Annotated in this window: 44 protein-coding genes and 1 pseudogene (2 of these 45 cut by a window edge); 29 read left to right on the forward strand and 16 right to left on the reverse strand. The window is 69.2% G+C overall.

The annotated features are described in order from the left end of the window. Together M0G41_RS08635 and M0G41_RS08640 are read right to left on the reverse strand one after the other, a co-directional pair. On the reverse strand, positions 1-1,976 hold the 5' portion of the coding sequence (locus M0G41_RS08635; protein WP_248207932.1) for a fused MFS/spermidine synthase. It extends 961 nt beyond the left edge of the window; the window shows 1,976 of its 2,937 coding nt (coding positions 1-1,976); it begins with the start codon at positions 1,974-1,976; its stop codon lies off the left edge, out of view. Positions 1,977-2,697: 721 nt separating this feature from the next. Further along, a complete protein-coding gene (locus tag M0G41_RS08640) occupies positions 2,698-3,642 on the reverse strand; it encodes a hypothetical protein (RefSeq protein WP_248207935.1) in 945 nt (314 codons plus the stop codon). A 253-nt stretch (positions 3,643-3,895) separates the two neighbouring features. Between M0G41_RS08640 and M0G41_RS08645 the strand changes: the two genes are divergently transcribed. From M0G41_RS08645 to arsN2, 6 genes are all read left to right on the forward strand, one after another. Next, entirely contained in the window at positions 3,896-5,149 is a 1,254-nt protein-coding gene (locus tag M0G41_RS08645; RefSeq protein WP_248207939.1) for a multidrug effflux MFS transporter, read from the forward strand. A gap of 54 nt (positions 5,150-5,203) precedes the next feature. Then, positions 5,204-7,906 carry a DUF2339 domain-containing protein gene (locus M0G41_RS08650; protein WP_248207942.1) on the forward strand — a complete coding sequence of 901 codons (2,703 nt, stop codon included), beginning with the start codon at positions 5,204-5,206 and terminating at the stop codon, positions 7,904-7,906. Beyond that, complete coding sequence (locus M0G41_RS08655) at positions 7,903-9,252, forward strand: DUF3999 family protein (RefSeq protein WP_248207949.1); 1,350 nt, start codon at positions 7,903-7,905, stop codon at positions 9,250-9,252. Before M0G41_RS08650 ends, M0G41_RS08655 begins: the two co-directional genes overlap by 4 nt. A 244-nt stretch (positions 9,253-9,496) precedes the next feature. Further along, positions 9,497-9,988, forward strand: a complete 492-nt coding sequence (locus tag M0G41_RS08660; RefSeq protein WP_248207952.1) for an ArsI/CadI family heavy metal resistance metalloenzyme — start codon at positions 9,497-9,499, stop codon at positions 9,986-9,988. Positions 9,989-10,001: 13 nt separating this feature from the next. Continuing rightward, complete coding sequence (locus M0G41_RS08665) at positions 10,002-10,394, forward strand: arsenate reductase ArsC (RefSeq protein WP_248207956.1); 393 nt, start codon at positions 10,002-10,004, stop codon at positions 10,392-10,394. 68 nt (positions 10,395-10,462) lie between these two features. Continuing rightward, positions 10,463-10,852 (forward strand): arsenic resistance N-acetyltransferase ArsN2, encoded by a 390-nt coding sequence (gene arsN2 / locus M0G41_RS08670; RefSeq protein ID WP_248207973.1) that lies wholly within the window; start codon positions 10,463-10,465, stop codon positions 10,850-10,852. Between the two features lie 19 nt (positions 10,853-10,871). Here arsN2 and M0G41_RS08675 read toward each other — a convergent pair whose 3' ends face one another. From M0G41_RS08675 to M0G41_RS08685, 3 genes are all read right to left on the reverse strand, one after another. Then, on the reverse strand, positions 10,872-13,034 hold the full coding sequence (locus M0G41_RS08675) for a putative bifunctional diguanylate cyclase/phosphodiesterase (protein WP_248207984.1): 2,163 nt from the start codon (positions 13,032-13,034) through the stop codon (positions 10,872-10,874). Next, a complete protein-coding gene (locus M0G41_RS08680) occupies positions 13,015-13,557 on the reverse strand; it encodes a heme NO-binding domain-containing protein (protein ID WP_248207986.1) in 543 nt (180 codons plus the stop codon). Before M0G41_RS08680 ends, M0G41_RS08675 begins: the two co-directional genes overlap by 20 nt. A 75-nt stretch (positions 13,558-13,632) precedes the next feature. Further along, a complete protein-coding gene (locus M0G41_RS08685; RefSeq protein ID WP_248207989.1) occupies positions 13,633-14,601 on the reverse strand; it encodes a LysR family transcriptional regulator in 969 nt (322 codons plus the stop codon). A gap of 148 nt (positions 14,602-14,749) precedes the next feature. Between M0G41_RS08685 and cysG the strand changes: the two genes are divergently transcribed. Together cysG and cysK are read left to right on the forward strand one after the other, a co-directional pair. Further along, complete coding sequence (cysG, locus tag M0G41_RS08690; RefSeq protein ID WP_248207990.1) at positions 14,750-16,201, forward strand: siroheme synthase CysG; 1,452 nt, start codon at positions 14,750-14,752, stop codon at positions 16,199-16,201. 24 nt (positions 16,202-16,225) lie between these two features. After that, entirely contained in the window at positions 16,226-17,209 is a 984-nt protein-coding gene (gene cysK, locus M0G41_RS08695; RefSeq protein ID WP_343226472.1) for a cysteine synthase A, read from the forward strand. Positions 17,210-17,870: 661 nt separating this feature from the next. Here cysK and M0G41_RS08700 read toward each other — a convergent pair. The 4 genes from M0G41_RS08700 to M0G41_RS08715 all read right to left on the reverse strand — a co-directional run bounded on the left by M0G41_RS08700 (position 17,871) and on the right by M0G41_RS08715 (position 23,858). Further along, positions 17,871-19,802: a M2 family metallopeptidase gene (locus M0G41_RS08700; protein WP_425511241.1), complete on the reverse strand. Its 1,932-nt coding sequence runs from the start codon at positions 19,800-19,802 to the stop codon at positions 17,871-17,873. A gap of 404 nt (positions 19,803-20,206) precedes the next feature. Further along, complete coding sequence (locus M0G41_RS08705) at positions 20,207-20,716, reverse strand: hypothetical protein (protein WP_248207996.1); 510 nt, start codon at positions 20,714-20,716, stop codon at positions 20,207-20,209. A gap of 498 nt (positions 20,717-21,214) precedes the next feature. Next, the gene (locus tag M0G41_RS08710) at positions 21,215-22,498 is read right to left on the reverse strand and encodes an NAD(P)/FAD-dependent oxidoreductase (RefSeq protein WP_248208004.1); all 1,284 of its coding nucleotides are present in this window, start codon (positions 22,496-22,498) and stop codon (positions 21,215-21,217) included. After that, a complete protein-coding gene (locus tag M0G41_RS08715) occupies positions 22,491-23,858 on the reverse strand; it encodes a glutamine synthetase family protein (protein WP_248208007.1) in 1,368 nt (455 codons plus the stop codon). Before M0G41_RS08715 ends, M0G41_RS08710 begins: the two co-directional genes overlap by 8 nt. Positions 23,859-24,040: 182 nt before the next feature. Here M0G41_RS08715 and M0G41_RS08720 point away from each other — a divergent pair, with 182 nt between their 5' ends. The 9 genes from M0G41_RS08720 (at position 24,041) to dapE (ending at position 33,814) form a co-directional block, all read left to right on the forward strand. Next, positions 24,041-24,793, forward strand: a complete 753-nt coding sequence (locus M0G41_RS08720) for a gamma-glutamyl-gamma-aminobutyrate hydrolase family protein (RefSeq protein ID WP_248208010.1) — start codon at positions 24,041-24,043, stop codon at positions 24,791-24,793. Between the two features lies 1 nt (position 24,794). Then, complete coding sequence (locus M0G41_RS08725) at positions 24,795-26,174, forward strand: glutamine synthetase family protein (RefSeq protein WP_248208012.1); 1,380 nt, start codon at positions 24,795-24,797, stop codon at positions 26,172-26,174. A 201-nt stretch (positions 26,175-26,375) separates the two neighbouring features. Further along, complete coding sequence (locus M0G41_RS08730; protein WP_248208014.1) at positions 26,376-27,734, forward strand: aspartate aminotransferase family protein; 1,359 nt, start codon at positions 26,376-26,378, stop codon at positions 27,732-27,734. A 134-nt stretch (positions 27,735-27,868) separates the two neighbouring features. After that, complete coding sequence (locus tag M0G41_RS08735; RefSeq protein WP_248208016.1) at positions 27,869-29,014, forward strand: extracellular solute-binding protein; 1,146 nt, start codon at positions 27,869-27,871, stop codon at positions 29,012-29,014. Between the two features lie 216 nt (positions 29,015-29,230). Beyond that, positions 29,231-30,385 (forward strand): ABC transporter ATP-binding protein, encoded by a 1,155-nt coding sequence (locus M0G41_RS08740; RefSeq protein ID WP_248208018.1) that lies wholly within the window; start codon positions 29,231-29,233, stop codon positions 30,383-30,385. Further along, entirely contained in the window at positions 30,382-31,293 is a 912-nt protein-coding gene (locus tag M0G41_RS08745; RefSeq protein WP_248208023.1) for an ABC transporter permease subunit, read from the forward strand. The genes M0G41_RS08740 and M0G41_RS08745 overlap by 4 nt, the downstream gene beginning before the upstream one ends. Then, positions 31,290-32,138, forward strand: a complete 849-nt coding sequence (locus M0G41_RS08750) for an ABC transporter permease subunit (RefSeq protein ID WP_248208024.1) — start codon at positions 31,290-31,292, stop codon at positions 32,136-32,138. The genes M0G41_RS08745 and M0G41_RS08750 overlap by 4 nt, the downstream gene beginning before the upstream one ends. Positions 32,139-32,313: 175 nt before the next feature. After that, complete coding sequence (locus M0G41_RS08755; protein WP_248208044.1) at positions 32,314-32,670, forward strand: Spx/MgsR family RNA polymerase-binding regulatory protein; 357 nt, start codon at positions 32,314-32,316, stop codon at positions 32,668-32,670. Continuing rightward, positions 32,663-33,814: a succinyl-diaminopimelate desuccinylase gene (dapE, locus tag M0G41_RS08760; RefSeq protein ID WP_248208048.1), complete on the forward strand. Its 1,152-nt coding sequence runs from the start codon at positions 32,663-32,665 to the stop codon at positions 33,812-33,814. Before M0G41_RS08755 ends, dapE begins: the two co-directional genes overlap by 8 nt. A 27-nt stretch (positions 33,815-33,841) precedes the next feature. Here dapE and M0G41_RS08765 read toward each other — a convergent pair whose 3' ends face one another. After that, positions 33,842-34,984 (reverse strand): MFS transporter, encoded by a 1,143-nt coding sequence (locus M0G41_RS08765; protein WP_248208050.1) that lies wholly within the window; start codon positions 34,982-34,984, stop codon positions 33,842-33,844. A 513-nt stretch (positions 34,985-35,497) separates the two neighbouring features. Next, on the reverse strand, positions 35,498-35,917 hold the full coding sequence (locus M0G41_RS08770) for a hypothetical protein (RefSeq protein WP_248208052.1): 420 nt from the start codon (positions 35,915-35,917) through the stop codon (positions 35,498-35,500). Positions 35,918-36,182: 265 nt separating this feature from the next. On the opposite strand from M0G41_RS08770, the gene M0G41_RS08775 reads away from it, so the two are divergent. The 3 genes from M0G41_RS08775 to M0G41_RS08785 all read left to right on the forward strand — a co-directional run bounded on the left by M0G41_RS08775 (position 36,183) and on the right by M0G41_RS08785 (position 40,268). After that, positions 36,183-37,376, forward strand: coding sequence for a serine hydrolase domain-containing protein (locus M0G41_RS08775; protein WP_248208053.1), 1,194 nt, complete (start codon positions 36,183-36,185; stop codon positions 37,374-37,376). Between the two features lie 31 nt (positions 37,377-37,407). Continuing rightward, positions 37,408-39,234 (forward strand): DNA mismatch repair endonuclease MutL, encoded by a 1,827-nt coding sequence (gene mutL, locus M0G41_RS08780; RefSeq protein ID WP_248208055.1) that lies wholly within the window; start codon positions 37,408-37,410, stop codon positions 39,232-39,234. A gap of 131 nt (positions 39,235-39,365) precedes the next feature. Beyond that, on the forward strand, positions 39,366-40,268 hold the full coding sequence (locus M0G41_RS08785; RefSeq protein WP_248208064.1) for a DUF1684 domain-containing protein: 903 nt from the start codon (positions 39,366-39,368) through the stop codon (positions 40,266-40,268). A 493-nt stretch (positions 40,269-40,761) separates the two neighbouring features. On the opposite strand, the gene trxA is transcribed toward M0G41_RS08785, so the two are convergent. Further along, positions 40,762-41,640, reverse strand: coding sequence for a thioredoxin (gene trxA / locus M0G41_RS08790; RefSeq protein ID WP_248208074.1), 879 nt, complete (start codon positions 41,638-41,640; stop codon positions 40,762-40,764). 276 nt (positions 41,641-41,916) lie between these two features. On the opposite strand from trxA, the gene M0G41_RS08795 reads away from it, so the two are divergent. Beyond that, positions 41,917-44,880: an NHL repeat-containing protein gene (locus M0G41_RS08795; protein ID WP_248208077.1), complete on the forward strand. Its 2,964-nt coding sequence runs from the start codon at positions 41,917-41,919 to the stop codon at positions 44,878-44,880. A 121-nt stretch (positions 44,881-45,001) separates the two neighbouring features. Here M0G41_RS08795 and M0G41_RS08800 read toward each other — a convergent pair whose 3' ends face one another. Further along, entirely contained in the window at positions 45,002-46,270 is a 1,269-nt protein-coding gene (locus tag M0G41_RS08800; RefSeq protein ID WP_248208086.1) for a metal-dependent hydrolase family protein, read from the reverse strand. A 262-nt stretch (positions 46,271-46,532) separates the two neighbouring features. On the opposite strand from M0G41_RS08800, the gene M0G41_RS08805 reads away from it, so the two are divergent. Further along, positions 46,533-46,871: a P-II family nitrogen regulator gene (locus M0G41_RS08805; RefSeq protein ID WP_248208088.1), complete on the forward strand. Its 339-nt coding sequence runs from the start codon at positions 46,533-46,535 to the stop codon at positions 46,869-46,871. Between the two features lie 16 nt (positions 46,872-46,887). Next, positions 46,888-48,342: an ammonium transporter gene (locus M0G41_RS08810; RefSeq protein ID WP_425511242.1), complete on the forward strand. Its 1,455-nt coding sequence runs from the start codon at positions 46,888-46,890 to the stop codon at positions 48,340-48,342. Positions 48,343-48,988: 646 nt separating this feature from the next. Here the strand turns inward: M0G41_RS08810 and M0G41_RS08815 are convergent. Beyond that, on the reverse strand, positions 48,989-49,645 hold the full coding sequence (locus tag M0G41_RS08815; RefSeq protein ID WP_248208089.1) for a Fe2+-dependent dioxygenase: 657 nt from the start codon (positions 49,643-49,645) through the stop codon (positions 48,989-48,991). Positions 49,646-49,725: 80 nt separating this feature from the next. On the opposite strand from M0G41_RS08815, the gene M0G41_RS08820 reads away from it, so the two are divergent. Together M0G41_RS08820 and M0G41_RS08825 are read left to right on the forward strand one after the other, a co-directional pair. After that, the gene (locus M0G41_RS08820) at positions 49,726-50,736 is read left to right on the forward strand and encodes a hypothetical protein (protein ID WP_248208091.1); all 1,011 of its coding nucleotides are present in this window, start codon (positions 49,726-49,728) and stop codon (positions 50,734-50,736) included. A 200-nt stretch (positions 50,737-50,936) separates the two neighbouring features. After that, a complete protein-coding gene (locus tag M0G41_RS08825; protein WP_248208093.1) occupies positions 50,937-51,929 on the forward strand; it encodes a zinc-dependent alcohol dehydrogenase family protein in 993 nt (330 codons plus the stop codon). Positions 51,930-52,348: 419 nt separating this feature from the next. On the opposite strand, the gene M0G41_RS08830 is transcribed toward M0G41_RS08825, so the two are convergent. Continuing rightward, entirely contained in the window at positions 52,349-54,529 is a 2,181-nt protein-coding gene (locus M0G41_RS08830) for a S9 family peptidase (protein WP_248208097.1), read from the reverse strand. 98 nt (positions 54,530-54,627) lie between these two features. Here M0G41_RS08830 and M0G41_RS18810 point away from each other — a divergent pair. From M0G41_RS18810 to M0G41_RS08840, 3 genes and pseudogenes are all read left to right on the forward strand, one after another. After that, a pseudogene (locus tag M0G41_RS18810) lies at positions 54,628-55,002 on the forward strand (VOC family protein); the annotation flags it as partial. A 63-nt stretch (positions 55,003-55,065) separates the two neighbouring features. Beyond that, positions 55,066-55,761 carry an aspartate/glutamate racemase family protein gene (locus M0G41_RS08835; RefSeq protein WP_248208275.1) on the forward strand — a complete coding sequence of 232 codons (696 nt, stop codon included), beginning with the start codon at positions 55,066-55,068 and terminating at the stop codon, positions 55,759-55,761. A 78-nt stretch (positions 55,762-55,839) separates the two neighbouring features. Then, entirely contained in the window at positions 55,840-56,463 is a 624-nt protein-coding gene (locus M0G41_RS08840; protein ID WP_248208100.1) for a DUF938 domain-containing protein, read from the forward strand. Between the two features lie 105 nt (positions 56,464-56,568). Here M0G41_RS08840 and M0G41_RS08845 read toward each other — a convergent pair whose 3' ends face one another. Continuing rightward, positions 56,569-57,012, reverse strand: coding sequence for a DUF3592 domain-containing protein (locus M0G41_RS08845; protein ID WP_248208103.1), 444 nt, complete (start codon positions 57,010-57,012; stop codon positions 56,569-56,571). Positions 57,013-57,320: 308 nt separating this feature from the next. On the opposite strand from M0G41_RS08845, the gene M0G41_RS08850 reads away from it, so the two are divergent. Then, a protein-coding gene (locus tag M0G41_RS08850; RefSeq protein WP_248208105.1) for a hypothetical protein crosses the window boundary here: on the forward strand, positions 57,321-57,671 show its 5' portion. 333 nt of this gene lie beyond the right edge of the window; only the first 351 of its 684 coding nucleotides appear in the window; its start codon is at positions 57,321-57,323; its stop codon lies off the right edge, out of view.

Raw genomic sequence — 57,671 nt, forward strand, 5'->3', positions numbered from 1 at the left:
ACCTCGAGCAGGGCCGCGAGCATGCTTGCCAGCAGGGCATCGTCGAGTTCGTAGGTCTGCATCCACTGCACCAGCAGTCCGCCCTCGGCGAGACGGCCGCGCAGCAGGCGGTAGAACTCGACGGTGAACAGGCTGGCGACGCCGCTGACCCAGGGGTTGGACGGTTCGGAGATGATCACGTCGTAGCGCAGCGGGCTCCCGGCGAACACCGTGCGCGCATCGTCGATGTGCAGGATCGAGCGCGGGTCGAGGTAGGCGCGCTGCACCCGTTCGCCGAACGCGCGGGCCTGGCGCGCCATCGCCGCCTCGATCTCGATGCTGGTCAGACGCTCCACGCGCTGGCTGGCCAGCAGCGCGTGAGTCGACAGCCCCGAGCCCCAGCCGATCATCGCCACCTCGCGCGGCGCGGGATGCAGGGCCAGCGGCAGGGCGGCCAGCATCAGCATGGTCGCCTCGTCGCCGGTGGGTGGCGAGCGCAGCGAGGTGATCGAGGCATCCGGCTTGCCGTTGCTGAGGATGCTGAGGCCCTCGCCGCGCTGGACCACGCTGATCGTCGCGGTCTTGCCATCCTCCATCGACAGCACCCGAGCCCCGCTCAGGCTGGCCTCGCCGGTGCGGTAAACCGCCGAGGCCTGGGCCAGAGGATCGATACGACCGAAGAGGACGGCCAGGGCCAGGCAGGGCGCCACGAGCAGGGTCGCCTTGAACAGGGCGTTGCGTCGCTGGGCGAGGAGCGCAAGACCCAGCGCGATATCGCCCAGGGCGCCGAGCAGGAGGGCGCCGCGCAGGCCCAGCAGGGGAATCAGCAGGTGGACGGTGGCCAGCACGCCGACGATGGCGCCGAGGGTGTTGGCCGCGTAGATCCGGCCGAGCGCGGGCTCGCCGCCGCCTTCGCGGCGTAGCGCCAGGGTGAACAGCGGCAGGGTAGTGCCGGCGAACAGCGCAGCGGGCAGCATGATGACGATGGCGACCAGGGCGCTGCCCAGCAGGTACAGCGCATAGCCGGCGTCGTTGCGCGCCAGCGACTGCATCAGCCAGCCGACCCAGTCGAAGCTGCGCGCCAGCAGGGGCAGGGAGAGCAGGGCGGCGGCCCCCATCGCCACCTGCATCGCACCCGCCCAGCGCCGCGCGTCGCCGATACGGGCGGCCAGTCCGCGCACCGCCGCACCACCCAGGGCAAGGCCGAGGATGAAAGCGCAGAGCATCAGCTCGAAGCTGTGCAGGGTGGTGCCGAGGGCCTGGTTGAGCAGGCGCACCCAGACGATCTCGTAGACGAAGCTGCAGGCGCTGGAGGCCGCGGCGATCGCCAGCAGGCGACGGGCCACCGGCGCGTTACCGGCGCTGGGCGGCGAGGGCAGCGTCGGTTCGGGGTGGCGGCGGGCCAGCATGAGTGCGCCCAGCGCCACCAGCAGGTTCAGCGCGCCGGCCACCGCCACCGCCCCGGGCAGGCCGATGCGCGGCAGCAGCAGGAAGGTGGCGACCAGGGCGCCGAGCGCGGCGCCGAAACTGTTGGCGAAGTACAGCCCGCCCAGCACCCGAGCCTCTTCTCCGCCGCTGTGGCCGCGGCGCAGCCAGTCGCCGGCGAGCAGTGGAAAGGTCGCGCCGAGCAGCACGCACTGCGGCAGGATCAGCAGGGCGCCGGCGATCCACTGCAGGGCCGGCCCCAGCCCCAGCGGCCCCGCGGCTGGAAGCAGGATCGTCTGCGAGAGTTCGCTCCAGCCGAGGAAGAGGGGATGGAAGAGCAGACCGGCCAGACCCACCAGGGCCTCCACCGCCGCGTAGGCGAGCAGCAGCCGGCGTCGCCCCGGCGACCAGCGCGAGGCCCAGTGGGCGCCCAGCGCCATGCCGCCCATGAAGATCGCCAGCACCAGGGTCTGCGCATAGGCCGCATGGCCCAGCTGCAGGCCGAGGTAGTGGGTCCAGATCGATTGGTAGACCAGCGCCGCCAGCCCCGAAACTGCAAACAGGGCGAACACGGCGGCGGTGGGCAGGCGGGTCGTGGCGGAGCGGGAGGCGATGGGCGGGCTCGCGGGAGAAAAACGCGATTGTGCCGGCTCGGGCGGGGATGAGTACGCGCGAAGGGCGGATTCGGGCGCGAAGTTTGCATTCGCCACGGTTCATCAAATGGGCCGATATTCTGTGGGAGTGCCCTTGGGCGCGACCGCGGAGTTCCGCTCTGGCCGCGGTCTGTGGTGAATCCGTAGCGCTGCGGTCGCGCCCAAGGGCACTCCCACAATTTGACTGCGGTAAGGGCTGCTTCGCGGCACAAACCGGACCTGGCAGCACCGCTGCTGTAGGAGCCAGCTTGCTGGCGATCGTCCCATCCGGGGCGCCTATCGCCAGCAAGCTGGCTCCTACAGCGGGACCGGGGCGAATGCGAACTTCGCGCCCAAAGCAGACTTTGCCTCAGTTGAACTATGGGAGTGCCCTTGGGCTCGACCGCGGCGCGGCGGATTCACCACAGACCGCGGCCACAGCGGATTTCCGCGGTCGCGCCCAAGGGCGCTCCTGCAGTCGGGCTTCGTTGGGCTTCAGCGAAGCCCCGTGGGGTGCGTCTTGGACGCACCGATACGGGCGTTCGGACGCTACGCCCGGTGCGGCCAGCCGCACCCTATGAATGTCTGCCTTGCGCCCTGAACACCCCACCCGACGGGCGACGTCGGGTGGGGCTGGATCTGCCCTGCGGGTCAGCTGCGCTCAGCTGCCGCGCTCGATCTCCACCTCGACCTCGGGTTCCTCGTCCTCGTGGCCGTGGCCGTGATGGTGGTCGTCATCGAAATGGATCGAGTGCTTCCAGTGCTTGGCGATCTCCTTGCCGTACCAGCGGCCGTCGACCAGGACCAGGTCGTGGTCGGCCCAGACCGGGGCGCCGAAGAGCCGCACCGAGCTGCGCACCCTGGCGGTCTCGCCGTCGATCTCCAGCACCTCGACCTGGAAGCTGTCGGCGATGGCGTCGAGGTCGAGGCCGTACAGGCGGGCGGCCTGCTTGCCGGCGGCGAGCACGCTGCGACCGCGGTCGAGCAGGGCTTCGATCGGCATGTTGCGGATCTGCTCGAGGTCGGTGACGCCGGTCTTTCGCACGCCCTCGGCCAGCAGTTCCAGCGCCTGGCGCAGGGTGGCCTCGTCGAGGAAGTTGGTCGCGGAGATCCAGCTCTGCACGCCGGGGATGGCGCTGCGCAGGGCCTCGCGCTGGCTTTCGGTCAGGTCGCTGTCGGGCGACTCGACGGCCATCGACATGGCGCCGAAGGCCATCAGCTGGGCACCGGGCCACTGGGCGCGGGCCTCGGCCATCTTCGGGCTGATGTCGTCCATGATCCGGTCGATGGCTCCGGGGCCGGTCAGTTCGGCGAGCTTCTCGGCGAACTCCTCGCGGTCGTGCTCGGAGATCGGCTTCTGCCGCTGGTACTCGTAGGCGATGCGGAGCTCTTCCCAGCGCGAGGGCGGGACGAGGGACTGGGCGAGGGCTGTGACGTCGCCGCGACGGAACTGGCGGACCGTCTCGCCGAGCTGGGCGGCCGGGTCGGGCACCGAGTAGGCGGCCTGGGTGGCGCGCGCCGCCGGGGTCTCGGCGGCGAAGGCCTGCAGCGGCGCCGAAGCGCTTGCAGCGACCAGCAGGCTGGCCGCCAGAACTCTGATTTTCATGAACTTGCGAGTCATACCGGGCTCCACGAGAGGGTGGAGGCATAGTGTTGTATATGCCTATAACACCATGACAGTGACTAAAGTTGGGTCGCGGCGGATTTGCGCCGAAGCGAAGCCGGGCGCGAGGCCGGGCCGGCGGCACGGACCGGAGCAGGGCGGGGCGCGCGGGTGCTGCGCTCGGTCGGGCGCGGTCGGCCGTCCGGCCAACGTGATGGCCGCGGGGCCCCGGCGCGGCTTCCGATAAGCTGGCCCGATGCCTGCTGCCCCCGCGCCCTCGATCCGCCGCCTGGCCCTGCTGCTTGGTGCCCTGTCGATGTTCGGCCCGTTCGCCATCGACACCCTCTTCCCGGCCTTTCCCGACCTGCAGCGCGACTTCGCCGCCAGTCCCGTCGCCGTACAGCAGAGCATCACCGCCTATCTCGTCGCTTACGCGCTGATGGCCATGGTCCACGGACCGCTGTCCGATGCGCTGGGTCGCAAGCCGGTGATCATCGCCGGGGCCCTGGTTTTTGCCCTTGCCTCGGTGGGGTGTGCATTGAGCGGTTCGCTGACCGAACTGCTCGCATTCCGCGCCCTGCAGGGCATGTCGGCCGGCGCCGGACAGATCGTCGGCCGGGCGATCATCCGCGACTGCGTCGAGGGGGCGGCGGCACAGCGCCTGATGGCCCTGGTCTCGATGGTCTTCAGCGTCGCGCCGGCGATTGCGCCGATCATCGGCGGTTGGATCATTGCCTACGCGGCCTGGCCGGCAATCTTCTGGGCACTGGCCGGGTTTGCCGTGCTGCTGGCGCTGGCGACCTGGTGGCTGCTGCCGGAAACGCACCCTGCCGAGGCGCGGGTGCCGGTCAATGCGCGGCGCCTGGCGGGGACCAATCTCGCCATCCTGCGCAACCGGCAGTTCCTGCGCCTGGGCTTTGCCGGCGGCTTCAACTTCGCGGCGATCTTCATCTACATCGCCTCGGCGCCGGCCTTCGTGCTCGATATCCTGCGCCTGAACGCCCAGCAGTTCGGCTGGTTCTTCGTGCCGATGATCGCCGGAATGAGTACCGGGGCCTTCCTCTCCAGCCATCTGGCCGGGCGCATGCGCGCCGAATCGACCGCGGCGATGGGCTTTGCCGTCTGCGCGATCGCGGTCACCGGTAACCTGCTCTGGAGCCAGCTTGGCGATCCGCACAGCCTGTGGTCGGTGCTGCCGATCAGCCTCAACTCGATGGGCGTGGCGATCGCCTTTCCGATCCTGATGATGGCCATTCTCGACATGTACCCCCGCCAGCGCGGTGGCGCCTCCTCCATGCAGATGGTCGTCGGCCTGTCGGTGAACACCGTGGTGGCCGGGGCGCTGTCTCCCTGGGCCAGCCAGAGTCCCGTGCGCCTGGCCGCCTGTTCGCTGCTGCTGGCGGCGATCGCCTGGCTGCTCTGGCGCAGCTATCTCAAGCGGCAGCCCGCCTGCCCGGGGCCAACCCAGCCCGAGCAGGTGTTGGCGCTGGAGCCGACCGACCGGCTCTGAGGCCTTATGCTGGGGGCCACGCCGGGGGCTCGGGACGGGGAAGCGATGGGTTGGGTGCTTGCGCTGCTGGGACTGCTGCTGGGCGCGGTGGTCGGCGATGGCGAACCGCTGGGATGGATCGGCGGCGCCCTGCTGGGCGCGCTGTGGGGTCAGGTGCTCGGATTGCGCAGGGAGCTGGAGGCGCTGCGCAAGTCCACGTCCCGCGTCGCGACGCCGTCGCCCTCGGTCAACAGCGCTCCGCCGGTCGCTGCAGCGTCTGCGCCATCCGAGGCCCCGACCCGCGCTTCCGAAGCCGCTCCGGCTGCGCGGCCCGCGGCCCCGGTCGCCGGGGCGGAAGATCCGTGGGGCGGACCCGCATCCGAGCTGTCCGCGGCGCGCCGGATGAATGCGCCGGGCGCGCAGCCCGACCCGGCGACCGCCTCATCCGAACCGCCTGCCGCACCCGCCGCGCCGGCCGAACCGGGTCTTCCTGAACGCCTCGTTGCGCTGGCATGGGGCTGGCTGCGCGAGGGCAATGTGCCGGTCAAGCTCGGCATGCTGGTGCTGTTCGTGGGCGTCGCCGGGCTGCTGCGCTATGCGGCGGAGCGCGGCGTGTTCGACCTGCCGATCGAGCTGCGCCTCGCCGCCATCGCCGCTGCCGGCCTTGCCGGGCTGTGGTTCGGCTGGGTTCGCCGCGAGCGCCAGCGGATCTTTGCGCTCAGCCTGCAGGGCGGGGCCTTGGGCGTGCTGCTGCTGACCGTGTTCGCGGCCTTCGCCCGCTACCAGCTGATTCCGGCCGGCGCGGCATTCTTCCTCGTCGTGCTGCTGGTCGCCGCGTCGGGCCTGCTGGCGGTGCGCCAGAATGCGCTGGCGCTGGCCGTGCTGGGCAGCATCGGCGGCTTCCTCGCCCCGGTGCTGATCAGCACCGGCAGCGGCAACCATGTCGCCCTGTTCAGCTACTACGCCCTGCTCAACCTCGCCGTGTTCGGCGTTGCCTGGGTCCGACCCTGGCGGATCCTCAATCTGGTCGGTTTCGGCTTTACCTTCGTCGTCGGTACGCTCTGGGCCTGGCGCTACTACCGGCCGGACTTCTATCCGACCGTGCAGCCTTTCCTCGTGCTGTTCTTCCTGTTCTATGTGGCCATCGCCCTGCTTTACGCCCTGCGCTCGGCTCAGCCGCCGCAGCGTGCGGTGGACGGGACCCTGGTCTTCGGTACGCCGCTGGTCGCCGCCGGCCTGCAGGCCGGCCTGATGGCCGACCGCCCGTTGGCCCTGGCCTTCGCCGCGGTGCTGGCCGCTGCCCTGTACGCCGCGCTGGCATGGTGGATTCGCGGCAACGACAGGTTGAGTTCCCTGCGCTACAGCTTCGCCGTGCTGGCGGTCGGTTTCGCCACCGCCGCCGTGCCGCTGGCCCTCGATGCCGATCTCACCGCCCAGGTCTGGGCCCTGGAAGGCGCCGCCCTGGTCTGGCTCGGCCTGCGCGCGGCGCGTCGCTCGCAGTGGTGGGCCGGGCTCGCCCTGCAGGTGGTGGCGGGCCTGGCCTGGCTGTTCTCGCTGGATGCGCTGCCCCACGATGCGCCGGATTGGCGGAACGGGGTGTTCGTGGGTGGCCTGGTGCTCTCGCTGGCGTTGGGCTTCGTGGTGCTGCAGCTGCAGAGAGCGGGGCGGGCCGTGCTGGTCGGCTGGGCCTGGTTCGTCGCCATGGCCGCTGTCTGGGCGATCGTCTGGCTGCGTGAACTTATCGATGCGCTGCCCGGAGACGCCGTGGCGCCGAGCACCGTGGTCTGGGTGGCGGCGAGTTGCCTGCTGGCGGCCTGGCTGCGCGGGCGACTGGACTGGCCGCGAGTTGGCGCACTCGCGATCGTCTTCCAGCTGCTCGCCTTGGGCCTTGCCCTGCTGGGCATCGAGTCGTCGGTCTACGAAGGCCTCGGCCTGCTCGCCTGGCCGCTGTGGGCGGCTCTGACCGCCGCGGCCTGGACGCTTCTGGCGCGGCCCTGGCAGCGCGGCCTGTCCTGGGCGCATGTGCTGTCGCTGGCGATCCTGTCGCTGGCCGCGGGCATCGAGCTGGCGCAGTGGGTTCACGATGGCCTTGACGCGTCCGGTGTCTGGGACAGCCTCGCGGCGCTGCTGCCGCTGGTCCTGCTGTTCGCCTTCGCCCTGCCGCCGCGATCGGCGAGCGCCTGGCCGCTGCAGTCGCGCTTCGATGAATACCGCTGGCGCTGGCTGATTCCCGCCGGCGCCGCACTCGCCATTGCCTGGATACTCAGCCTCGGCTCGCGCGGCGCGGCAGCGCCCTTGCCCTTCATTCCGCTGTTCAATCCGCTTGAGCTCGCCCAGCTGGCCGTGCTCGCCCTGCTGGTTCGCGCTGCCAGCCTGGCCCCGGGCCTTAACCGAACGCGCGCGCTCATGGCCGGAGGCTTTGCCGGTTTCGTCTGGGTCAGCGTGGCGACGCTGCGCGCGGTGCACCATGTCGGTGGTGTGCCCTGGAACGACGCACTGGCCCGCTCGATGCTGGGCCAGACCAGCCTGACCGTGGTCTGGAGCGTGCTCGGCGTGATTGCCTGGATCGTCGGCTCGCGTCGCGGGAACTATCCGCTGTGGCTGGGCGGGGCGGTGCTGATGGGCGTCGTGCTGGCCAAGCTGGTCCTGATCGACCGCCAGCACATGGGCAATATGCCGGGAATCGTTTCCTTCCTCGCGGTCGGCGCCCTGCTCACCGTGGTCGGCTACCTTGCGCCCTCGCCGCCGCGTGGCAAGGATCAGGAGGCCGCCGCATGAGAATGTCAGGTGCTGCGCTGCTCCTTGCTGTGGCGGCGGGCCAGGCGACCGCCGAGGACTACGCCTGGCAGTGGCCGATCGAGCTGCCTCGCCCGGAGGAGCCCGCCTACGAGCTGCTGCTGTCCGAGGAGGTCTACGCCTCGCTGGCCGATCCGCTGCTGCGCGACCTTCAGGTCGTGGATGCCGCTGGCGCGGCCCAGCCCACGGCCATGCAGCCAGCGCGTCAGCGGCCGGCCGGGCCGGCACGGCTGGAGGCGGTGCCCTGGTTCCTGCTGCCGGCCGAGGGCCTGGCTGCGGGCGACCTGCCGGGCGGCCGATTCGAGTCGGCCGGCGTAGCGCTGAGCTGGAAGCTGCCCGAGGCCCGGGATGCGGCCGCGCCGGAGCTGCTGCTCGATCTGTCCGATCTACCCGAGGACGCGCGGGCCATCCTGGTCGAGCCAGCCGTCGAGTCCGGACCCTGGCGTGCGCGGATCGAGGTGTTGAGCAGCCAGGATCTGCAGCAATGGTCGCGGGTCGCCCCGCCGACCGCGCTCTATCGACTGGAGCAGGGCGGGCATCAACTGGCCCTGCTGCGCATCGATCTGCAGCGATCGCCGCAACGCTACCTTCGTCTGCGGCATGTCAGCGGTTCGCAGGGCGGCGCGATCAGCGGCCTGCAGGTCGAACGCCGCGTCGCGGCGGCGGCCGAGCCCGAGCCGCTGCGCTGGCTGCGCCTGACCGCCGTCGTGGGGCAGGGCGGCGACCGCCACTTCGAGTTCTCGCTTCCCGGCCCGATGCGCATCGAGGCCTGGACCCTCGATGCCGGCGAGGGCAACTGGCTGCTTCAGGCCCGTCTCGCCAGTCGCGGTATGGATGGTCGTGAGTGGCGGCCGCGCGGGCAGGGCGAGGTCTATCGCTGGGAGGTGGACGGCGAGCGCCTGTCCAGCCCCGAGGGAGTGGTGGCCCCCACCCGGGACCGCGAGTGGCGGATTGAACTGGTCGAAGCACGCGGCAGCGCCCCGCCGGCGCTGGTGCTCGGCTATCGCCCCGATCGACTGCTGTTCCTGCCCGAGAGCCCGCCCCCGTACCGGCTGCTTGCCGGCTCCGGGGATGCCCGGCGCACCGATGCGCCGACCCGCGCCGTGCTGGCGGCGATCCGCCAGCAGCGTGGCGAGGAGTGGGCGCCGGTCGAAGCGGTGCTCGGTACCCGGACCGAGCTGGCCGGTGCGGCCGCGCTGGAGCCGACCCGGGCGCCGCCGGACTGGCGCCGGGCCCTGCTCTGGGCGGTGCTGATCGCCGTAGCCGGCAGCGTGATCGTCATCGCCCTGAAGCTGCTGCGCCAGCCTGGTTCGCCCGGGAACGGCTGAGAGCTTCGGACTTTCAGGCGCCTCCCGTCCCGGAGGGCACAGGGACACGAAAGGGCCTTGCATTCTCCAAATAATTCGATAATGCTAGAACTATGAAAACGAGCGATCCGGCGAACACTGGCGTGTCGGCCGGTGCTCCAGGACCGCAAGCACGGTCCAACCATCCGACCGGGAGCCGCCGCTCCGGCGTCCCGGTCTGTCCGGCCTCCCAGGCCTGCCGTAGGCTGATCCAGAAGGAACCCGCATGAACCGCTTCCACGTTCACCTCAACGTCAATGATCTCGACGCCAGCATCCGCTTCTATACCCAGCTGTTCGCCAGCGAACCCAGCGTGCGCAAGGACGATTACGCAAAGTGGATGTTGGACGACCCGCGGCTGAACTTCGCCATCTCCAACACCGGCCGCGCGCCGGGTATCGACCACCTCGGCTTCCAGGCCGACGCCGGCGAAGGCCTGCAGGAGCTCGGCCGCCGCCTCGATGCCGCGGGGGGCTCGGTGCTGCCCGAAGTCGGGGCAACCTGCTGTTATGCGCGCTCGGACAAGTTCTGGACCGAGGACCCGCAAGGCACGAAGTGGGAGACCTTCCACACCTTCGGCGAGTCCACCCGCTATCACGGCGGCAGCGGCGCCTGCGACAGCGGCGCTGCGGCCTGCAGCCCTTCGCCCGTGGAGCAGCCTGCCGTGCAGCAGCCTGCCGTGGCGGAACGCTGTGCCCCGCGCAGTGGCTGCTGCTGAGCAGGGACGGATCATGCGACCGATACGACGACTGCTGTTCGTCTGCGTGGAGAATTCCAATCGCAGCCAGATGGCCGAGGCTTTCGCGCGGCTGCACGGCGGCGACACCGTCGATGCGCAGAGCGCGGGCTCGCGGCCCTCGGGGCGGATCAACCCCAAGGCGCAGCGCTTCATGGCCGAACTGGGCTATGACCTGGGCAGCCACCGCTCGAAGTCCCTCGACCAGGTGGAGGGCGAGTTCGATGCGGTGATCACCATGGGCTGCGGCGACGACTGCCCCTGGATTCCCGCCGCCCGCCGCGAGGACTGGGCCCTGCCCGATCCCCGCGACATGGACGACGACGGCTACCGGGGCGTGCGCGATGAGATCGGGCGCAGGGTGAAGGCCCTGCTGGAATCACTGTGACGGCTGGCGCCACGGCTGCTGAAGCCGCAGTCAGCATTCGTGAAGGGACGCCCGCCGACAGGCCGCGCGTGCTCGATCTGCTGCAGCGTGCCGGGCTGCCCACCGCCGACCTGGGCGAGGGCGGGGTGGACTTCCTTGTCGCCGACCAGGACGGCCGCGCGCTCGGGGTCATTGGCCTGCAGCGATTCGAGGGCGTAGGCCTGCTGCGCTCGCTGGTGGTCGACGGCGATCACCGCGGACGCCGCCTCGGCGTGGCCCTGGTCGCCGAGCTGGAGGCACGGGCACGGGCCGCTGGAACGCTCGACCTTGTCCTGTTGACCGAGACCGCCGAGGCCTTCTTCGGCCGCCGCGGCTACGCACGTATCGAGCGTGCCGCCGCCCCCGCGGTTCTGCAGCAGACAGCCGAGTTCCGCGCCCTCTGTCCGGCTTCGGCGGTCTGCATGCGGAAGCGGCTGTAGCGGCCGGCCAGGCCGCGCTTCAGCCTGCGCCGATCTGGCTGAGCAGGTCGTCGACCAGGATCGGTCGGCCGAACAGGAAGCCCTGCATCTCGTCGACCTGCAGTTCGCGCAGCAGGGTGGCCTGGGCTTCGGTCTCCACGCCCTCGGCGACCACCTTGAGGCCGAGGGTGTGGCAGAGATCGACGATTCCCTGCAGCAGCGCGCGCGCCTGCAGCTGGTCGACCGCGTCGGTCATGAAGCTGCGGTCGATCTTGACCTTGTCCAGTGGCAGCAGGCGCAGGTAGGCCAGTGACGAGTAGCCGATGCCGAAGTCGTCGAGCGCCACGCCGAAGCCCTCCCCGCGGAAGGCCATCAGCAGGTCGGCAGCCACCTGCGGGTCATCGATCACCGCGGACTCGGTGATCTCGAGGTTGATCCGATGGGCCGGTACCTTGTGCCGCCGGCAGGCGCGACGCAGCAGGTCCAGGGTGGCGGCATCGCCCAGCTGGTGCGGCGACAGGTTGATGGCCACCTCGAACTCCAGGCCCTGGGCCTGCAGCCGCGAGGCGAAGGCCAGCGACTGGTTGATGGTCACCTCGCCGATGCGGTTGATCAGGCCATTGCGCTCGGCCAGCGGGATGAACTCCGCAGGCGAGACCGGGCCCAGCAGCTCGTGGGTCCAGCGGACCAGGGTCTCGTAGCCGATCTCGCGGCCATCGCGATCGACCTTGCACTGCGCGGCCATGCGCAGCCGCTGGTGTTCGAGGTCGTGGCGCAGGGCACCGAGCACCTCCAGTTCGCGCAGACCTGCGCTGTCGCGGTCGCCCTGGTGAAAGGCGAAACCGGCGCGGCCGCGGCGCTTGGCCTGGTGCATGGCGCGATCGGCCAGCTTGAGCAGCAGCTCGGGTGAATCGGCATGTTCAGGGGCCAGCGCGATGCCGATGCTGGCGGTGACCTGCAGGCGATGTTCCTTGATGTCCATCGGCTCGCTGAGCACGTCGAGCAGCCGCCGGGCCAGGCGCTCGGCGCGGTCGCGGGCCTGCGCGGCGCGGGTCAGTACGCAGAACTCGTCGGCCCCCCAGCGCGCGACGTAGTCGCCCTGGCCGACCCAGCCCTTCAGGCGCAGGGCCACCTCGCCGAGCAGTTCGTCGCCCGCCGCATAGCCAAGGCCGTCGTTGACCGTCTTGAAGCCGTCGATGTCGACAAACAGCAGGGCCGCCTCGTTCTGCTCCTCCACGTCCGGCAGCACGGCGTCGAGCTTTCTTTCGAGACTGAGCCGGTTGGGCAGACCGGTCAGCCCGTCGAACAGGGTCATCTGCTCAAGGCGGCGCTGGCTGTGATGGCGGTCGCTGATGTCGCGTACGGAAAGCAGGAACAGCGCGGCATGACCCTGGCCCGCGGCAAGCGAGGACACGTTCAGCTCGACCGGCAGCATCGATCCATCGAGGCCGCCCAGCGTCGTCTCGCAGTGCATCGAGCCGCTCTTCTTCAGCCGCGGCAGGTCCAGCGCGGACTGGTCGAGGAACTCCAGCGCCTGCAGACCCGCGAGCGGGCGGCCGTCCGCGGCCAACATGCGCTCCAGCGCCTCGTTGGCCTCGAGGATGCGCCAGTCGCCATCGAGCACGGCGAGGCCGTCACGGTTGGTGGCGAAGGCGTGGCCGAGCAGGCGCAGCGAGCGTTCGGACTGACGCAGCTCGGTGATGTCCTTCAGCGTGCCGAGGCAGCGTAGGGCGCGGCCCTCGTCGTCGCGCTCCACCGCGCGCCCGCGCACCCGTCGGTACAGCGCGATGCCGGTGTCCTCGTCGGGGAGCAGGGCGATCGCCACGTCCAGCGTGTCCGACAGGCCATCGCGCAGCGCCAGCGCCGCATCACGCAGGCGGGCCGCGTCCTCTTGCTCGACCCGCTGCAGGAGCAGCTCGTCGAGGCTGCCCAGCGTGGTCTCACCGCGGTGATTGAGGTGGTGGAAGCGGGTCACCCGCAGCACATCCTCGCCCGGCGCCCATTCCCACATGGCGTCACCCGAGGCCCAGAGAGCCAGCTGCAGCGTCTGTTGCAGCTCGCGGCTCATCTGCAGAGTCTCGTAGAGGTCCTTGCTCTTCTCGACGAGCAGCGACTCGGCCTGCTTGCGCGCCGAGCGCTCGCGGTCGAGCCGGCGCTCGCAGGCGGCGCTGGTGGAGTCGGGGTCAGCGGGTGCTTTCGACATGAATGATCACATGAGGGTCATCGCCGGCTACGGCCTCCAGGCGGACGCCGACTTCCAGCCCGTACAGTTTCGCCGCGCCGTGGATCAGCCCCTTGGCCAGTTCCTCCATGCGCCGCGGCGAGTCGTAGCGCAGGGCGAGGCTCCCAGCGTCTCGGCTGACCACGCTGAACCGCGGCAGTTGCGCGTCGGGATACAGACGAAGCACCTCCGGGTGAATGGTGTCGTCGAGCCGGCCCAGCAGGTCGAACAGCGAGGGGCGCTCGGCCAGCAGGTTGGGGTGCAGGACCGCAAGCCGGCCGAACAGATATTCGCCGAAGGCCTCCAGCAGTTGGGGTACCGGGAGGCGGGTCTGCTCGGACAGGGCGCCGACCAGTCGGACCATTTCCTCGTGCGGATAATGGCCGACGGCGGTGTAGGCGCCATCATGGCCGATCGCCGCACGATCGAGCATCGCGTCGACTGCATCGGGCGAGAAGCGCGCCTCGACCATTTCCATGAATTCTGTGAACACCACGCCGAGCATTGGCAGACATCGCTGGGGCAGGACCCGATCAGCGGAGTTGACCCTGCGCGCCGCCTGCGGTCAACCACAAAGACTTTACGCTGGCTGCCACTCGGGCGGCGGCGGCCAGTCGTGCGGCGCATTGATCTCCAGCGCCTGGCGCACATCCCGGCGGTCCAGCTGGGGGGCCAGGGCCAGCAGCAGGTCGAGCGTGTAGTCGCGCAGCACCCGCTCGCGCGGCAGCACCGCCCAGGTGGTGCAGGCGGGAATCGAGGCGGGCGCCGGCAGGCTGGTCAGGTCGCGGTCGTCCTCGGGCAACAAGGCCATCTCGGCCAGCAGGCCGACGCCGAGACCGGCGCGCACATAGGTCTTGATCAGATCGGCGTCGCGCGCGGTCAGGGCCAGCTGGGGCATCAGTCCCTCGGCCTCGAAGGCGCGGCGCAGCGAGGATTCGGGCCGGACGGAGGACTCGTAGCTGAGCAACGGGTGCGCGGCGAGGTCGGAGAGCCCGGGTGCGCGCAGCTCGCCGATCGGGTGGCGCTTGGGCACCAGCACCCGGCGCTGCCAGCGGAACAGCGGCAGGGCGAGGCCACCACCCGGCGCGATGTCACCCGCGGTCGAGGTGATCGCGATGTCGGCACTGCCCCGGGCCAGCAGGTCGAGGACGTCGCTTTCGCCGACCGGCTGCAGGTGTACCGAGACATCCGGATAGCGCTTGACCAGGGCCGCGATGGCCGGCGGCAGCACGAAGCGCGCCTGGGTGTGCGTGGTGATGACGGTCAGCTCGCCCTGCACCTCGCGGCGCTGATTGGCGGCGAATGCGCGGATGTTGTCGGCCTCGGCAACGATATTGCGGGCCCGCTCGAGGACCTCGGCGCCGGCCGGCGTCACCGAGCCCAGCGCCCGGCCGCGTCGCGAGAACAGCAGGAAGCCCAGCTCTTCCTCCAGCTGCTTGAGCTGCTTGGACAGCCCCGGCTGGGTGGCGTGGACGCGGTCGGCGGCCAGGGTGATGTTCAGGCCGGCATCGGCGATGGCGACCAGGTAGCGCAGCTGGGTGAGGGTCATGGCTCGGGGCAGGGCGGGCGCAGCCGCCATGCTGGGGCAAGCGTCGCGGCAGGACAAGCGCAGCGCCCGGGGCCAAGATGACCGATCGACATGTGCTGCTGCCGGCGGACCATTTGTTGGTCCCTCGGGGCCGGCCTAACGTCCGCTCATGGACCAGGATCCCGATCGCCTCTTTCCGCTGTTCGCCCGGCTGCGCGGCCGGCCCGTGCTGGTTGTCGGCGGCGGTGTCGTCGCGGCGCGCAAGATCAGCCCTCTGATCGCCGCCGGGGCGCGGGTCAGGGTGGTTGCCCGGGCGCTCGGAGAGCATGTCGAGGCCCTGGTATCCGAAGCACGGCTCGAGTGGATCGGCCGGGAGTACGAGCCCGGCCAGCTCGATGAGGCCTGGCTGGTGGTGGTGGCGACCAGTGATCGCACGCTCAATGCCCGCGTCGCCGCCGATGCCGAGGCGCGCCGGCTTTGGGCGAACGTGGTCGACGACATCGAACTGTCCAGCTTCCAGTCCCCGGCAGTGGTCGACCGCGCGCCGCTGCAGGTGGCGATCTCGAGCGGGGGCGCGGCGCCGGTGCTGGCGCGTCAGGTGCGCGAGCAGATCGAGGTCCTGCTCGATGAGCATGTTGGTCCACTGGCCAGCCTGCTGCACGAGCATCGCCGCCTGATCCGCCAGCGCCTTCCCGAGCTGCCCGCGCGGCGACGCTTTCTCGAATCACAGCGCGAAGGACCGGTGGGCCGGCGGCTGGCCGCCGGCGATCGTCCCGGGGCGATCGCCGCCCTGCATCAGGCCCTCTCGCTGGCCGCGGCCCGGCCGGCCGGCATGGTCTCGATCGTCGGTGCCGGGCCGGGTGATCCGGGCCTTGTCACCCTGAAGGCGCTGCGCCGCCTGCAGGAGGCCGACATCATCCTGCATGACCGGCTGGTGCCCGAAGCGGTGCTGGCGCTGGCCCGCCGCGATGCCGAGCGCATCGAGACCGGCAAGCGTGCCGGCCAGCACTTCACCCCGCAGGAGGAGATCCACCGGCTGATGGTCCACTACGCCGCCCAGGGCCTGCGCGTAGTCCGGCTGAAGGGCGGTGATCCCTTCGTCTTCGGCCGCGGCGGCGAGGAGATCGAGCACCTTCGCGAACACGACATCGACTACGAGGTGATCCCCGGGATCACCGCGGCCCTGGCCTGCGCCGCGCACGCCGGCATCCCGCTGACCCACCGCGATCACGCCCAGTCGGTGCGCCTGCTGACCGCGCACTGCCGCGACTCGCTCGACACTCATGACTGGGCAGCCCTGGCCCAGGAGCGGCAGACCCTCGCCGTCTATATGGGGGTGTCGGCCCTGGCCGACTTCTCGGACCAGCTGATCGCCCACGGACGCGGCCCTGATACCCCCTGCGCGCTGATCGAGAACGGCAGTCGGCCGGATCAGCGTGTGGTGTTGACCACGCTGCAGCACTTGCCGGCCGACGCCGCGAGGTTCAACGTAGGCTCCCCGGCGCTGCTGGTGACGGGCGAAGTGGCGGCGCTGGGTGACCGGCTGCACTGGTTCGGCGCCAAGCCGCTGCGTCACCATCCTGTACACGCGGTTCCCGCGGCACTCGCCAGCGCGGCCTGATCCCGACACGCCTTCCGGAGTCTGATCATGATCTACGACAGCATCCTCGACACCATCGGCCGCACGCCGGTGGTTCGTGCCCACCGCATCGCCCCGCAGGGCATCGAACTCTTCTTCAAGGTCGAGGCCTTCAATCCCGGCGGCTCGGTGAAGGATCGCCTGGCGCTGGCGATCATCCTCGACGCCGAGCAGCGCGGCACCCTCAAGCCCGGTCAGACCGTGGTCGAGGCGACCTCGGGCAATACGGGCGTGGCCCTGGCCATGGTCTGCGCCGCGCGTGGCTATCCCTTCGTTGCGGTGATGAGCGAGACCTTCTCCATCGAGCGGCGGAAGCTGATGCGCGGCTACGGCGCCAAGGTCATCCTGACTCCCGCCGCGGCGCGCGGCAGCGGCATGGTCAAACGAGCCGAGGAGCTGGCCGCACAGCACGGCTGGTTCCTGGCGAGGCAGTTCGAGAACCCGGCCAATCCGGCCTACCACCGCAGCACCACCGCCGCCGAGATCCTCCGCGACTTCGCGGGTCGGCCGCTGGACTATTTCGTGTCCGGCTGGGGCACCGGCGGCACCATGACCGGCGTCGGCGAGGTGCTGCGGGTGGCCCGTCCCGAGGTGAAGATCGTCACCACCGAACCCGCCGGGGCCTCCCTGCTGGCTGGCAAGGAGTGGCAGCCGCACAAGATCCAGGGCTGGACTCCGGACTTCGTGCCCAAGGTCCTCAACCGCGATGTGTTCGACGAGAACCTGCCAATCGACGACATCACCGCGCGCGACACCGCGCGTCGCCTCGCTCGCGAGGAAGGCATTTTCGTCGGCATCTCCGCCGGCGCCACCGCCGCCGCTGCGCTCAAGGTCGCCGAATCCGCACCCAAGGGCAGCACCATCCTCGCCATGCTCCCCGACACCGGCGAGCGCTACCTGTCGACCTTCCTCTTCGAAGGCGTCGAGGAAGGCTCGGACGACGCCTGGCTGGCGTCGCTGGAGGCAGGCGACAGCAGCGCCGCGGCCTGACGCGCGCGCGGGCGATCCGCACTTCATAGGGTGCGGCTGGCCGCACCGGGCGTAGCGTTCGATCGGCGCGACAGCCGCGCCAAGGAAAACGCAGGGCGCAAAGCAGACGTAGTGCAAAACCCCGATGTAGGAGCCAGCTTGCTGGCGATAGGCGCCCTGGTTGGGACGATCGCCAGCAAGCTGGCTCCTACATTCAACGGCGCTGCAAGGTCCGGTTTGCGCCGCAACGCAGGCGTTGCCCGGTCAAACTGTGGGAGTGCCCTCGGGCGCGACCGCAGCGCTAGGGATTCACCACAGGCCGAGGCCAGAGCGGATCTCCGCGGTCGCGCCCAAGGGCACTCCCACAGTCGGGATTCGTTGAGCGTCAGCGAAGTCACATGAGGTGGGTCTCGGCGCACCGATACGGGGGTTCGGACGGTACGTCCGGTGCGGCCAGCCGCACCCTATGAACTCGGCTAACGCCCCCGATGGCGCGGCAGGGCTTGGCTTCAGCGCAGCAAGCTGCGCTGTACGAGTGCCGCTCGCGTCTTTCGCGTCTTTTGCGTCTTTCGCGGACCCAATCGCTCTTGCTTTGCGAATGTCCGTTTGACGCCCCAAGGCCCCGTGAAACGCACAACGCCGGCACGGGGCCGGCGTCGTGGGGTCAGCCAGGCGGCAGGCCTCAGAAGCCGCAGCTCTTGCCCTGGTTCTGCTCGTTCAGCCAGCCCTGCAGCGGGCCGAAGTACTCGAGCACCGCCGAGGCGTCCATGGTCTCGGTGCCGGTCAGCTCCTTCATGGTCTGCTGCCACGGCTGGCTCTGGCCTTTCTGCAGCATGGCCCAGAACTTCGCACCGGCTTCCTTGTTGCCGGCGAAGTTGCAGGTGTGCAGCGGACCTTCGTGGCCCGAGGCGTCGCAGAGCGCCTTGTAGAACTGGAACTGCAGCACGTGGGACAGGAAGTAGCGCGTGTAGGGCGTATTGCCCGGCACGTGGTACTTCGCGCCCGGGTCGAAGAAGTCCTCGCCGCGCGGGCTGGACGGCGCCACGCCCTGGTACTGGGCCTTCAGCTCCCACCACGCCTTGTTGTAGTTCTCAGGCGCGATCGAGCCGTCGAACACGCCCCAGCGCCAGCGGTCGATCATCAGACCGAAGGGCATGAAGGCGACCTTGGCCAGGGCCATGCGCATCTGCTCGTTGATGGTCGCCTGCTCGCTGACCACCGCGTCGCCGACCAGGTTGATCGACTTCAGGTAGTCCGGGGTCATCGACAGCACGATGGTGTCGCCGATGGCCTCGTGGAAGCCGTCATGCGCGCCGCTCTGGAAGATAGGCGGCTGGTCCTTGTAGGCCAGGTAGTAATAGATGTGGCCGAGCTCGTGATAGATCGTGGTCAGCTCTTCCTCGTTCGGCTTGATGCACATCTTCATGCGCACGTCCGAAGCGTCCGGATTCATCTGCCAGGCGCTGGCGTGGCAGACCACGTCGCGGTCGCGCGGCTTGATCAGCTGCGACTTCTCGTAGAACGACTCCGGCAGGGCCGGCATGCCAAGACCGGTGTAGAAGCCTTCGGCCAGCTGGGTCATGTCCTTGGCGATATCGAAGTCGGCGGCGATGCCTTCCTCGACCAGGCGCGCGCTGGCGGTGTCCCTGAGCTTGGCGACGCGGTCGGCGAACAGGCGGGCGCGCTTGTCCTCGAGGCTCTTGCTGATGTCGAGGTCACCCACGCCCGGGTAGGGCTGCAGGAAGTCCCAGAGGTTGCCCCAGTCCTGCTGCCACAGGTTGCCCATCAGATGGGCCGGGAGGTACTTGCCGTCGACCGTGCCCTGATCGCCGTACTTCTCGGTCAGCTCGCTGCGCACGTAGCAGTGCAGGTTGTCGTAGAGCGGCTTGACCTGGCCCCACAGACGGTCGGTCTCGGCCTTGAAGGCATCCGGATCCATGTCATAGCCGGAGCGCCACATGTGGCCGGCGTCCTTGTAGCCCATCTCGCGCGCGCCCTCGTTGATCAGCGCGGCGAACTCCTGGTAGTCGGCGCGCATCGGCACCGAGATGGTGTGCCAGCCCTGCCAGGCCTCCAGCTGGGCGTTGTAGTCGCGGCTCTTGGCCAGCGTCTCGGACAGCTCGCCGATCTGCCGGCAGACCTGCTCCTCGCCCTCGCCGGTGCAGTAGCTGCCCGAGCCGTAGGCCTGGTCGAGGCCGGTGGCCAGCTCGGTCAGGCGCTTGAGCTTGGCCGGATCCTTTGGTGCCGGCATCGAGGTGCCGAGCTTGAGCAGGGCGATGGCGCGTGCGGTCGACTCGCTCATCGGCTGGCCCTCGTACTGCTTGGCCTGCTCGACGAACTCGTTGAGCTGGGCGAGCTGCTTCTCGCTGTAGGCCGCGGCAAGACGGGCGGTGTCGTCGTTGATATAGGTCTGCGACAGCCAGGCCGCCGAAGTGCCGGCCGGCATCATCTCGGCCATGGTCTTGTTGACCCGGGCGATGAAGGCGTCGGCGCTCTCCTTCGGCGCCTCGGCCACCGGGGCGGCGGTCTCGCCCTCGGGCGCACTGCCGCAGCCGGCCAGCAGGGTAAGGGAAGCCAGAATCGAAATCGCCAGCGGCGCGCGAGGCAGTTTCACGGTGCACTCTCCAGTCATTGCGGTCCGCAATCGTTGCGGGGAGGGCGCAGGCTAGACGGCGGCTGAATGCGGTGCAAGTGGCAGTGGTGCCGCGCAGCGGCTCCCCTCAGCGGGCGGAGGGCGGTGCCGGAGGGCCCTGCCCGGCGCAGTGCGCGCCCGCCGGAAAGGGCGGGTGGCCCCAGCGGCACAGGGTGTCCAGCCGTCGCTGCACCACGTCGGCATCCGCGAAGTAGAGCCCGGCCAGCAGGCGGAGGTCGGCCTGCGGCCAGTTCCCCGCGCAGGGTCGCGAACATCGGCACCAGGCCGACGTGGGCCCAGGCCATGAAGGCGATCGGCCAGCTCAGGGCGATCAGGGAAAGGGGGGCGCCGAGCGCTGCCGCCAGCAGCGCAGCGAAACCCCTTGTTCAGGGGCCATGAGGCAGGCCGCGCCCGGCGAGGAATCGCCGGGCGTCCTCGGCGTCGGCCTCGAACCAGGCCTGCGTCGAGCCCAGGCGGAAGGTGTAGCCCCAGGCGTCCATGTCGCGCGTCAGCCGCCCCCGGCCCACCCCGGGCAGCCGATCGGCCAGCAGGATCTGCAGGTAGCAGGTGGCGTCCTCCTCGATCACCGAGTCGGTGGCATCGGTATGCACCAGCGCACGGCGCTCCTCCGGCAGGACGATCAGATGGCAGGCCTCGTGCAGCAGCGAATGCACCGGCGTGTCGGGCCGGGCGAACACCCGGCTGGCGATCACCCCGGCCTCCTCGTCGCCCCAGAAACTGCCCGGAATCGCCTCGCCCTCGGCCACCTCAACCAGTTCCAGCGCAAACTCCGCCAGCAGATCGCGCACGGCGCCCACATCCACGTCGCGCAGGCGCAGCACCTCTACGGGATCCGTAGCGGCGGCAGGGGCGGCGGGAGCGGGGGCGGCGTACATCGGCGGAACGTAGGGACGGGTGGCGGCGGATTGTATGCGAGGAGCAAAACCTGCGCCTCTCCTTGGCAATCCGTTCAGGAAGACTCGGGCGCAAAGCAGACATTCATAAAGAAGACATTCATAGGGCGCGGCTGGCCGCACCGGGCATACCGTCCGAACGCCCGTATCGGTGCGTCCAGGACGCACCCTATGGGGCTTCGCTGACGCCCAACGCAGCCCGACTGTGGGAGCGCCCTTGGGCGCGACCGCGGAGTTCCGCTCTGGCCGCGGTCTGTGGTGAATCCGTAGCGCTGCGGTCGCGCCCAAGGGCGCTCCCACAATTTGACTGCGGCAAGGCCTGCTTTGCGGCGCAAACCGGACCTTGCAGCGCCGTTGCGTGTAGGAGCCAGCTTGCTGGCGATCGTCCCGTCCGGGGCGCCTATCGCCAGCAAGCTGGCTCCTACATTTGGGATCTGCGGAAGGTCCGCTTCGCGCCCAGTCCTGCCCTTCAACCACAAGCTACCAGAGCGCATCCCGCAGCTTGTACCAGCCCATCGCGGTGACCAGCAGCGGGGTGCGCAGCCAGCGGCCGCCGGGGAAGGGCAGGTGGCGGAGGCGGGCGAAGGCATCGAGGCGTTCGGACTGGCCGCGGATGGCCTCGGCGATGATCCGCCCGGCCAGCTGGGCGGTGTTGAGGCCGTGCCCGCTGTAACCCTGTGCGTAGTAGAGGTTGCTGCCTAGCCGGCCCCAGTGCGGGGCGCGGCTGGCGGTGATGCCGATATTGCCGCCCCAGACGTACTCGAGCTTCACCGGGCCCAGGTTCGGAAAGACCTTGGCAATGCGCCGGCGCATCACCCCTGGCAGGTGCGGCGGGGGCAGGGTGGAATAGCTCGCCCGGCCGCCGAACAGCAGGCGGTGGTCGCGGGTGAGGCGGAAGTAGTCCAGCGCCCAGTTGACGTCGGCTACCGCCATGCCGTTCCCGATCAGGCCGCGGGCGCGGGCCTCGCCCAGCGGCTCGGTGACGGCGATATAGCTGCCGACCGGCATCAGTCGCGTGCGCAGCTCCGGCACCAGCGGTCCGAGATAGGCGTTGCCGCCGAGCACGCCGAAGGCAGCGGTCACGCGGCCGGCCGGCGTGTGGAAGTGCAGCGGCTCGCCGCGCTCGATGCGGATCACCGGGCTGGCCTCGAACACCTGAACGCCGAGTTCCCGCGCCGCGCGGGCCAGGCCCTGCACGTACTTCAGCGGATGCAGGTGGCCGCTGCGGGCATCGAACAGCGCGCCGAGGTAGCGCCGGCTGTCGAGCTGCCGAACCAGCGTCTCGCGCGGCCACCATTCCAGCTCGTAGCCGTAGCGCTCGGCCAGCTGCTCGCGCTCGGCGCGCAGGGCGCGCTCCTGGCGCGGCTTGATCGCGACGTGGGCGTGGCCGGGCTGCCAGTCGCAGTCGATGCCGAAGCGGGCGCTGCGCTGGTGGATCATCTCCACCCCCTCGAGCGACCAGTCGAACATCGCCCGGGCGACGTCACTGCCCAGCGCGGCCTCCAGCACGTGCGGTTCGCAACCGTAGCCGAAGATCGCCTGGCCGCCATTGCGTCCGGAGGCGCCCCAGCCGATGCGCTGGGCTTCCAGCACCACCACGCGGCGGCCGGCCTCGGCCAGTTCGATGGCCGCCGACAGCCCGGTCAGGCCGCCGCCCAGCACCACCACGTCGGCGCCGAGGTCGCCCTTCAGCGCGGGCAGCAGGGGCGCTGCATCGACGCTGGCCGCATACCAGGACGGCGCATGCGGCAGCGGCTCAGACATGCCGCAGGTACCAGTCCACCTCCAGCGAGGTCACCTCGCGCTCGAAGCTGCGCAGCTCCTTGAGCTTCTGCTGGCCGTAGATGTGCCGGAACGCGCTGCCGAACTGCTTCTCCACATAGTCGCTGGAAAGAAAGCGCTCGATGCTCTGCCGCCAGTGTGGCTCCTGCAGCTCGGTCTGCTCGTAGGCGTTGCCGGTGACCGGCGGGCCCGGGTCGTGGCCCTGCTCGATACCGTCCAGCATGCCGGCCAGCACCGCCGCGGTGACCAGATAGGGGTTCGCATCGGCGCCGGCGATGCGGTGCTCGATGCGGACATTGTCGGGGTCGCTATAGGGCACGCGCATCGCCACCGTGCGGTTGTTGAAGCCCCAGCAGGTGTTCAGCGGCACGAAGGCGTTGAGCACGAAGCGCCGGTAGCTGTTGGCATGCGGGGCGAACAGCAGCATGCAGTCATCGGCGCAGCGCTGCAGCCCGCCGATGGCGTGGCGCAGGTTGTCCGAGGGCGACTCCGGCGTGCAGGCGAAGACGTTGCGGCCCTCGCGGTCGAGCACGCTGGCGTGCACGTGCAGGCCGCTGCCGGCCTGGCCGACGAAGGGCTTGGCCATGAAGCTGGCCTGCATGCCCTGCTGCTCGGCGACGGCCTTGATCGCGCGCTTGAGCATCAGCGCGTCGTCGCAGGCGGCCAGCGCGTCGGCGCGGTGCTTGAGGTTGATCTCGAACTGTCCGGGGGCGTACTCGGCCACCGCGGTGTCGGCCGGGATGCCCTGGGCGGCGCAGGCCGCCGCCACCGCCTCGGTAAAGCCGCGGTAGTCCTGCAGGTCCTGCAGGTAATACACCTGGGTGGCGTGATTGCGCTGTCCGGTGTTCGGGTTGATCGTGGTCCGCGGATGGCCGGCCTCGTCAAGGCGCGCGTCGAGCAGATAGAACTCCAGTTCCACCGCCACGACCGGCGTCCAGCCGCGGGCGGCGTAGCGCTCCAGCACCCGGCGCAGGACCTCGCGTGGATTGGCCTCGAAGGCGGTGCCGGCGAGGTCCTCCATGCACAGCAGGGCCTGCAGGGTCGGCACGTTTGCCCAGGGCACGGGTCGCAGTGAGCCCGGCAGCGGCCGGCAGACCCGGTCCTCGTCACCGATGTCGTAGCCGAGGCCGGTTTCCTCCACGGTATTGCCGGTGATGTCGGTGGCGATCAGCGACATCGGCAGGCACACGCCCTGCGACCAGACCTTGTCCAGCGCGCTGCGGGCAATGCGCTTGCCGCGCAGCAGGCCGTTCATGTCGGCCAGGATCAGGTCCACCGCGGCCGCATCGGGCAGGGCGGCAAGGGCGGCGGCGTCGGCGTCGTTCAGCTGCAGGGTGGCCATGAAAGCACGGGTTCGGGGGCGAATCGGCGGATGCTAACAGAAGGTGAAAGTGTCAAGAATTCTCATCGCCCTGCGCCGGGAAGCGGCGCGAAACCGCCTGCAACTGGCTGTTCCATGGATGGCCGTTGAAAAAGTCGAACGGGAGGGGTAGGGTGCCGACAGCTCTCCCAAGACCCACATGCATGCCCCGGCTTGCCAAGGTGGCGGTTCCCGCGGATCGCAAGATGATCGGTCCCCACCCGTTCCAGTCGGTGGGCGAGAAATACCTGCGCGCCCTCCATGAGGCGGCCGGGGTCTGGCCGCTGCCGCTGCCTTCGCCGTGGGCGCTGGACACCGGGCAATGGCTGGACGAGGTTGACGGCCTGTTCCTCACCGGTTCGCACAGCAATATCGAGCCGCGCCGCTTCGGTGCAGGCGTTGTCGATCCCGGCTTCCTGCATGACCCCGAGCGTGACGAGGCGACCCTGTCGCTGATCCCGATGGCGCTGCAGCGCGGCCTGCCGGTGTTCGCCGTCTGTCGCGGCCTGCAGGAGGTCAATGTCGCGTTCGGCGGCAGCCTGCTGCAGAAGGTCCACGAAACGACAGGTTATGCTGACCACCGCGAGGACACGGCGCAGCCGCTCGAGGTGCAGTACGCGCCCGCGCATCCGGTGAACCTTGCCGAAGGCGGCTGGCTGGCGGGCATCGCCGGCTCGACGCGGGTCGAGGTCAACTCCCTGCACGGCCAGGGCATCGAGCGGCTGGGTCGCGACCTGCTGGTCGAGGCCCGAGCCGACGACGGCCTGATCGAGGCCGTGCGTCATGCCGACCCCGACTCCTACCTTCTGGCGGTGCAGTGGCACCCGGAGTGGCGGGCCACCGAGAATCCCTTCTACGCCGGCACCTTCCGGCATTTCGGCGACGCCTGCCGTCGCCACCAGGCAAGGCGTCGCTGAGATGGCCAAGAAGAAGAACCTGCCGCCGCCGCAGGCGCAGATCGAGAGCGAGCTGAAGCGCTGGCTCAAGGACAACCGGATCACCGAGGTCGAGTGCCTTGTGCCGGACTTCACCGGCAATGCCCGCGGCAAGATCGTCCCGGCCACCAAGTACTCGCACGAGTGGGGCACCCGGCTGCCCGAGGGCATCTTCGTCACCACGGTCACCGGCGACTTTCCCGACAGCTACTACGAGCTGGTCTCGCCCTCGGACTCGGACATGTACCTGCGGCCGGATCCGGACACCCGGCGCATGGTGCCCTGGGCCACCGACCCCACGGCGCAGATCATCCACGACTGTTTCACCCGTGACGGCCGGCCGCACGAGCTGGCCCCGCGCAACGTGCTGCGGCGCGTGCTGTCCGCCTACGAGGCGCTCGGCCTGAAGCCGATCATCGCGCCCGAGGTCGAGTTCTTCCTGGTGCAGAAGAACACCGATCCCGACTTCCCGCTGCAGCCGCCGGCCGGGCGCAGCGGCCGGCCGGAGACCGCGCGGCAGTCCTATTCGATCGACGCGGTCAACGAGTTCGACCCCATCCTCGACCTGATGTACGACTACGCCGAGGCGATGGAGCTGGATGTCGACACGCTGATTCACGAGAGCGGCGCGGCCCAGCTGGAGGTCAACTTCGAGCACGCCGACCCGATGTCGCGGGCCGATCAGGTGTTCCTGTTCAAACGCGCCATGCGCGAGGCGGCCCTGCGCCATGGCGTCTACGCCACCTTCCTTGCCAAGCCGATGGAGCACGAGCCGGGCAGCGCGATGCACCTGCACCAGAGCCTGGTGGATGCGCAGGGCAACAACGTCTTCGCAGGCAAGAAGGCCGGCGAGCATAGCCAGCTGTTCCAGCACTACCTGGCCGGCCTGCAGAAGTACATCCCGTTCGCGATGCCGTTCTTCGCGCCCAACGTGAACTCCTACCGGCGCCTGCTGCTCGGGGAGATCTCGCCGAAGAACGTCGAATGGGGCTACGACAACCGCACCTGCGGCCTGCGCGTGCCGGTGGACTCGCTCGAGAACAGTCGGGTCGAGAGCCGCTTCCCGGGCTCCGACGCCAATCCGTATCTTGCGGTCGCCGCCACGCTCGCCTGCGGGCTGCTCGGCATCCGCGAGCGGCTCACCCCGACCGAGCCGATGACCGATAACGCCCACGACCGCGGCGTCACCATTCCGCGCTCGCTGCACGAGGCGCTGGACGGCCTGCGCGATTGCGAGCCGCTGAAGGAGGTGATGGGCAGCCGCTTCGTCGGCGCGTATTCGGCGGTCAAGGAAAAGGAATACGAAACCTACTTCCGGGTCATCAGCAGCTGGGAGCGGGAGTTCTTGCTTTTGAACGTTTGAGGGCCCAGGGCCCAGGGTTCGGTCGCTGCGCGACAACGGTGGCTCCGCCACCTGCGCCTTCGCTTCGTTCGGTCAGGGCTCGGGGCTCAGGAGCCAGGGGCGTATCTTGAGGTTGGGGAGTTGGATCGGGATGGAGTGGGCGATGGGCGACGGAAGGTTTGAAGGGGGCGTGGTGGACCGAGTCCCGGGAGGTTCGCGGCAGTGAACCTGGAAGCCCTGCGCGCGTCGGATGCGGCGCATCATCTGCATCCGTTCAGCGACAACAAGGCGCTGGGCGAGAAGGGGACGCGGATCTTGACCCGGGGCGAGGGGGTGTATGTATGGGATCAGGACGGCAACCGCCTGCTCGATGCCTTTGCCGGGCTGTGGTGCGTGAACATCGGCTATGGCCGCCGCGAGCTGGGCGAGGCGGCGCGGCGGCAGATGGACGAGCTGGCCTACTACAACAGCTTCTTCGGCTGCACCACCGAGCCCGCGGTGAAGCTTTCGGCCAAGCTTGCCGAGTTGGCGCCGGGCGACCTCGACACCGTTTTCTTTACCAACTCCGGATCCGAGGCCAATGACACCATCCTGCGTCTGGTGCGGCATTTCTGGGCGGTGCAGGGGCGGCCGGAGAAGTTCCATTTCATCGGCCGACACAACGGCTACCACGGCTCGACCGTGGCCGGTGCCAGCCTTGGCGGCATGGCCGGCATGCACAAGCAGGGCGGGCTGCCGATTCCCGGCATCCACCACATCAACCAGCCCTACTGGTTCGGCGAGGGCGGGGAGATGTCGCCCGAGGAGTTCGGCCTCGCCCGGGCGCGGGAACTGGAGGCGAAGATCCTCGAGCTGGGGCCGGAGCGGGTGGCCGCCTTCATTGCCGAGCCGCTGCAGGGCGCGGCCGGCGTGTTCATCCCGCCCTCGACCTACTGGCCGGAGATCAACCGCATCTGCCGGCAGTACGACGTGTTGCTGGTCGCCGACGAGGTGATCTGCGGCTTCGGCCGCACCGGGCAGTGGTTCGGCTCGCAGACCTTCGGCATCGAGCCCGACCTGATGCCGATCGCCAAGGGGCTGACGTCGGGCTATATCCCGCTGGGCGGAGTGCTGATGAACCAGCGCGTGGCCGGCGTGCTGCGCGAGCAGGGCGGCGAACTGGCCCACGGCTACACTTACTCGGGCCATCCGGTCTGCTGCGCGGTCGCACTGGAGAACCTGCGCATCCTGCAGGAAGAACGCATCGTCGAGCGCTGCCGCGAGGACACCGGGCCCTATCTTGCCCAGCGCTGGACGCAGCTGGCCGAGCATCCGCTGGTCGGCGAAGCCCGCATCTGCGGCATGGTCGGGGCCCTCGAGCTTGTGCCGAACAAGCCGTCGAGAACCTTCTTCGAGGACCGTGGCCGGGTCGGTGGACTGTGCCGGGATATCGCCCTGTCGAACGGGCTGATCCTGCGCGCCACCTGGGACGCCATGCTGCTCTCGCCGCCGCTGGTGATCTCGCGCGGCGAGATCGACGAACTGATCGAAAAGACCTGGAGGACGCTGGACCAGACCGCGGCTGCACTCAGGCAGGGCTGAACCGGCCCGCCGCCGCACCGGAGCGGCGCAAGGACCGGCTGTCCTGCCCGCTCATCACCGCTAAGATCGACCGCGCCCAAGCAAGAACTGCCGTACGTACCGCTCAACCAGCTGGCTGTCGAAAGGAGTTCACCATGCGCAAGACCCCGCTGTGCCTGCTCGTCGTCTCCGCCCTTGCCCTGTCTGCCTGCGGCGGACAGCAGGCGCCCCCGGCCGACCAGGCCGCCGAGCCCGCGGCCCCTCCGCCGGCTGCCGAGCGCTCGGTGAATTTCTACAACTGGTCCGACTACATCGGCGAGGAGACCCTGGCCAACTTCACCGCCGAGACCGGGGTCAAGGTGACCTACGACGTCTTCGACTCGAACGAGACGCTTGAGGCCAAGCTGGTGGCGGGCGGAAGCGGCTACGACGTGGTCGTGCCCTCGCTGTCCTTCCTCGGCCGGCAGATCCAGGCGGGCGTGTTTGCCGAGATCGACCGCTCGCGCCTGTCGAACTACGGCAATCTCGATCCGGTGCTGATGGAGCGCATCGCCAAGACCGACCCGGGCAACAAGTACTCCGTGCCCTACCTCTGGGGCACGACCGGCATCGGCTACAACGTGGCCAAGGTCAAGGAGGTGCTCGGCGCCGACTACGTGGTGGACTCCTGGAAGATGGTCTTCGAGCCGGAGACCATGGCCAAGCTGGCCAACTGCGGAGTGACCTTCCTCGACACGCCGACCGAGATGGTGCCGACCGTACTGAGCTACCTCGGCGAGGAGCCGAACAGCTTCGACGAGGCGGTGATCGAGAAGGCCGGGGCCAAGCTCGACGCTATCCGCGAGCATGTCCGCTACTACCACAGCTCCAAGTACATCACCGATCTGGCCAATGGCGACATCTGTGTCGCGGTCGGCTGGTCGGGCGACGTCTTCCAGGCCCGCGACCGCGCGGTCGAGGCCGACAACGGCGTCGAGATCAACTACGTCATCCCTTCCGAGGGCGCGATCATGTGGTTCGACATGATGGCCATCCCCAAGGACGCGAAGAACGTCGACGAGGCCTATGCCCTGATCGACTACCTGCTCAAGCCGCAGGTGATGGCCGACATCCAGAACTATGTCACCTACGCCAGCGCGAACACCGCGGCCTTCCCGCTGCTCGATGAGACCGTGCGGATCAATCCCGCGGTCTATCCGCCCGAGGAGGTCAAGGCCAAGCTGTTCACCCTCGCGGTGCTGCCGCCCGAGGTGGACCGCCTCTACACCCGGCTGTGGACGCGGCTGAAGACCGGGCGGTAGGGCCGGCCCGTCCGCCCGGTGACCCCCTCCCAACCTCCCCCTCCGCGGCTTCGCCGCGCAAGGGGAGGGGCAGGGCGCGGGCCGCGGGCGACAGCTTCAAGCTGCGATGCCAGCGTCTTTCCCCTCCCCTTGCCGCGCAACGCGCGGGAGGGGGAGGCCGGGAGGGGGTAGAGACCCCTCATTCATTCCTGACCGTCTGCCCGGAACGCACCTCCCATGACCCAACCGGTAGAAGCCGCTCCCATCTCCGTTCCCGGCGTTGCCAAGACCGACCATCTCGGTGATCACGGCTATGTGCGCATCGAGGGCCTGCGCAAGGAGTTCGACGGCTTCGTCGCTGTCGACGACGTCAGCCTCAGCATCCGCCAGGGCGAGATCTTCGCCCTGCTCGGCGCCTCGGGCTGCGGCAAGTCGACCCTGCTGCGCATGCTGGCCGGCTTCGAGCGCCCCACCGCCGGCACGATGTCGATCGATGGGCAGCCCATGGACGGCCTGCCGCCGTTCCAGCGGCCGACCAACATGATGTTCCAGAGCTACGCCCTGTTTCCGCACATGACGGTGGAGCAGAACGTCGCCTTCGGCCTGCAGCAGGAAAAGCTCGCCAAGGCCGAGGTCGCCCGCCGCGTCGAGGAGATGCTGACCCTGGTGCAGATGAGCAAGCTCGCCAAGCGCAAGCCGCATCAGCTCTCCGGCGGCCAGCAGCAGCGCGTGGCCCTGGCCCGCTCGCTGGCCAAGGGGCCCAAGCTGCTGCTGCTGGACGAGCCGATGGGCGCGCTGGACAAGAAGCTGCGCTCGCAGATGCAGCTCGAGCTCGCCAACATCATCGAGAAGCAGGGGGTGACCTGCGTGATGGTCACCCACGACCAGGAAGAGGCCATGACCATGGCCCACCGCATCGCCATCATGGACGCCGGGCGCATCCGCCAGGTCGGCAGCCCGGACGAGGTCTACGAGCAGCCGAACTCGCGTTTCACCGCCGGCTTCATCGGCTCGGTGAACCTGCTGGAGGGGAAGATCGGCGAGGACGAGACCGACCACATCACCATCATCGCCCCGGACATCAACGGCTCGATCTACGTCGGCCACGGCGTCTCCGGCTACGAGGGCCAGGAAGTGGCCCTGGCACTGCGCCCGGAGAAGATCCGCATCAGCCGCGACGAGCCCGCCCAGCCGCACAACAAGATCAAGGGCACGATCGAGGACATCGCCTACTTCGGCAGCCATTCCGTCTACCACGTGACCCTGCCGAGCGGGAAGAAGCTGCTGGTCAACGCCATCAACGACCGCCGCTGGGCCTCCGAGCACTTCACCTGGAACGACGAGGCCTGGCTGAGCTGGGGCGAGAACGAAGGCGTGGTGCTGTCCTCATGAACCTCGCCGCGCTCCGCCGCTTCGTCCCCGGGCCGCGCTGGGCGGTGATCTCGGTGCCCTATGCGTGGATGCTGCTGTTCTTTGCCGTGCCCTTCCTGATCGTCCTCAAGATCAGCTTCGCCAAGGCCGCCCTGGCCATGCCGCCCTACACCGGCCTGCTGGTCTGGGCCGAGAACGCGTTGACCGTGGTCCTGAACCTCGACAACTACGCCTACCTGATCCGCGACTCGCTGTACGCCAACGCCTACCTCAGCTCGCTGAAGATCGCCGTGGTCTCGACCTTCTTCTGCCTGCTGATCGGCTATCCGATGGCCTATGCCATCGCCCGGATGAAGCCCTCCACCCGCAACGTGATGATCATGCTGGTGGTGCTGCCATCCTGGACCTCGTTCCTGATCCGCATCTATGCCTGGATCGGCATCCTCAAGGGCAACGGCCTGCTCAACAACATGCTGATGGGCATCGGCCTGATCGACGAGCCGCTGCAGATCCTCTACAGCGACACCGCGGTCTACATCGGCATCGTCTATGCCTACCTGCCGTTCATGGTGCTGCCGCTGTACGCCAACCTGGTCAAGCTCGACCTGCGCTACCTCGAGGCCGCCTACGACCTCGGCGCGCGGCCGCTGACCGTGTTCTGGCGCATAACCCTGCCGCTGTCCAAGGCCGGCATCATCGCCGGCTCGATGCTGGTGATGATCCCGGTGGTCGGCGAGTTCGTCATCCCCGAGATGCTCGGCAGCCCCGACACCCTGATGATCGGCCGCGTGCTCTGGCAGGAGTTCTTCAACAACCGCGACTGGCCGGTGGCCTCGGCGGTGGCCATCGTCATGCTGATGCTGCTGCTGATCCCGATCGTGCTGTTCCACAAGGCGCAGGCCCGGGAGCTGGAGGACAAGCTGTCATGAAACAGGTCGCCGCGGTTTCGCCGATGGCCCGCTGGCTGCTGCTGGCCGGCATCGTCTTTCTCTATGCGCCGATCCTCAGCCTGATGATCTACTCGTTCAACGAGTCGCGGCTGGTCACCGTCTGGTCGGGCTTCTCGATCAAGTGGTACGGCGAGCTGTTCCGCGACCGGCAGATGATGGACGCCGCCTGGGTCAGCGTGCAGGTGGCCTTCCTTACCGCCTGTGCCTCGGTGGTGCTGGGCACCATGGCGGCGATGAGCCTGACCCGCATGCGTCACTTCGCCGGCAAGACCCTGTTCGCGGCGATGATCACCGCGCCCCTGGTCATGCCCGAGGTGATCACCGGCCTGTCCATCCTGCTGATGTTCGTGACCCTGTCCGACCTGTTCGGCATCGCCAGCACCCGCGGCATCGGCACGATCTGGGCGGCCCATGTGACCTTCACCATGGCCTTCGTCACCATCGTCATCTCTTCAAGGCTGTCCGAACTCGACCGCTCGCTCGAGGAGGCGGCGATGGACCTCGGCGCAAACCGGTTCAAGGTGTTCTTCGTGATCACCCTGCCGATCATCGCCCCGGCCCTGGTCTCCGGCTGGCTGCTCGGCTTCACCCTGTCGCTCGACGATCTGGTCATCGCCAGCTTCGTCTCCGGCCCCGCCTCGACCACCCTGCCGATGAAGGTGTTCAGCTCGGTGCGCCTCGGCGTCAGTCCCAAGGTAAATGCCCTCGCCACCCTGCTGATCCTGATCGTCAGCCTCGCCGCCCTGGTCGGCTGGTGGCTGATGTCCCGCGACGAGAAGAAGCGCCAGCGCGAGATGCAGGAGGCGCTGCAGCAGGGGGATTAGCTGGCGGGCGAGGCCGTGGCGCGCAAGGCGGACGTTAGTACGGTTCGCCAAGGCGCGGCGAAGGCCCACAATGCGCCCGATGCCACCCTTGCGGCTCCCTGCATGCGACGCATGCGCCGGGTAGGGCATCATTCGGGCCCGAAGCGTTTCGCGTTCCTGCTACAGGGTGTCCTGCATGACCATCACCGTCTACGGCCTCGACAAGTGCGATACCTGCACCAAGGCCCGCAACTGGCTCAAGCGGGCCGGGATCGAGCATGAGTTCATCGACTACCGGGCCCAGCCGGTGCCGGCGTCGACCCTGCGCGAGTGGGCCGGCAAGCTCGGCGGCTTCGACAAGCTCATCAACCGCGCCTCGATGACCTGGCGCAACCTCCCGCCGGCGCGCAAGAGCCCGGGCTCCGACCCGGAGTGGACCCTGCTGATCAAGGAGTACCCGGCCCTGGTGAAACGACCGGTAGTGGTGGGCGAGGACGGCGCGGTCAGCGTCGGCTTCACCGACAAGCAGTTCAAGGCGCGCTTCGGTGTCTGATCGGGCCGGGGCCGACGTGCGGGCGCTGACCGAGGCGCTGATCGCGCGGCCGTCCGTGACCCCCGATGACCGCGGCTGCCAGGCGCTGATCGCCGAGCGGCTGCGTGCCGCGGGCTTCCGGATCGAGTCGCTGCGCCATGGCGAGGTCGACAACCTGTGGGCGACGCACGGCGAGGACGGACCGGTGTTCGCCTTCCTCGGCCACACCGACGTGGTGCCCAGTGGGCCGGTCGAGCGCTGGGCCAGCGATCCCTTTGTCCCGACCCTGCGCGAGGGGCAGCTGTACGGCCGCGGCGCCGCCGACATGAAGGGCAGCGTCGCCGCCTTCGTGGTGGCGCTGGAGTCGCTGGTGCGTGCTGACCCGGGGCATCCGGGCACCCTGGCCCTGCTGCTCACTTCGGATGAGGAGGGCGACGCCATCGACGGCGTGCGCCGCGTCGCCGAAACCTTCCGCGCCCGCGGCGAGCGCCTCGATGCCTGCCTGGTCGGTGAACCGTCATCGGCCAGCCGGCTCGGCGACGTGGTGCGTATCGGCCGTCGCGGTTCGTTGACGGCGACGATCCGCGTGCACGGCGTGCAGGGTCACGTTGCCTATCCGGACAAGGCCGACAACCCGATCCATCGCGCCCTGCCGGCCTTTCTCGAGCTGAGCGCGCGGCAGTGGGACGCCAACCCCTATCCGGACTTCCCGCCGACCAGTTTCCAGATCGCCAACTTCAACGCCGGGACCGGGGCCAGCAACGTGATTCCCGGCGAGGCGGTGGTGCAGTGCAACTTCCGCTATTCGCCGTGCTGGACCTCCGACGCGCTGATCGCCGAGACCGAACGCGTACTCGCAGAGCACGGCGTTTCATCGACCATCCACTGGCACCGCTCGGGCGAGCCGTTCTACACGCCGGACGGGGCCCTGCGCCGCGCGGTGCGCGAGACCCTGGCCGCCGAGCTTCGAGTCACGCCAGACGAGAACACCGGCGGTGGCACCTCGGACGGCCGCTTCATCGCGCCGCTGGGGGTCGAGGTGGTCGAGCTGGGGCCGATCAATGCCAGCATCCACAAGATCGACGAGCACATCGCGGTGGCCGACCTTGAGCGGCTGCCGGCGCTGTATGCCGGCATCGCGCGGCGCTACCTGGGCATGCGCTGACCGGGGATCGGTTCCTCGCCGCCGCGGTCAGCTCCGGCGCAGCGCCGGCAGCAGGGCGACCAGGCAGACCGTGGCGCTGATCGCAAAGGCGGCAAGGCCGCCGCGCCAGTCGAAGGCAAGCCCGGCGATCAGCGCCCCGCAGACCCCGCCAAGGCCGGAACTGAAACCGTAGAGCAGGCTTTGCCCGTGCTGGGCGAGGCGGCCGGGGAAGAACTGGCTGATGCGCTGCATGGTGGCGGCGTGGAAGGCGCCGAAGCTCAGTGCGTGGAGCAGCTGGGCAAGCAGCATCAGCACGAACGACTCGGGCAAGGTGGCAACCACGCCCCAGCGCAGGGCGGTGACGCCGACGCAGAGCGCGATCACCGCCTGCGCAGACCAGCTGCCGAAGATCCGGCTCATGGCGAGGAACATGCCGATCTCGGCCAGCACGCCCGCGCCCCAGAGCAGGCCGATGGCCTGGCCGTCGTGGCCGTGCTGGCCAAGGTGCAGGGTGTAGAAGACGTAGAACGGCCCGAAGCTCAGCTGGACCAGGAAGGCCACCAGCAGGAATCGGCGCACCTCGCCGCGGGCCAGAACCTCACCCAGGTTCAGCGAAGGGCCGTCGTCGCTGGCGATTCCTACCGGTGCGTGGCCGCCGATCATCTGCGTGCTGAGCCCCACCATCAGCAGCAGCGGCAGCATGAGTGCCGGCAGCGCGGCGCCGCCCAGCCAGTCGAGCAGCGGGCCGTAACCGCTGGCCACCAGCACGAAACCGACCGATCCCCAGACCCGCACCCGCGCGTAGCGCTCGCGCTGCTGGTCGAGCCGGGCGAGGGCCAGGGCCTCGAACTGCGGCATGATCGCGTTGGCAAAAAAGCTGAACACCGCCATGGTGACCAGCACCGCGGCCAGCGAGTCGAAGATCAGGAAGCCGGCAAAGCCGACGGCGGCGGCCCAGGCGCCAGCGCGCAGCCAGTGCAGCGGCTCGGCGGCACGCGAGCAGCCCCAGGACCACAGCGGCGGCGCCAGCACGCGGGTGGCATACCACAGCGACATGACCACGCTGGCGGCCAGCGCGCCGTGACCGCTCTCGACCACCCAGCGCCCGAAATAGGGCGACAGCGCCCCGACCGCGGCGTAGTACCAGAAGTAGAAGCTGGAGAGCCGCCAGGGGGAGTCCGTTCCGCGCATGGCGCATTATCGCGCGCGCGGCGGGCGTCGGGCGTGCGCTGCGTGCGCGGAACGGGGTTGCCGGGGGGCGTGCGTGCGGAGGCCCCGATGGGCGCGCCAAGGTGAACAAAGGGCGCGAAGCGCGCATTCGCCCCGGTCCCGCTGTAGGAGCCAGCTTGCTGGCGATAGGCACCCCGGACCGGACGATCGCCAGCAAGCTGGCTCCTACACACGCAACGGCGTTGCCAGGTCCGGTTGGCGCCGCAAAGCAGGCCCTGCCGTAGTCAAACTGTGGGAGTGCCCTTGGGCGCGACCGCGGAGTTCCGCTCTGGCCGCCGTCTGAGGTGAATCCGTGGCGCCGCGGTCGCGCCCATGGGCGCTCCCACAGTCGGGCTTCGTTGGGCGTCGTCGGCGAAGCCCCGTAGGGTCTGCCTTGGCGCGCCGATATGGGCGTTCGGACGGTGTGCCCGGTGCGGCCAGCCGCACCCTATGAATGTCCGCTGCGCGCCCGAGCCCGCCGCTGCGGGGCCGGGCTCAGGCCGCCTGGCGGACGGCGAGGATGCGTTCGTGCAGGGCGCGCAGGCGCTCGAAGTCGTGGGCGACTTCCTTGTGCAGGGTCTGCAGGCCGGCCAGCGGGGCGTTGCGGGTTTCGTAGAAGACCACCGCCAGCCAGGTCGCGATGCCCTTGTAGGCCCAGCGCGGGTCCTCGTCGCGGGATTGCTCGTAGGCCTTGTCCACCGCGTCGCCCCAGGGCTGGTAGCTCTCGACGTGCTCGGAACCGTAGAACTGCGGCATCGGGTGGCGTTCGGCGCGCAGGGCTTCGCCGAACACCAGGGTGGCCAGCTTGGCCTCCTGCTCGGCGGACAGCAGGTACAGGATGGCGCGGATCGCCTTCCACTGCCGGCGCAGGGTCATCAGCCGGGTGAAGGCCAGCATGCGGGTCAGGTACTTCATCGTCTACCTCGGTCAATGCATGTCCGATGGCGTGATCGCTCCCCTGCAAGCGACCGGCTCCGGGCGGGTGTTTCGGGTGTTCGCCGTCTGCTTTGGTCTGGCTACGTCACTTTTGTACGAAAAGCGGCGGTGGCGGAGTGTGACCCAGAACCCAATCTCGCTGCAAGCATGTGTGAAGAGGGCGGTACCGTTCAGCCGGGCTGCCATTTTTCGGCGCGCGGGGTAGGGTAGGCAGCGCCCGTCCGCGGCCCCGGAGACTGACACCATGCGTCACCTTGCCCTTGGCCTGGCCCTGCTTTTACTCGCCTCCGCCGGGTCACGCCCGGCGCTGGCGGACGCTGGCTACTTTCCGCCCCGCGGCGAGTGGGCGAGGGCGACGCCCGCCGAGATGGAGGTGGATGCCGCGGCGCTGCAGCGCGCCATCGATGCCGTCCGCGGGCACGAGAATCCGGCGCCGCGCGACCAGGCCATCATGTGGGCGCAGGGCTTCGGCTCCCGCGAGCCCTATTTCGGTGGTCTGCTCGGGCCGACCTCGGTGCGCGCCGACGGGGTGGTCGGGCTGGTGATCCACCGCGGACGGGTGCTGGCCGAATTCGGCGATACCGAGCGGGTCGACATGACCCACAGCGTGGTCAAGAGCGTGCTTTCCACCGTGGTGGGCCTTGCCCATGACCGGGGTCTTATTGCCGATCTCGATGCGCCGGTCGCGCGGCTGATGCCGCCGGATGTCGACCTCTTCGAGAGCGCCCATAACGCGTCGATCAGCTGGGACATGCTGCTGCGCCAGACCTCGGACTGGCAGGGCACGCTGTGGGGGCGCCCGGACTGGGCCGATCGCCCCGAGGGCGAACCGGAGCAATGGCCGCAGACGCCGCGGCACACGCCGGGCAGCCGCTACGAATACAACGACGTGCGCATCAACGTGCTGGCCCTGGCCGCGCTGCAGGTCTGGCGGCGACCGCTGCCCGAGGTGCTGCGCGAGCGGATCATGGATCCGATCGGCGCCAGCACGCGCTGGCGCTGGCATGGCTACCGCAATTCCTGGGTCACCCTCGACGGGCAGAAGATGCAGTCGGTCTCGGGCGGCGGGCACTGGGGTGGCGGCCTGTTCATCGACGCCTGGGATCTGGCCCGCTTCGGCTACCTGATCCTGCGCGAGGGGCGCTGGGGCGATCGCCAGCTCATCGGCCGGGTCTTCCTCGCCCGCGCGGCGACGCCCGGCGCGGCCAAGGCCGACTACGGCTACGCCAACTGGTTTCTCAATCCGGGCCGGAAGGCGCTGCCCTCGGCGCCGGAGGATGCGATCACCTTCCGCGGAAACGGCCAGAACATCGTCTACATCGACCGCCGCCACGACCTGCTGATCGTGCTGCGCTGGATCGACGGCGATGCGGCGCTGGATGCCTTCATCGGCGCGGTGATCGCCGCCCTGCCGGAGTCGGCGCGGCGCCCGCGGTAAACTCGCGCGCTTTGACCTTCCGGAGCCTGCCTTGCCGATCCGCCCGCTGCCCGATGTCCTGGTCAACCAGATCGCCGCCGGCGAAGTGATCGAGCGCCCGGCCTCGGTGGTCAAGGAGCTGGTCGAGAACGCACTGGACGCGGGGGCGCAGCGGATCGAGGTGGATATCGAGGAGGGTGGGGCACGGCTGATCCGGGTGCGCGACGACGGCGGTGGCATTCCGGCCGCCGAACTGCCTATCGCCCTGCAGCGCCACGCGACCAGCAAGATCGCCGCGCTGGACGACCTCGAGTCGGTGATGACCATGGGCTTCCGCGGCGAGGCGCTGCCCTCGATCGCCTCGGTCTCGCGATTTGCCATCACCTCGCGCTGCGCCGCCGACGAGCATGCCAGCGCGCTGGCCGTCGACGGCGGGCGGATGGGCGAGGTCGAGCCGGCCCAGCATCCGCCGGGCACCACCATCGAGGTGCGCGAGCTGTTCTACAACGTGCCGGCCAGGCGTCGCTTCCTGCGCGCCGAACGCACCGAGTTCGGCCATATCGACGACCTGCTGCGCACGCTGTCCCTGGCCCATGGCGAGCGCCGCTTCGTCCTGCGCCACAACGGCAAGCCGGTGCGCGACTACCGCGCCGCGGCCAGCGAGGAGGCGCGGCTGAAGCGACTGCAGGAAGCGCTCGGCGAGGGTTTCTCCAGCCAGTGTCTGGCGGTGGCCCACGAGGGCGCCGGCCTGCGCCTGCACGGCTGGCTCGGTCTGCCGACCGCCTCGCGCTCGCAGGCCGACCAGCAGTTCTTCTTCGTCAACGGCCGCCCGGTGCGCGACCGCGTGGTCGCCCATGCGGTCAAGCAGGCCTACGCCGACGTGCTGTTCCACGGCCGCCATCCGGCCTACGTGCTGTTCCTCGAGCTCGACCCGCGGCGGGTCGACGTCAACGTGCATCCGGCCAAGTCCGAGGTGCGCTTCCGCGACGGCCGGCTCGTCCATGATTTCCTGTTCCGCTCGCTGCACGAGGCGCTGGCCGGCACCCGTGCCGGGCATGCGGCGCCCGCGCCGCAGGCCGAGGCCGGATCGACGATGCCCGCCTCCTACGCGCCGTTTGCAGGTGGCGCCGGACAGGCGCCGCAGCAGGGCGGGCTCGGCCTGGCGGTGGGCGAGACCCTTGCCCAGTACCGCAGCCTGTACGCATCGCCCTCGGCGAGCGCCTCGGCGGCGCCCGGGCTCGGCGGCGGCGCCGCGCCGATCAGCGCGGCGATGCCCGACAGCGCGCCCGGCGAGGCGCCACCGCTGGGCTACGCCCTGGCCCAGCTGCACGGGGTCTACGTGCTCGCCGAGAACGCCCAGGGCCTGATCCTGGTCGACATGCATGCCGCCCACGAGCGGATCAGCTACGAGCGGCTGAAGACCGCCCAGGATGGCGGCGGCATCCGCCGTGTGCCCTTGCTGGTGCCGATCGGCGTCTCGGTCAGCGAACGCGAGGCCGACTTCGTCGAGACCGCCGGCGAGGCGCTGGCGGGGCTGGGCCTGGTCATCGAGCGCAGCGGGCCGCAGTCGATCGCCATCCGTGAGATCCCGGCCCTGCTCGAGGGCGTCGACGCGCGCCAGCTGGCGCTCGACGTGATTGCCGACCTGATCGAGCACGGCAGCACCCGGCGCATCGAGGAGCAGCGCAACGAGCTGCTGGCGACCATGGCCTGCCACGCTTCGGTGCGCGCCAACCGGCGCCTGACCCTGCCCGAGATGAATGCCCTGCTGCGCGACATGGAGGCCACCGAGCGCTCCGGCCAGTGCAACCATGGCCGTCCAACCTGGACGCAGCTGTCGATGGCCGAGCTGGACAAGCTGTTCCTGCGCGGGCGGTAATCAGCTCATGCTGTCGCACTGCCCCCGCATTCATCCCCCGCTCGCACGCGCGGGCAGGCTCGCGACTATCCTCGGTGGCCTGACACGCGACCCGCCACCAGGCCGCCCTCCCATCGCAAACGGATGCCCGCATGAGCCGATTGCTGTCCTATCTGATGCTTGCCGCAGGACTGCCCGCCATGGCTGCTGAACCCATTGATCCCTCGACGCACAGGGCCGGAGTCGAGGCCTGGCACGCCGCCCGTATCGAGCGACTGAAACAGCCGGCCGGCTGGCTGTCCCTGGTCGGCCTGCACTGGATCGAAGAGGGCCGCCACGCGGTCGGTGCGGGCGAGGACAATGACATCGTCCTCAACACCGGGCCGGCGCGCCTTGGCACGATCGAGCGCGCCGGTGACGGCGTGCATTTCACGCCCGACCCGTCCGCTGGCGTCGCGATCAGCCCGCCGGCGGAGGGCCGCGTGCGGCTTGATCCGGGCGGCGAGCACGATCCCACCGTGGTCTCCTTCAACGGCGGCGACGCCAGCTTCGTGCTGATCGAGCGCAGCGGACGCTATGGCCTGCGCGTGCGCGACGCCCAGGCGCCGACCCGGACCGGGTTCATCGGCATCGAACGCTTTCCGGTCGATCCCGCCTACCGCGTCGAAGCCCGCTTCCTGCCGCATCCCGAGGGCAAGACCATCGACATCGCCAGCGTCATCAACACGCTGGAGCCGATGGCCAACCCCGGCGTGCTCGAGTTCGAACTGAACGGAGAGGTCCACCGGCTGGAGGCGATCCTCGAGGCGCCCGGCGATGAAAGCTATTTCGTGATCTTCGCCGATCGGACCAACCGCGAGCAGACCTATGGCGCCGGCCGCTTCGTATACACCGATGGCCTGCCCAGGGACGGCAAGGTGGTGCTGGACTTCAACAAGGCCTACAACCCGCCCTGCGCGCTGAATGCCTATTCCACCTGCCCCCTGCCTCCGCCGGAGAACCGCATGGACACCGCGGTCGACGCAGGCGAGAAGCGCTATCTGGGCAAGCACTGAGCGGGCAGGGGGCGCTTCGGGCGCGAAGTGCGCATTCGCCTCGTTCCCTCGAACGCCCGCGTTTTCTGTGGGAGTGCCCTTGGGCGCGACCGCGGAGATCCGCTCTGGCCTCGGTCTGTGGCCAATCCGATGCGCTGCGGTCGCGCCCAAGGGCGCTCCTACAGTCGAGTGTGGTTGAAGTTCGGTAATGCGGTGGAAGTGGTCGGGGTTCAGACGCGTCAGAAGGGCGCAAACCGGACCTGGCAGCGCCGTTGCGTGTAGGAGCCAGCTTGCTGGCGATCGTCCCGTCCGGGGCGCCTATCGCCAGCAAGCTGGCTCCTACATTCGGGTTTTGCGGAAGGTCCGCTTGGCGCCCTCTTTTCCCCTGGCGCATCGCTGCGGTTGCGCCCAAGGACGCCCGTGTAGGAGAAAGGCCCGTTGGGGCCGCTCTGCGTACGGCGACAATTCGCGCTGCGGCGACCTTCCGGGCGAGCGCCGCGCGCGTCTCGGCCGGTCAGAACAGCAGCGAAGCCATCTTGCGGCGGTACTTTCCGACCAGATCCTCGTCGTCGATGATCTTGAAGGCGTCGACCAGGGCGCGGCGGGCGGCGCCGTCGTTCCAGGCCTTGTCGCGGCGCAGCAGTTCCAGGAACTGCTGCAGCGCGGCTTCGGTTTCGCCGCCGACCAGGGCGTGGACGCCGAGCAGGTGGCGCGCGGCATGGTCATTCTCGTCCTTCGCCAGGCGTGCCTCCAGTTCGGCAGCGGAGGGGGCGCCGGTGAGCGCGGCGGCGAAGTCGAGCGTCGCGTGCACGCGCTTGGCGCGGTCATCGGCGGCGAGGTTGGCCGGCAGACCATCGAGCACGGTGGCGGCGCGCTGTACCTCGCCGGCCCTGGACAGGGCCACGGCCAGGTCGAGCTGCAGTTCCGCGTTGTCCGGTTCGGCGGCAATCTGTGTTTCAAGGTCGGCGATCTGCTGCTGAGGGGTGCGCGTATCCGGCGCCGGCTCGGCGGGTTCGGCGGGCAGCGGTTCGACGCCGTGCTGGGTCAGGAACTGGCGGATCTGCGATTCGGGTACCGCGCCCATGAAGCCGTCGACCGGCCGGCCGTCCTTGAGCAGGATCACCGTCGGCAGCGAGCGCACGCCGAACAGCGCCGGCAGCTGCTGCTCCTCGTCGCTGTTGACCTTGGCCAGCACGAAGGCGCCGCCGTACTCGGCAGCCAGCTTTTCCAGCACCGGCTTGAGCTGCTTGCAGGGCGCGCACCAGTCGGCCCAGAAGTCGACCAGGACAGGTACCTCGGTGGAGCGGACCAGCACGTCCTGCTCGAAGCTTTCGGTGCGGACATCAAAGGAATGGGGCTGCGTGCTCGGGGCCGCGGGGGTATCGGCAAACATGGTCTCGGCTGGCTCGAAGGAAGGGAGATCGCTGAACTAGGTGGGGCCGCAGGAGCCGCATGCCAAGGGGCGTGGGCTGGCGCGGCCGTCGCTCCGGCACGGCCTGAAGCATAGCCGGTCCGCCGGGCAGCGGGCCCCGATGTGTCGCCGAGGCCTGTTCAAGTGATTGAAATGCAGGGGTTTAGATCTTGATTAGCACTTCTTCAGGACTTCGCCCGGGCAGACGGGGACGCTGGGCTGGCGAATCCCTTGGAGACCCCGCCCATGCTTGCTCGAATGTTGCTCCCCCTGCGTCCTGCCCTGCTCGCCACCCTGCTGTGGCCGGCAGTGACGGCAGCCCATGATCCGGCTTCCGGCGACCCGCCCTTCTTCGTTGCAGGGCGGGCAGACACCATCACCGTGGATGGCCTCTTCGATCCGTTCGAGTGGGCCGACGCCGGCTCCTTCGTGGCGCCGATCAATCTCCCCGCCGCGGAAGGTGGCGGGACCCGCAAGGCGACGCTCTACTTCGCAAACGACCAGGAGAACCTCTATCTGGCGATCCGCGTAGCGCTGGCCGCGGAGTCCCGGCTCCGGCTGGGGCTGCGCTTCGACAATGACCACGACGGGGCACGTGACTCGCTGGAGGACCGGGCCTCGGCCGAGGGGGGCGGCACCGCGCCGCAAGCAACCTACGTCGATGCGGTGATGAGCGGCCTGGGGGAGGTGGCCGACACGCTCGCCGGCGGCTCCAGCGACGGTCTGGCCGCCTGGGGGCACGACGGCGCCTTCCTGTTCATCGAAATGTCCAAGCCGCTGAACAGCGGAGACGGCAACGACTTCGCCGTCGGCCCCGGGCAGACGTTGGGCATCGGCCTGCACCTCCGTGTGGAATCCGGCGGGGCCTTCGCCGAGACCCTGGTCGGGATGGCGGCCGGGCCGACTCCGGAAGCGGGCTATGCCGACCTGCGCATCACCCCGTTCCTGCCCGGTGAGGCCAACACGGCGCTCAGCCAGCTGATCGGCCCAGAGGGCGACGGGTTCAATCCGCTCGCCGGCATCCAGCCCGTGGCGGTGAGTCGCGCCGGGAATGTGTATGTCGCGGGCTGCGAGTCGAACAACGTGTTCAGGATCAACCCGGATGGAGACATCAGGGAGGTCTTTGATGGCACGGCAGGGCCGGCCGCGCCCTGCGCCTGCCCGACCGGCCTCTCGGTGCGCAACCCCGGCGTCCAGGCTGTGGGAGCAGATGAGATCGTCACCTTGGCCTGTCGCGGTAGTGACAAGGTGGTGGCACTCATCGTGGGCGAGAGCGGCAGCCCGGAGATCGTAGTGCTCAGTAGCGGCAGCATGCCCGCTGCAGGAGTGACGCTGACCTCGCCGCGGGAGACGCTGGTCGACCGCGACGTCGTGTACGTGACGGGGGGCGAGAGCAGCAACGTGGTCGTCATTGGCGAGCAGTCGGGCGCATCCGTAATCCGCGAGCTGGTCGGACCGGGCGGTGTGGCCGGCGGGCAGCCACTCACCGCGCCCGCGGGGCTGGTGCTGGGCTCGGGCGGAAGAGTGCTGTTCGTGGATGCCACTGCGCAGACGCCGGCCCTGTACGAATTCGATCCGCGCGATGAATCGACCCCGGCCGACGATGTCGTCGTGCGCCTGCTCGGCCCCGAAGGCGACGGTACGACTCCGGTGCGCGGCACCCTCTCGGGCCCGGCCTTTGGTCCCGGCGGCGTGCGCTATGTGTATGACAGCGCGGGCTCGCTGTTCCAGGTCTCGGCCGACGGCGTGATCAGCGTGCTGTCGAGGCTGGGTGCGCAACCCAATCCGCCGCGAACCCAGCGGATTGCCGTGGACTCCCGCTGGCAGATCTATCTGGGCGGCGCCCGCGGCGTGATCACCCGCCTCAACAGCGACGGCTTTCCGCAGCCCATCGCGACCTCGGACGAGTTTGCCTCGCTGTACCCGACGGTGAACGCCCGCGGAGACGTGTTCCTGGAAGCGCAGGGGGCCGACCAGCTGCTCAAGCTCCCGGCGCCCCCGGCCTCGAGTCTGCTGATTCCGTCCAATATCGCCGAAGGCGATCGATTCGGCGCGGTGATGACCTCCTGTGGTGACCGGGTCATGGCGGTGGGACTGCCGAACGCCGACGGCGGTCGGGGGCGGGTGATGCACTACGAGCTCAGGGACGGCACGCTGCTCCACACCGGCGCCATCCGCCCGCCCCAGGGGGTGCCGGCCTACGAGTTCGGCGCCGCGCTCGACTGCAGCCTGAGTGAGGACGGCGAGCGCTATCGGCTGCTGGTCGGCGCCCCGGGAGACCCCTTCGCCGGCAAGAGCATCTTTCCCGATCAGTTCCGCGCCGGCATCTACGAGCGCGATGTCACGTGGAGCACCTGGGCCCTGGTCAGCGACTTCGAGTTTCCCGACGACACCACGGACTCAGGGCTGGGCTTCGCCGTTGCGCTAGAGGGGGAACACTGCGTGATCGTGGACCGGGACGGAGAGGCCCACCTCTGCGAGCCCCGTCTCGGCGGCAGTACCACATGGCAAACCGCGCGGCGGCGATCGTTTGTGCGGGGCATCAGGCCCATCAACAGCGATGCACTGGATATCGGCATTGCCTCGGACGGTTCTGTGTTCATCGGCGAGATGCGTGCCGCTGAAGAAAGCAAGGTGCTCGGATCCCTGTCGTTCCGGCTTCTGAACGCGGCCACCGGGCAGGTCGTCCACGAGTTCGCCGACCCTTCAGCACCGGCCGGCGCAGCGGGTCGCTCCGGGACGGTCCGGTTCCAACCGCGCACCCGCGCTCGTCCCTCGGAGATCAGTCCGATTGTGCAGTTCGAGTACGAAAGTGGGCAGGCCAGTTCCTGGGTAATCCCGCCGGCGGTATTCGGCTACAGCGTGGCCAACAAGGCCGGGGCAGGCAGCGCCCCGATCAGGCTCGATCCCGGCGTGGATGTGCCGGGCAGTCGGTTCGGTGCCTCGCTCGCCTTCACCCAGAACGGGCTGCTGGTCGGCGCGCCGGGGCTGGATGGCGGTGCAGGGCGGGTGTTCCGCTTCGACGCCGACTATCGCTTGGTCGACGAGGTGCGGGCGCCGGGTGACAGCCGTGGGTTCGGCGCGAACCTGGCGGTACTGGGCGACACGGTGCTGGTGGGCGCGCCGGAGAGCACCCAGGGCACGGGCTCGATGGCGGTGATTGCGCCGCGCGTCGATATCTTTGAAAGCAGCTTCGAGCGGGTCGACGCCTCGCAGCCTTGAGCAGGACTGTGCAGCGGCGCCGCGATGGCCTTCGCGGCGCCGCCCGGGTGGCCCGCTGCAGATCAGCGGGTCGGCCGGGCAGGATGCGGCGGCCATCTAACGCCGCGCCGGCTGCAGACGCTCAGCGGTAGCGCTGGCCCGCCTTCATGACGAAGTCGATCTCTTCCATCAGGCGGATGTTCTGCAGCGGATCACCGCGGACGGCGACCACATCGGCGTGCTTGCCGGCCTCGAGACTGCCGATCTCGGCTTCCATTCCGAGCGCCTGTGCGGCGCTGCGGGTGGCGGCTACCAGCGCCTCGGCGGGACTCATCCCGGCCTCGACCAGCAGGGCGAACTCACCGGCGTTCTGGCCGTGCGGAAACACGCCGGCATCAGTGCCGAAGGCGATCCTCACTCCGGCCTTGTAGGCCTTGGCGGTGGTGGCGCTGATCGTCGGCCCGACCCGCGCGGCCTTGGGGCGGACGATCTCCGGGTAGTAGTCGGGATCCTTGCTCTTCTCGCTGACGAAGGCGCCGGCCATCAGGGTAGGCACGTACCAGGTGCCGCGCTCCTTCATCAGCTTCATCACCTCATCGTCCATGTAGGTGCCGTGCTCGATGGTGTCGACGCCGGCCAGCACCGCGCGCTTCATGCCCTCGGCGCCGTGTGCGTGGGCGGCCACCTTGAAGCCGTAGTCGCGTGCGGTGCGGACGATGGCCTCGATCTCATCGGGCAGGAACTGCGGGTTGTCGGCGCTCTTGGCGAAGCTCAGCACGCCGCCGGTGGCGGTCAGCTTGATCATGTCCGAGCCTTCCTTGTAGCGCTGGCGCACGGCGCGGCGCGCCTCCAGCGGGCCGCTGATCACGCCGTCTTCCGGGCCGGGATAGCCGAAGCTGTGCAGAAGGTCGCGGCTGACTCCGTTGAGCGGATCAGCGTGACCGCCGGTGGTGGCCAGGGACTTACCCGCCGCGATGATCCGCGGGCCCTCGATGAGCCCCTCGTCGACGGCGTCGCGCAGGGACAGTGCGATATGACCGCCGAGGTCACGCACGGTGGTGAAGCCTGCCTGCAGCGTGCGCTTCGCATAGCCCACCGAACGGAAGGCGAAATCCTCGGGGTTGAGGCGGAAGCCCTCGGCGTAGGCCTGTGGATTGGTTTCGTTGCTGAGGTGCACATGCAGGTCGATCAGACCCGGCATACAGGTATGGCCTCGAAGGTCGATGGCCTCGCCGCGAGGGGCGCCGGCAACGACTTCGGCAATCCGGCCCTCTTCGATGCGCAGGGCGTGCTCTCCGAGCAGCTTGCCGCTGGCCGAATCAAAGATCTGGCCGCAATGCAGCCAGGTGGGCGATGCGGCCTCGGCCTGGGCGAGGGCGGGCAGCAGCAGCAGGCTGAGGGCAAGGCGCATCGTTCCACTCCGGTGGCGGGAAGGCTGCCGATGATACGCAGCGGAGGAAAAGGGCGCGTCATGCACCAGATGCGTGATCGCGGCCTGGAAAAACGCACCGGGGGGGTGCGATGCCGGGGTCGATCAGACGGGGGACGCACCGCAAGTGCTTGTTGCAACGCACAAAATTCAGTTGCGGGTCAGCTTGGCACGGTTCCAGCAGAGCAGGAGCGGGGAGTGATCCGCCGCAGTTGCGGCACAAGAAGGGAACGAGAGGAGCCAGATGAAACTGATTACCGCCATCATCCGCCCGTTCAAGCTCGACGATGTACGCGAAGCGCTGGCACAGGTGGGCGTATCGGGGTTGACCGTCACCGAGGTCAAGGGCTTCGGTCGACAGAAGGGGCACACCGAGCTGTACCGCGGCGCCGAGTACGCGGTCGATTTCCTGCCCAAGCTGAAGCTCGAGACCGCGGTCAGCGACGACCGTCTCGACGCAGCCATCGAGGCCATCACCACGGCCGCGCGTACCGACAAGGTGGGCGACGGGAAGATTTTCATCAGCAACCTCGAGCAGGTGGTGCGCATCCGCACCGGCGAGCTCGATGACAGCGCGCTTTGAGCGGAAGGAGCCGACCATGACCCACGCGATTTCCACCGCCCAGGTGTCCCCGTTCAAGCGGGGCATCCTCGCCCTGCTGCTGATCGCCGGACTGGGCGTCGCCGTCACCGGCAGCGTCATTGCCCAGGACCCACCCGCCGCCGAAGCCAGCAGCGAGGTGGCCGCTCCGGCGGAAGCGGCGCCGGCTCCTGCCGCCGAGCCCGTCGCCGCCGCCGAGGCCCCGGCCGAAGCTGCGGCCGAACCCACCGTCGACAAGGGTGACGTCACCTGGATGATGGTCGCCACCTTGCTGGTGGTGATGATGGCCGTCCCCGGGCTCGCCCTGTTCTACGGCGGCCTGGTGCGCGCCAAGAACATGCTCAGCGTGCTGATGCAGGTGATGACCGTGTTCTCGCTGATCGCGGTGCTCTGGGCCGTTTACGGCTACAGCCTCGCCTTCGTCGGCGGCGGCGCGGTGTACGGCTCGTTCGACGCAGTGTTCCTGAAGGGCATCACCGCTGACTCGCTGGCTGCGACCTTCACCGACGGGGTGATGATCCCCGAGCTGATCTTCGTCGCCTTCCAGTCGACCTTCGCCGGCATCACCTGCGCCCTGATCGTCGGCAGCTTCGCCGAACGCATCAAGTTCAGCGCGGTGCTGCTGTTCTCGGTGATCTGGTTCACCTTCTGCTACATCCCGATCGCGCACATGGTCTGGGCCGGTAATGGCTACCTGTTCGGCAAGGGCGCGCTGGATTTCGCCGGCGGCACCGTGGTCCACATCAATGCCGGCGTCGCCGGTCTGGTCGGCGCCTACGTGGTCGGCAAGCGTGTCGGTCTCGGCCGCGAGGCGATGGGCCCGCACAGCCTGACCCTGACCATGGTCGGCGCCTCCCTGCTCTGGGTCGGCTGGTTCGGCTTCAATGCCGGCTCCAACCTCGAAGCCACGTCGGGCGCCACCCTGGCGTTCATCAACACCCTGATGGCCACCGCCGCGGCGGTGCTGTCCTGGTCGGCCACCGAGGCGGTTCTGCGCGGCAAGGCCTCGATGCTGGGTGCGGCGTCGGGCGCGGTGGCGGGTCTCGTCGCGATCACCCCGGCCTGCGGCTCGGTGGGTGTGATGGGCGCCATTGTCATCGGCCTGATTTCCGGCATCGCCTGCTTCTGGGGCGTCACCGGTCTGAAGCGCATGCTGGGCGCCGATGACTCACTGGACGTCTTCGGCGTGCACGGCCTGGGCGGCATCGTGGGTGCCATCCTGACCGGCGTGTTCGCCGCGCCCTCGCTGGGCGGCACCGGCGGTGACGATTTCAGCATCGGTGGTCAGGTGCTGATCCAGCTGGAGGCGGTCGTCATCACCATCGTCTGGTCGGGCGTCGTGGCCCTGGTCGCCTTCCTGATCGCCAAGGCCGTCACCGGCCTGCGCGTAAACGAGGAAGAGGAGCGCGAAGGCCTCGACATCACCTCGCACGGCGAGGCGGCCTACAACTGAGTTGGGGGTGGGAGTGGCCCCGGCCTCGGCCGGGGCCTTGTTCCCGGCCACCCCGGGTTCAGCGGAGCGCCGATCGCTCCGCCCCAACGCAACGTTTCGCTTTGGCAAGGCTGCGGCACCCTCCCTCCCGCCGTTCGCTGAGCCCGGGGGCCCGACAAGGGCCCTCGTTTTTTTGGGCCGGCTGTGCCCGATCAAGGCGCGCAGCCTTCGGCACGAACCATCGCCGCCGTTCCCGACCCTCGTGAAGGATCCCGCCGTCCCACAAAGGATGCAGCGGGCCGAGTCGGGTCACGCCGGAGCGGGCGGCGCCACGCCGAGGCGGACAATGGGCGCGAAGTTCGCATTCGCCCCGGTTCATCAAATGGGCCGATATTCTGTGGGAGTGCCCTTGGGCGCGACCGCGGAGTTCCGCTCTGGCCGCGGTCTGTGGTGAATCCGTAGCGCTGCGGTCGCGCCCGAGGGCACTCCCACAATTTGACTGCGGCAAGGCCTGCTTTGCAGCGCAAACCGGACCTGGCAGCGACGTTGCGTGTAGGAGCCAGCTTGCTGGCGATCGTTCCGTCCGGGGCGCCTATCGCCAGCAAGCTGGCTCCTACAGCGGGGCCGGGGCGAATGCGAACTTCGCGCCCAACGCGGACCTTGGGCGCTAGGCCCCCCACATGCGCAGCAACTGCCCGCGGATGCGCTGAAGACGCAGGACCGCACTGCGTTCGGTCGCGGAGGCAGCGATGGTGTCGATGGCGCGATCGAGGTCGAACAGCATGGCGCGCTGGCGCGGATCGGCGACCCAGCTGCGCAGCCAGCCAACGATGGCAAGGCGCGCACCTCGGCTGACCGGTTCGACGCGATGCACCGTGTCGGCGGGGTACAGCAGCAGCTCTCCGGCTTCCAGCGAGTGGGTGTGATCGGCGTCGTCGCCGCTGATCACCAGCTCGCCGCCAGCGTAGTCGGCGCGCGGAGAGAGCATGTAGGTGAACGAGACATCGCAGCGCTCGCCGGCCATGAAGGCGTCGTCGACGTGATCGCCGTAGGTCATGCCCTCGCCGTAGCGGTTGGCCATGACCCGCACCACGCGTTTGGGTCGCGCCGCCGAGCGCACCATCGGATGCTTCATCAGGGCCTGGCCGACGCGTTCGAGCACGGCCTGCAGCGCTGCGCTGACCTCGGCCTGTTCATTGCGCTTCACCGGCGCGGCAAGGCGGCCGGCGGTGCGGCGACCATCGGCGAAATCGCTGGCGGCGACCGCTTCGTGTAGGGCCTCCCGCTCGGGCGGCGTGAACAGATCGGTGATGAGCAGTTGCATCGCGAGCTCTAAAGGCGAATCATTCGCATCTTATACCGTGCCCGCCCGCCCCAATCATTTCCGCAGCGAAGGAGAGATCCATGACCGTGACCCCCAAGCGTTGGACCCGCCTCGGTGAGGCCTTGATCGTTACCGGGGCCATCGGTCTGGCGGCCCAGGGCATGGCCCCTGCCGAGGCGCATGCGTCTGGACACGCGGCCAGCCATGCCGAGGCCGAAGGGGGCGAGTCGGGAGAGCTTGGTGAGCACGCAGGCCACGGCGCCCGCGCCAACCAGCAGGCGGGTCAAGGCGAGGGTGAGGGCTCCGGCGGTGAGGGTGAAGGAGCCGGCGGTGAGGCCGAGGGCTCCGGCGGTGAGGGCGAAGGATCCGGCGGCGAAGGTGAAGCCGCCGGCGGTGAAGGCGAGGGCGAGGGCGAGGGCGAGGGCGCCGCGACCGGGGCCGACCTGTCCCGTGACGATGCCGCCTACCTGACTCATCTCGGCCTCGTCCGCGGCCATCTGCTGGTGGGTACCCGGCTCTACGCCGAGGGTGCTGCGGGCATGGCCGACATGCACATGAAGCACCCGGGCGACGAGCTGTACACGGCGGTGAAGCCGGCGATGGATGCCCGCGCCGCCAAGGATTTTTCCGTCGCGCTCAGCGCGCTGGCCGATGCCGTCACCCGGCGTGCCCCCAAGGCCGAGGTCGAGGCTGCACACGCCGCCTTGGAGCGGGCCGTGGTCGAGGCCCAGTCCGTGGTAGCGGCAGGATCGCCCGAGGCGCTGCCGGTGGTGCTCGGCACCGTTGTCGGACTGCTCCGCGAGGCGGCCGCCGAGTACGCGCTGGGGGTCAAGGACGGCAGGATCGCCAACCTGCACGAGTTCCAGGACGCCTATGGATTCACCCGGATCGCCCGGCGCTGGATCGAGGGGCTGAGTCCGGCCCAGCGCGCGCGGGCGCCGGAAGCCATCGAGCGCATCGAGTCCCAGCTCGACGCCCTTCTGGCCACGGCCTGGCCGTCGGTAGTCGAGCCCGGCACGCTGAAGACCTCGGCCGCCGATCTGTACGGCGCGCTGGCCCGCATCGAACTGGCCGCCGCTGCGGTCAGGTAGGGCAACCGACCGGCGCCGGAGGCCTTCCGGCGCGGGCGGAGTTGGCTCGGCAGGAACGTCGCGCTGTCGCCCGCGTGCCAGTGGTGGAGCGATCTGTTGTGGGGTTGCCGGGTCGTTCCGCAGGATGGAAGTGGGTGGAGGCTGAACCAACTTCTCCAGCGGCCAGTATGCTTGACGCTTTCCCCGCAAGGAGCGCCAAGATGAAGACGGTTCGAGCCCGGTACACCCAGCGCGGTCCCAACCCGCACGAGTTGATCAGCCCGGTCGAGATGGACCTGCCCGATCTTGCGCCCGGCGAAGTGCGCGTCGAGGTGCTGGCGGCGCCGATCAACCCCAGCGACGTTCTGACGCTCACCGGCGAGTACGGTCTCCTGCCACAGCTGCCGGCGGTCGGCGGCAACGAGGGCGTGGGGCGGGTCATCGAGGCGGCGGCCGATGTCAACGCTCCGCCGGTCGGCACGGTGGTGCTGCTGCCGGTCGGCTGCGGCAGCTGGTCGACCCATCTTCAGCTGCCGGCGAAGTCCCTGGTGCCGCTGCCTGCTGGCGTCGATCCGGTGCAGCTGTCCATGCTCACCGTCAATCCGCCGACCGCCCTGCTGATGCTGCGCGACTTCGTCGAGCTGAAGCCGGGTGACTGGGTGATCCAGAACGCGGCCAACTCGGCGGTGGGTGGTTATCTGGTGCAGATCGCCAAGCTTCGCGGGATCAATACCCTCAACGTCGTGCGCCGCGAGTCGGCCGTCGACGCCGTCCGCGAGGCCGGGGGCGAGCACGTGCTGATCGACGGTGACGACCTGCCGAAGCAGGCCCGGGCGATCACCGGCGATGCTCCGGTCAAGCTGGGCATCGACTGCGTGGGCGGCGTCTCGACAGAGAACCTGGCTCGCTGCCTGAGCGAAGGTGCCACCCTGCTCAACTACGGCGCCATGAGCGGCGAGCGCTGCATGATCTCGCCGCGCTACTTCGTCTTCCGGGACATCACCCTTCGCGGCTTCTGGCTTTCGCAGTGGTTCAAGAACGCCGATCCCGAGGCGCGCAAGGCCGTGTTCGCCGAAGTCGGCGGCCTGATCGCCACCGGCAAGCTCAAGGCCAGGGTCCAGCAGACCTATCCCATCGCCGACATCGCCAAGGCCGTTGCCGCCGCGGCCGCCGGCGAGCGCGGGGGCAAGATCGTGCTGGTGCCGAACGGCTGAGCGGCCCGGCCGGTTCGGGCGCGAAGAAGACATTCATAAAGAAGACATTCATAGGGTGCGGCTTGCCGCACCGGGCGTACCGTCCGAACGCCCGAATCGGTGCGCCAATGCACACCCTATGGGTCTCGCTGACGCCCAACGGAGCCCGACTGTGGGAGCGTCCTTGGGCGCGACCGCGGCGCAACGGATTCACCGCAGACCGGGGCTAGACCGTAACTCCGCGGTCGCGCCCGAGGGCACTCCCACAATTTGACCGCGGCACGGCCTGCTTTGCGGCGCAAACTGGGCCTGGCAGCGCCGTTGCGTGTAGGAGCCAGCTTGCTGGCGATCGTCCCATCCGGGGCGCCTATCGCCAGCAAGCTGGCTCCTACATTCGGGTGTTGTGGAACGTCTTCTTTGCGCCCTGAGCGCGCGCCCGCCTACTCGACCACGCCCAGCTGCTTCAGCGCGAAGGCCTGGTACTCGGCGGTCTCGCGGTACTTCTGCAGGCGGCCTGACTTGCCGCCGTGCCCGGCTTCCATATTGGTGCGGAAGACCAGCGGCTGGCTGTCGGTCTTCAGCGCGCGCAGGCGGGCGACATATTTGGCAGGCTCGAAGTACTGCACCTGCGAGTCCCACAGGCCGGTGCCGACGAACATCGCCGGATAGTCCTGGGCCTTCAGCTGGTCATAGGGTGAATAGCCCAGCATGTAGTCGTAGTAGACCGGATCCTTGGGATTGCCCCATTCGTCGAACTCGTTGGTGGTGAGCGGGATCGACTCGTCGAGCATGGTGGTCACCACGTCGACGAAGGGCACCAGGCTCAGGATCACGCGATATTTCTCTGGCGCCATGTTCGAAATCGCGCCCATCAGCAGGCCGCCGGCCGAGCCGCCCATCGCGCCGACCCGGTCCTTCGCCGCGTAGCCCTGGGCCACCAGATGGTCGGTGACGTCGATGAAGTCGGTGAAGGTGTTGTTCTTCTTCAGCAGTTTGCCGTCCTCGTACCACTGCCGGCCCATTTCCTGGCCGCCGCGGACGTGGGCGATGGCATAGACCATGCCGCGATCAAGGAAGTTGACCACGGCGGGATTGAACACCGGGTCGATCGAGTTGCCATAGCTGCCATAACCGTACTGCATCAGCGCCGCGCTGCCGTCCTTCTCGAAGCCCTTGCGGTAGGCCAGGCTGACGGGGATCTGCGTGAGGCCATCACGAGCCGGCGCCCACAGTCGCTCGACCACGTAGTTCGCGGGGTCATGGCCGGCGACCTCTTCCTGTTTGAGCAGGCGGCGTTCTCCGCTGCTCACGTTCAGCTCGTAGGTGCTCGGCGGGGTGGCGAGGGAACTGTAGGTGTAGCGCAGCCAGTCGGTGTCCGGCATCGGATTGGCGGCCAGGTCCATGGCGTAGGCCGGCTCGTCGGCGGCCACATGGCTGGTGGTGCCGTCGGGATTCAGGACGCGCAGGCGGGCCAGGCCTTCGGAGCGCTCGGCCACCGCGATGAAGCCATCGAAAAGCTCGAAGCCCTCGATGAAGACCCCGGGGTCGTGCTCGACCAGAGGCATCCAGGTGGCGCGGCCGTAGACCGCGTCGTTGGCCGCCTGCATCAGCCGGTAGTTCGGAGCCTCCCAGTCGGTGCGGATCACCCAGCGGTCGCCGAGGTGGTTGGCGCTGTAGTGAAAGTCGCGCTGGCGCTTTGACAGGACGCGGAACGCTTCCGGCTTGGCCGCCGGCGTGCAGCGTGCCTCCGAGGAGACCGTGCTCTGCACCGCGATGCACAGGAACTGTTCGCTGCGGGTGCGGTAGAGCCCCATGTAGAAGCTGTCGTCCTCTTCCTCGTAGACCAGGGTGTCCTCGGCCGGGTCGGTGCCCAGCACATGCCGTTTCACCCGCTTGGCGAGCAGGGTGGTCGGGTCGTTCTCGATGTAATAGATACTGCGGTTGTCGTCGCCCCAGATCGCGCTCGGGCTGGCGCCGGTGATCCGGTCGGGCAGCAACTCGCCGGTGGTGAGGTCCTTGATCCGCAGCACGTACTGGCGGCGGCCGACCTCGTCTTCGGCATAGAGCAGCTTCTGCTGGTCGGGGCTGATCTCGCGAACGGCCACCTGGAAGAAACTCTTCCCCTCGGCGAGCGCGTTCACGTCGAGCAGGATCTCCTCCGGCGCTTCCATGCTGCCCTTGCGGCGGGCATGGATCGGGTAGTCGCGTCCGGCCTCGAAGCGGGTGTAGTACCAGTAGTCCTTGTCCCGCGCGGGAACGGTGGAATCGTCCTGCTTGATGCGGGCGATGATGTCCCGGTACAGCTCCTCGCGCAGGCCTTCCAGCGGCTTCATCACGGCGTCGGTGTGGCGGTTCTCCCCATCGAGGAAGGCCAGCACGGCGGGATCCTTGCGGCTGTCGTCGCGCAGCCAGTAGTACTCGTCACGGCGCTCGGCGCCGTGCGGCGCCCTGACCTGGTGCTCGCGCCGCTCGGCCGCTGCCGGCGGCGGCACCAGCGACTCGCCCCGCGCTGCAACCTGGGCGGCGGGGACTGGCGCCGCGGCGGGCAGGGGGGGCTCGCCGCAGCCGGCGAGCAGCAGGGGTGCGATCAGCAGGGACAGGCGGCGCAGGGCAGGCGGCATGCGGAGGATCCGTGGGTCTAAGGCGCGCAGTCTGCACCGGCGCATACGAGAATGACCAGGCCGAAAGGCACGGGGCGGCGCGGGCGATTCGCGGTCCAATGGGGCCCCTCGTGCAGCGGTGCCGCCCCGTGACCAGTATCTTCCATCTCGCCATGCCGGTGGCCTCGCTGCGGGCCTCGCTGCGCTTCTACCGGGAGGTGCTGGGCGCCGGCACGGGCCGCAGCGGCGACCGCTGGAGCGACGTCATCCTGTTCGGCCACCAGCTCACCCTGCATGAGCGGCCGGAACAGCTGCTGCCAGCCGAGGCGCAGGGTGTGCGCCACTTCGGCGCCGTCCTGCCGCGAGCGCAGTGGGAGGCCCTGGCAGGACGGCTTCAGCGGGATGAGCCGCACTGTATCGAAGCACTGCGCCGGGCTGACGGAGCAGACGCTGGCGGCCAGGACAAGCTGCTGCTGCGCGATCCCGACGGCTATCTGATCGAGATCAAGGCGCGGAGACAGGCCGCCGCCGGGTCGCGCGCGGCGGGGCAGTCGCGCATGCGCGCGCTGGGACTGATCGGTGGCATGAGCTGGGAGTCGACCCAGCACTATTACCGGCTGATCAACGAAGCCGCCCGGGCCCGCCTGGGCGGGCTGCATTCGGCCCCCCTGCTGCTGGAGAGCGTCGATTTCGCGCCGGTGGCGGCGATGCAGAAGGCCGGCGACTGGGATGCTGCGGCCCGGCTTCTGGCCGACTGCGCGCGGCGGCTGGAGGGCGCCGGGGCCGAAGCCCTGGTGCTCTGCACCAACACCATGCACAGGCTGGCGCCGGAGATCGAGGCGGCGGTGGGCCTGCCCCTGTTGCACATCGTCGACGCCACGGCGGCAGCGATCCGGGCCGCCGGGCTCGACCGGGTGGCCCTCCTGGGCACCGCGTTCACCATGGAGCAGCCGTTCTACCGTGAGCGCATGGAGTCCAGGCACGGGATCGGCGTGCTGACGCCTGACGAAGCCGGGCGTGCCGAGGTTCACCGCGTGATCTACGAGGAGCTCTGCCTGGGTGAGATCCGCGAGGCATCACGTCGGCGCTTCCGCGAGATCATCAGGCAGCTGGCCGCCGAGGGCGCCCAGGGACTGATCCTCGGCTGCACCGAGATCGGCCTGCTCATATCGCCCGAGGACAGCCCGATTCCGGTCTTCGACAGCACCGCGTTGCACGCGCTGCAGGCGGTGGACTGGGCGCTGGGCGATTGAGTCGAGGCGCGGGTTTGCATCGCGGCGTAGCTCGGCCACACTGGGCGGGCCTTCCTTCAAACTGCGCCCGCCGTCCCGATGCGCCCGTCCACCGACAAGCCTTTCTCGCCTGCCTGTGAGCGCAATCAAGCGCCGATCCTCGGCGTGCTGCGACCCGCTTTCGCGGGCCGCCGCCGCGTGCTGGAGGTTGGCAGCGGTACCGGCCAGCATGCCGTCTGTTTCGCTTCGAATCTGCCGCACCTCGTCTGGCAGGCCAGCGACCGGGCCGATTACCTTCCCGGAATCCGCGCCTGGCTTGACGAGGCGGGTCTGCCCAACACCCCGCGGCCGCTCGAACTGGATGTGATGGAGGAAGGCTGGCCCGCGACCGCCGAGTACGATGCCGCCTTCATGGCCAACACCCTGCACATCATGAGCTGGCCGATGGTCGAGACCTGCTTCCGCCGCCTGGACGTGGCGCTGGCGGCCGATGCCAGCCTGGTCATCTATGGCCCCTTCATGAGGCAGGGGCGGCAGACCAGCGAGAGCAATGCGGCCTTCGATGCCGAGCTCAAACGCCGCGATCCGGCGATGGGCATTCGCGCGCTGGAGTCGATCGAGGCACTCGCCGCCGCCACAGGCTTCGGGCCCGCGACGGTCCATCCGATGCCGGCCAACAACCTCTGCCTGGTATTCCGGCGCACGTCGCGGGCTGCGCCGTAAGACCAGCAGATCAGGGGGCAGGCGCGCAGGTGCGGATTCCAGGGCCAGCAGTCGTTCTGGACGGGCAGGCGGTGCCGGTCACCCGCAGCGGGTCCGCCCGCGGGATCAGCGCCGGCTGCCGCGAAAGAGCACCCGGCTCGCGCCATGTGAGGCGGGTCCAAGATTGCCGGCGAGTGCCACCAGGGCCAGCACGAACAGCCCCAGCGGCGAAGCGATGTCGAGGAACAGGCTGTCCTGCCGCGCATCATCGGGTTCGTGCGGCAGGTAGCGCACGGCGAACGCTTCGCCCGGATCGGGTGAGGCAAACCAGTTGGCGGTGAAGCCGGTCTCCAGCTCGAACGAGTCGTCCGCGCCGATCGGCGTATAGGCGACCTTGATCCGCTGGGTGTAGCTCAGCCCCCCGGACATCAGGCCCAGCGGCAGCGATTCCTCGACCACCGTGCCCTGCACGACCTCGCCCTGCTGGCGGAACTCCAGCGAGCGGTAGCCGGTGTACAGCGAGCCGGCCAGGCAGACCAGACCCAGTATCAGCGAGAGCACACGACCCATGTCGGTCTCCGTGATGAGTGCCCCGATTGTCCGCCCCCGTCCATGAGGCCTCAAGTGCCGATCGTCCCCGTTCGTCAGATGCGTCCTGCGATGGCTGCAGGAGGCGCCTGATCTGCGAGGTTCTGCTTGAGGATCACGCCAGTCCGGCTTGAGCCCGCGGCCCGCTGTTCCCAACGCGTGGGTGCCGGTCAGGACCACAGTGGACTGCTTTGGCCGGTTGAGATCTGCTGCGCAGAGAAGGAGACTCTGCCGCTGCACGCGGCGGCATGCGCTGCGATCTTTGGCCTGGAGCTGGATCCATTCCGTTTATGAACGTGAACACCGAGCGCGAAGCTGCGGAGGTGCGACTGGAGCGCGCGCTCGCGGAGCTCGCAGCGCTGGCGAGAACCTGCCTCACTCAGCGCAGATTGCGCACCGCGGCGGAGGATGCGCTCCACGAAGAGCGCCGTCGGCGGCTGGCAGACCTGCGGCGTATCGGCTCCCTCGAGGCCGAGATCGCCTGTTTGCTAGAAGCCTCGGCTGCCAATACTGCCGATGATCAGCCCGATCAGGGAGCAGCGACGGCGCGCGAGACGCTCCTTGATCCGGCCGCTCCCGGCGTCGACGGAATAGTCGGAAGGCTGTTGGACAGCGAGCTCGGATGGCGAAAGCGGGTCACT

Source organism: Pseudomarimonas salicorniae, assembly GCF_023156535.1.
Lineage (GTDB): Bacteria > Pseudomonadota > Gammaproteobacteria > Xanthomonadales > Xanthomonadaceae > Pseudomarimonas > Pseudomarimonas salicorniae.

What these genes read in the sequence shown, in the direction of transcription:
- M0G41_RS08770 (WP_248208052.1), bottom strand. Translation starts at nt 35,917, where the DNA reads ATGAAGTACCTGACCCGCATGCTGGCCTTCACCCGGCTGATGACCCTG.
- M0G41_RS08705 (WP_248207996.1), bottom strand. Translation starts at nt 20,716, where the DNA reads ATGTACGCCGCCCCCGCTCCCGCCGCCCCTGCCGCCGCTACGGATCCC.
- M0G41_RS08750 (WP_248208024.1), top strand. Translation starts at nt 31,290, where the DNA reads ATGAAACAGGTCGCCGCGGTTTCGCCGATGGCCCGCTGGCTGCTGCTG.
- M0G41_RS08655 (WP_248207949.1), top strand. Translation starts at nt 7,903, where the DNA reads ATGAGAATGTCAGGTGCTGCGCTGCTCCTTGCTGTGGCGGCGGGCCAG.
- M0G41_RS08775 (WP_248208053.1), top strand. Translation starts at nt 36,183, where the DNA reads ATGCGTCACCTTGCCCTTGGCCTGGCCCTGCTTTTACTCGCCTCCGCC.
- M0G41_RS08660 (WP_248207952.1), top strand. Translation starts at nt 9,497, where the DNA reads ATGAACCGCTTCCACGTTCACCTCAACGTCAATGATCTCGACGCCAGC.
- M0G41_RS08740 (WP_248208018.1), top strand. Translation starts at nt 29,231, where the DNA reads ATGACCCAACCGGTAGAAGCCGCTCCCATCTCCGTTCCCGGCGTTGCC.
- M0G41_RS08710 (WP_248208004.1), bottom strand. Translation starts at nt 22,498, where the DNA reads ATGTCTGAGCCGCTGCCGCATGCGCCGTCCTGGTATGCGGCCAGCGTC.
- M0G41_RS08675 (WP_248207984.1), bottom strand. Translation starts at nt 13,034, where the DNA reads ATGTCGAAAGCACCCGCTGACCCCGACTCCACCAGCGCCGCCTGCGAG.
- M0G41_RS08830 (WP_248208097.1), bottom strand. Translation starts at nt 54,529, where the DNA reads ATGCCGCCTGCCCTGCGCCGCCTGTCCCTGCTGATCGCACCCCTGCTG.
- M0G41_RS08665 (WP_248207956.1), top strand. Translation starts at nt 10,002, where the DNA reads ATGCGACCGATACGACGACTGCTGTTCGTCTGCGTGGAGAATTCCAAT.
- cysG (WP_248207990.1), top strand. Translation starts at nt 14,750, where the DNA reads ATGGACCAGGATCCCGATCGCCTCTTTCCGCTGTTCGCCCGGCTGCGC.
- M0G41_RS08765 (WP_248208050.1), bottom strand. Translation starts at nt 34,984, where the DNA reads ATGCGCGGAACGGACTCCCCCTGGCGGCTCTCCAGCTTCTACTTCTGG.
- M0G41_RS08715 (WP_248208007.1), bottom strand. Translation starts at nt 23,858, where the DNA reads ATGGCCACCCTGCAGCTGAACGACGCCGACGCCGCCGCCCTTGCCGCC.
- M0G41_RS08800 (WP_248208086.1), bottom strand. Translation starts at nt 46,270, where the DNA reads ATGCGCCTTGCCCTCAGCCTGCTGCTGCTGCCCGCCCTCGCCCAGGCC.
- M0G41_RS08820 (WP_248208091.1), top strand. Translation starts at nt 49,726, where the DNA reads ATGACCGTGACCCCCAAGCGTTGGACCCGCCTCGGTGAGGCCTTGATC.
- M0G41_RS08725 (WP_248208012.1), top strand. Translation starts at nt 24,795, where the DNA reads ATGGCCAAGAAGAAGAACCTGCCGCCGCCGCAGGCGCAGATCGAGAGC.
- M0G41_RS08735 (WP_248208016.1), top strand. Translation starts at nt 27,869, where the DNA reads ATGCGCAAGACCCCGCTGTGCCTGCTCGTCGTCTCCGCCCTTGCCCTG.
- M0G41_RS08685 (WP_248207989.1), bottom strand. Translation starts at nt 14,601, where the DNA reads ATGACCCTCACCCAGCTGCGCTACCTGGTCGCCATCGCCGATGCCGGC.
- M0G41_RS08720 (WP_248208010.1), top strand. Translation starts at nt 24,041, where the DNA reads ATGCCCCGGCTTGCCAAGGTGGCGGTTCCCGCGGATCGCAAGATGATC.
- M0G41_RS08810 (WP_425511242.1), top strand. Translation starts at nt 46,888, where the DNA reads ATGACCCACGCGATTTCCACCGCCCAGGTGTCCCCGTTCAAGCGGGGC.
- M0G41_RS08825 (WP_248208093.1), top strand. Translation starts at nt 50,937, where the DNA reads ATGAAGACGGTTCGAGCCCGGTACACCCAGCGCGGTCCCAACCCGCAC.
- M0G41_RS08805 (WP_248208088.1), top strand. Translation starts at nt 46,533, where the DNA reads ATGAAACTGATTACCGCCATCATCCGCCCGTTCAAGCTCGACGATGTA.
- M0G41_RS08745 (WP_248208023.1), top strand. Translation starts at nt 30,382, where the DNA reads ATGAACCTCGCCGCGCTCCGCCGCTTCGTCCCCGGGCCGCGCTGGGCG.
- M0G41_RS08755 (WP_248208044.1), top strand. Translation starts at nt 32,314, where the DNA reads ATGACCATCACCGTCTACGGCCTCGACAAGTGCGATACCTGCACCAAG.
- M0G41_RS08680 (WP_248207986.1), bottom strand. Translation starts at nt 13,557, where the DNA reads ATGCTCGGCGTGGTGTTCACAGAATTCATGGAAATGGTCGAGGCGCGC.
- trxA (WP_248208074.1), bottom strand. Translation starts at nt 41,640, where the DNA reads ATGTTTGCCGATACCCCCGCGGCCCCGAGCACGCAGCCCCATTCCTTT.
- M0G41_RS08640 (WP_248207935.1), bottom strand. Translation starts at nt 3,642, where the DNA reads ATGAAAATCAGAGTTCTGGCGGCCAGCCTGCTGGTCGCTGCAAGCGCT.
- M0G41_RS08815 (WP_248208089.1), bottom strand. Translation starts at nt 49,645, where the DNA reads ATGCAACTGCTCATCACCGATCTGTTCACGCCGCCCGAGCGGGAGGCC.
- M0G41_RS08785 (WP_248208064.1), top strand. Translation starts at nt 39,366, where the DNA reads ATGAGCCGATTGCTGTCCTATCTGATGCTTGCCGCAGGACTGCCCGCC.
- M0G41_RS08845 (WP_248208103.1), bottom strand. Translation starts at nt 57,012, where the DNA reads ATGGGTCGTGTGCTCTCGCTGATACTGGGTCTGGTCTGCCTGGCCGGC.
- M0G41_RS08835 (WP_248208275.1), top strand. Translation starts at nt 55,066, where the DNA reads ATGCGCGCGCTGGGACTGATCGGTGGCATGAGCTGGGAGTCGACCCAG.
- M0G41_RS08840 (WP_248208100.1), top strand. Translation starts at nt 55,840, where the DNA reads ATGCGCCCGTCCACCGACAAGCCTTTCTCGCCTGCCTGTGAGCGCAAT.
- M0G41_RS08795 (WP_248208077.1), top strand. Translation starts at nt 41,917, where the DNA reads ATGTTGCTCCCCCTGCGTCCTGCCCTGCTCGCCACCCTGCTGTGGCCG.
- M0G41_RS08645 (WP_248207939.1), top strand. Translation starts at nt 3,896, where the DNA reads ATGCCTGCTGCCCCCGCGCCCTCGATCCGCCGCCTGGCCCTGCTGCTT.